Below are 56,910 nucleotides of genomic sequence, written 5' to 3' on the forward strand. Positions count from 1 at the left end.
TTGTAGCCGGTGGAGACGTAGGAGTCGCTGACCGGCGCGACGAAGGTGTTGAGGCGCTTGCGCTCGGCCTCGCGGGCGGCGCGTACCTTGGCCGCGCGCTCCTTTGCGGCCTGCTCCGCGGCCTTCTTGCGGGCGGCCTCCTCGGCCGCCTTGCGCTCGGCGACCGCCTTCTGGGCGGCGGCCTGGGCGTCGATCTGCTCGGCGACGGAGTCACTGATCGTGATGACCGGGGTGAGGCCGGTCTGCTCGACGGAGTTCTCGGCGGCGAGCGCCGGAGCGGCGGAGACGGTGCCGATGACACCCGTGGTGGTGAGGGCCGCGATACCGGCGGCCTGCGCGGTGGTGCGCTTCACCCGGCCGGGACGACGGTGCTTCCCGGAGGCGCACATGAACGCCATGTAGAGGCTGGTCCTTTCCTTCCCTCTCGCCTACCGGGTTAGCTGACGGGTTCGGAGCAGGAAGGTCTCCTACGGGCCCCCTCGCGACACGCGCGGGCGCCCGATTCACCCCAGGGACTGCGTGGGTCCCCGGCTCCCCTGGCTCGCGCCGTACGGGGACTCGGCGATGGCTGTCCGGTGCCGCGGACGCGGCGCGATGCCTGACGGACAGCCCGGAAGAACCTACGAGGGCCCGCCTTCAATGCTCAAACGGAACCCTGTTTTTGTCGCGCATCCCACAGGGCAGACAGGCAACCTCCGCCCCAATTCGGACATTCCAGAGCCCCGGTGACCGGGTGGTCACCAGGGCTCCGCACACGCGCGTGCCGCTACTCGGCGGCGACGACCGTGACTTCGCCGATCCCGAGCGCCTCGACGGGCTCCTTGATCTGTGCCGCGTCCCCGACGAGGACGGTCACCAGGCGGTCCACCGGGAAGGCGTTCACGACCGCCGCGGTGGCCTCCACGGTGCCCGTGTTGGCGAGTTGCCGGTACAGCGTGGCCTGGAAGTCGTCGGGCAGGTGCTGCTCGACCTGGTCGGCCAGGGTGCCGGCGACGGCCGCCGCCGTCTCGTACTTGAGCGGAGCCACCCCGACGAGGTTCTGCACGGCCACGTCGCGCTCGGCGTCCGTGAGGCCCTCGGCGGCGAGCGTGCGCAGCACCGTCCACAGGTCCAGCAGGGCCGGGCCGGTGTTCGGGGTGTCCACCGAGCCGCTGATGGCCAGCATGGACGCGCCGGTGCCGTCGGGGGCGGACCGCAGGACCTGCCCGAAGGAACGGACGCCGTAGGTGTAGCCCTTCTCCTCGCGCAGGACGCGGTCCAGGCGGGAGGTGAGGGTGCCGCCCAGGCAGTAGGTGCCGAGCACCTGGGCGGGCCAGACGCGGTCGTGCCGGTCGGAGCCGACGCGGCCGATGAGGAGCTGGGTCTGGACGGCGCCGGGGCGGTCCACGATCACGACCCGGCCGGTGTCGTCGGCGGTCACCGGCGGGACCGGGCGGGGCTGCGCGGTGGAGCCACGCCAGGCGCCCAGGGTCTCGCCGAGCAGCTCGTCCAGGTCGATGCCGGTCAGGTCGCCGACGACGACCGCGGTGGCCGTGGCGGGCCGGACGTGCCGGTCGTAGAACGCGCGGACGGCGGCCGCGTCGATCTTCTCGACGGTGTCCTCGGTGCCCTGGCGCGGACGGGACATCCGCGCGGTCGACGGGAACAGCTCCTTGTAGAGCTCCTTGGCGGCCCGGCGGCTGGGGTTGGCCAGCTCGTGCGGGATCTCGTCGAGGCGGTTGCGGACCAGCCGCTCGACCTCGCTCTCGGCGAAGGCGGGCGCCCTCAGGGCGTCGGAGAGCAGCCCGAGGCCCTTGGCCAGCCGGGAGGCGGGGACCTCCAGGCTGACGCGGACGCCGGGGTGGTCGGCGTGCGCGTCGAGGGTGGCACCGGCCCGCTCCAGCTCGGCGGCGTACTCCTCGGCCGCGTGCTTGTCGGTGCCCTCGGAGAAGGCGCGCGCCATGATCGTGGCGACGCCGTCCAGGCCGGCCGGCTCGGCGTCCAGGGGCGCGTCCAGGAGCACCTCGACGGCGACGACCTGCTGGCCGGGGCGGTGGCAGCGCAGCACGGTCAGGCCGTTGTCCAGGGTGGCGCGCTCGGGGGCCGGGAACGCCCAGGGCCTGGCCTCGCCCGGCTGCGGCTGGGGGTGGAAGTCCATGGTGGCGAGCTCGGTCACTTGGCCGTCTCCTCGTTCTCGTTGCCGGCCTCTACGGTCGCTTCCTGCTCCGGGTCCTCGCCGCGCCCCGCCTCCTGGGTGTGCTCCGCGGACTCCGCGGACAGCGGCTCGTAGACGAGCACCGCGCGGTTGTCGGGGCGCAGGCGGGCCTTGGCCACCTCCTGGACCTCCTCCGGGGTGACCGTCAGGACGCGCTGGACGGCGGTCAGGGCGAGCTGCGGGTCACCGAACAGGACGGCGAAGCGGCACAGTTCGTCGGCGCGGCCCGCGACGGTGCCGAGCCGGTCCAGCCACTCGCGCTCCAACTGGGCCTGGGCGCGCTCCATCTCCTCGGGCGTCGGGCCCTCCTCGGCGAACCGGGCGAGCTCCTCGTCGATGGCGGCCTCGATGACCGGCACCTCGACGTCACCGGAGGTCTTCACGTCCAGCCAGCCCAGCGAGGGCGCCCCGGCGAGCCGGAGCAGGCCGAAGCCGGCCGCGACCGCCGTACGGTCGCGCCGTACCAGGCGGTTGTAGAGGCGGGAGGACTCGCCGCCGCCGAGGACGGTGAGGGCCAGGTCGGCCGCGTCGCTCACGCGCGTGCCGTCCTCCGGGAGCCGGTAGGCGGCCATCAGCGCCCGCGCGGGGACCTCCTCCACGACGACCTCGCGCAGCTGCTCGCCGATGATGTCGGGCAGCGAGCCGTCGCGCGGGGTGGGCTTGCCGTCGTGCGCCGGGATGGAGCCGAAGTACTTCTCGATCCACGCGAGGGTCTGCTCCGGGTCGATGTCGCCGACGACGGAGAGCACCGCGTTGTTGGGCGCGTAGTAGGTGCGGAAGAACGCGCGCGCGTCCTCCAGGGTGGCCGCGTCCAGGTCCGCCATCGAGCCGATCGGCGTGTGGTGGTAGGGGTGGCCCTCCGGGTAGGCGAGCGCGGTCAGCTTCTCGAAGGCCGTGCCGTAGGGCACGTTGTCGTAGCGCTGGCGGCGCTCGTTCTTGACGACGTCGCGCTGGTTCTCCATGGACTCGTCGTCGAGGGCCGCGAGCAGCGAGCCCATGCGGTCGGCCTCCAGCCAGAGCGCGAGCTCCAGCTGGTGGGCCGGCATGGTCTCGAAGTAGTTGGTGCGCTCGAAGCTCGTGGTGCCGTTGAGCGAGCCGCCCGCGCCCTGCACGAGCTCGAAGTGGCCGTTGCCCTTCACCTGGGCGGAGCCCTGGAACATCAGGTGCTCGAAAAGGTGAGCCAGGCCGGTACGCCCCTTGACTTCGTGCCGGGAACCGACGTCGTACCAGAGGCAGACCGCCGCGACCGGGGTCAGGTGGTCCTCGGAGAGCACCACGCGCAGACCGTTGGCCAAGCGGTGCTCGGTCGCTGCCAGGCCCCCGGAGCCTGTCTCGGCCGTGGTCGTGTGACCCATGGGCATGTACGTCCCTTCGCTCGCGGAAGCGGTCCCGAACCGCGGTTTTTCTGCCGGTCCTGCCACTGTATGCAAGCGTGCGGGGACCGGGCGAAGTTCCCGCACGACGTACGCCCACAGCGGATCGCGCGGACGGATCGCGTAGCCTGCGTCCGACCCGCTTTCGAAAGTCTCCGGGCCGCGCTCCGGGCGGCCTCCGGGCACCGGGGCGGGCCGCGGAGACCGGGTCCTGGCCCGGGTTGTCAGTGCCGCGGTCCACAATGGTCCGCGTCAGATCCCGTTCACGCATGAGCAAGGAGCCGGCAGCGATGGCCCGCCGCAGCACGAAGACCCCGCCGCCCGACGACTCGTTCGAGGAGAGAATCCTCGACATCGACGTCGTGGACGAGATGCGCGGCTCCTACCTCGAGTACGCGTACTCGGTCATCTACTCGCGCGCCCTGCCGGACGCCCGCGACGGACTCAAGCCGGTGCACCGCCGGATCGTCTACCAGATGAACGAGATGGGCGTGCGCCCCGACCGCGCCTACGTGAAGTGCGCGCGCGTGGTCGGCGAGGTCATGGGCAAGCTGCACCCGCACGGCGACTCGTCGATCTACGACGCGCTGGTGCGCATGGCCCAGCCGTTCTCGATGCGCGTCCCGCTGGTCGACGGCCACGGCAACTTCGGCTCGCTGGGCAACGACGACCCGCCGGCCGCCATGCGGTACACCGAGTGCCGGATGGCCGAGGCGACCAGCCTGATGACCGAGTCGATCGACGAGGACACGGTCGACTTCGCGCCCAACTACGACGGCCAGGAGCAGGAGCCGGTGGCGCTGCCCGCCGCGTTCCCGAACCTGCTGGTGAACGGCTCGTCGGGGATCGCGGTCGGCATGGCGACGAACATGCCGCCGCACAACCTCGGCGAGGTCATCGCGGCCGCCCGGCACCTGATCCGCTACCCGAACGCGGACCTGGACGCGCTGATGAAGCACGTCCCCGGCCCCGACCTGCCCACCGGTGGCCGGATCGTCGGCCTGGAGGGCGTCCGGGACGCGTACGAGACGGGCCGCGGCACCTTCAAGATCCGGGCCACGGTGGCGGTGGAGACGGTGACGGCCCGCCGCAAGGGCCTGGTCATCACCGAACTGCCCTTCACGGTCGGCCCCGAGAAGGTCATCGCCAAGATCAAGGACCTGGTCAACGCCAAGAAGCTGCAGGGCATCGCCGACGTCAAGGACCTCACCGACCGCGAGCACGGGCTGCGTCTGGTCGTCGAGATCAAGAACGGCTTCGTGCCGGAGGCGGTCCTGGAGCAGCTCTACAAGCTGACGCCGATGGAGGAGTCCTTCGGCATCAACAACGTGGCGCTGGTGGACGGCCAGCCGCTCACCCTGGGCCTCAAGGAACTGCTCGAGGTCTACCTGGACCACCGCTTCGACGTGGTCCGCCGGCGCAGCGAGTTCCGCCGCGGCAAGCGCCGTGACCGGCTGCACCTGGTGGAGGGCCTGCTCACCGCCCTCGTGGACATCGACGAGGTCATCCGGCTGATCCGCTCCAGCGAGAACAGCGCGCAGGCCAAGGAGCGCCTGATGGAGCGCTTCTCGCTGTCGGAGATCCAGACGCAGTACATCCTCGACACGCCCCTGCGCCGCCTCACCAAGTACGACCGCATCGAGTTGGAGGCGGAGAAGGAGAGGCTCACCGCGGAGATCGCCGAGCTGACCCGGATCCTGGACTCGGACGCGGAGCTGCGCAAGCTGGTCTCGGCGGAACTGGCCGCGGTGGCCAAGAAGTTCGGCACCGAGCGGCGCACGGTCCTGCTGGAGGCCTCGGGCGCCCCGGCGGCCGTGGTGGAGCTCCAGGTGGCCGACGCCCCGTGCCGGGTGCTGCTCTCCTCGACGGGCCTGCTGGCCCGCACGATGAACGGCGAGCCGTTCGCGGAGGACACCGACGGCAAGCGGGCCAAGCACGACGTCATCGTCTCGGCGGTCCCCGCGACCGCGCGCGGCGAGATCGGCGCGGTCACCTCGACGGGCCGCCTGCTGCGCATCAACGTCGTCGACCTCCCGCAGCTCCCGGACACGGCGACCGCCCCGAACCTCGCCGGCGGCGCGCCCCTCTCCGAGTTCCTCTCCCTGGGGGACGGCGAGACGGCCGTCTGCCTGACCACGCTGGACGAGTCCTCGCCGGGTCTCGCCCTCGGCACCGAGCAGGGCGTGGTCAAGCGCGTGGTCCCCGACTACCCGTCCAACAAGGACGAGTTGGAGGTCATCACCCTCAAGGAGGGCGACCGGATCGTCGGCGCGATGGAGCTGCGCACCGGCGAGGAGGACCTGGTCTTCGTCACGGACGACGCGCAGCTGCTGCGCTACCAGGCCTCCCAGGTGCGTCCGCAGGGCCGCCCGGCGGGTGGTATGGCGGGCATCAAGCTCACCGAGGGCGCGAAGGTCATCTCCTTCACGGCCGTCGACCCGGCGGCCGACGCGGTGGTCTTCACGGTGGCCGGCTCGCGCGGCACCCTCGACGACTCGGTGCAGACGACGGCCAAGCTGACCCCGTTCGACCAGTACCCGCGCAAGGGCCGGGCCACCGGCGGCGTGCGCTGCCAGCGGTTCCTGAAGGGCGAGGACTGCCTGTCCTTCGCCTGGGCGGGCCCGGTCCCCGCGAAGGCGGCCCAGAAGAACGGCACCCCGGTCGACCTCCCGGAGATCGACCCGCGCCGGGACGGCTCCGGCGTGTCGCTGGCGAAGACGGTGTCGGTGGTGGCGGGCCCGGTCTAGGCCTCGTACCCGTCGCCGTCCGGGCCCTCCGTCAGGCCCTGGACGTAGCGCAGGACGCCCCACATGCCGTGCTCGTCGGCGTGTGGGGCGTCGTTCGTGCACGCCTCCAGCTCCTTGCGGAGCGCGGCCGCGTCGATGCCGGAGCCGATCAGTACGAGCTGCGTGAGCCGTTCCTCGTCGTGTCCCCAGGCCTCCGGGTAGAACCGCAGGAAGCGGCCCACGGCATGCACGGCGTACCGGTTGCCCGTGTCGTACGGCCCGAAGTCGACGTACCCCTTGATCCGGTAGAGCCCCTCGGGACGGCTGTCGAGGAAGGCCATCAGCCGACGGGGGTCGAGGGGCAGCCCGGCGGCGAAGGACAGGCTGTCGTAGGCGGTGTGCAGGTGTCCCCCGTGCGCTCCGTCGCCGCCGTCGTGGTGGTCGTGCAGGTCGTCGAAGGACAGCTGTCCGATGCGCTCCGCGGTGGGGCGGCAGTCGAACAGGAACTCGGGGTCGACACGGCCGTAGGTCGCGGGGACGACGGCGGCCCCGCGGTCGCTGAGCGACCGCACCAGTTCGAGGACGCGTTCGCCGCCCTCCGCGGCCCGGTCGAGCTTGTTGACGACGACCAAGTCGGCGAGGGCGAGATGCCGGTCGATCTCGGGGTGCTTCGCGCGGGTGTCGTCGAACTCGGCGGCGTCGACGACCTCGACGAGGCCGCCGTAGACGATGCCGGGATGCTCGCTGGCGAGCAGCATCCGGACGAGTTCCTGGGGTTCGGCGAGACCGCTGGCCTCGATGACGACGACGTCGACACCGGTGCCGGGGTTGGCGAGCCGCTCCAGGTAGACGTCCAGTTCACTGGCGTCGACGGCACAGCACAGGCACCCGTTGCCGAGCGAGACGGTCGAGTCGCCGAGGGCGCCCGCCACGGCCATCGCGTCGATCTCGATGGCCCCGAAGTCGTTGACGATCGCCCCGATCCGGCTGCCTCCGCTGCGGTGCAGCAGGTGGTTGAGGAGCGTGGTCTTCCCGGACCCCAGGAATCCGGCGAGGACGACCACCGGGATCTGCCGGGGGGTGGGGTGGTGCTCCAACGGGGGCCTCTTTCGCGTGGGCGGGGTGGCGGGCCGGTCCAGGATAGGAAACAGCCGTGCCGGACGTCGTGCCCCGTCGTGCCTTCCCCCGCGCGTCGGCCCTGCCGCCCCCGGCCCCGCTCCCGCTACGCGGTGACGACGCCGGCCGCCTCCGGCTTCGGCCCCACATACCGTGCCACCGGCCGGATGATCTTCGAGTCCGTCGCCTGTTCCAGGATGTTGGCGCTCCAGCCGATCGCGCGGGCCGCCGCGAACGTCGGGGTGAACATCTCCCGGGGCAGGCCGCACAGTTCCATGACCACGCCCGCGTAGAACTCGACGTTGGTGTGGAGTTCACGGCCGGGCTTCAGTTCGGCGAGTATGCGCTCCACATGGCGTTCGACCTCGACGGCGAACCCGACCCGGGGGCCGCCGAACTCCTGGGCGATCTCGCGCAGCATGCGGGAACGGGGGTCCTCCGTGCGGTAGACCGCGTGCCCGAAGCCCATCACGCGGTCACCCGCGAGGACCCGGTCGCGGATCCACGGGTCGATCCGGTCCGGCGTCGCGATCGCGTCCAGGGTGTCCAGCGCGCGGCTGGGCGCACCCCCGTGCAGCGGCCCGGACAGGGCACCGACGGCACCCACGAGGCAGGCCGCGACATCGGCACCGGTCGACGCGATGACGCGTGCGGTGAACGTTGATGCATTGAATCCGTGGTCAATGGTTGAGATCAGGTATTGCTCGACCGCACGCGCCCGCCGGGGGTCCGGTTCCGTGCCCGTCACCATGTAGAGGTAGTTGGCCGCGTACGACAGGTCCTCGCGCGGCTCCACCGGGTCGAGCCCCTGCCCCAGCCGGTACAGCGCCGTGAGCAGCGTCGGCACGGCCGCGCAGGCGGCGACCGTGTCGGCCCGGCGCCGGTCCGCGTCGATGTCGTACACCGGCCGGAACCCCTTGGCCGCGCCGAGCAGCGAGAGGGCGGTGCGCAGGCCGGCCAGCGGGCCGGACGTGCCGCTCGCCGCGGCCACCGCGGGCAGGGCGGTCCGGACCTCGGCGGGCAGGCGCCGGAGCGCGGCGGTCTCGGCGGCGAAGGCGGCCGCGCGCGCCGGGTCCGGCAGTTCGCCGTGGATCAGGAGGTGCCAGACGTCCTCGAAGCCACGGGTACGGGCGAGTTCGACGGCCGAGTACTGGCGGTAGTGGTAGAAGCCCTCGCTCCCCCGGACGTCACCGACCTCGGTCTCCGTGACGACGACGCCGGCGAGCCCGCGCGGCACCTCGACAAGGGTCGACGCGGTCCTGTTCACGGTCATGACGTGCCTCCGTTTGCCTCCCAGAAGATGATTTGACTGTCCATGATTGACCCAATCTCTGTCAATATTGATTGAATCAATATTGCGGCAGGGTGACGGTGAGGTGAGGTGAGGCGACCGGCTGCTGCCCGGGCGGGGTCCTCGACCGCCGCCCGGCATGCTCACTGGTTGCTGAACGCCGAGTCGAACGACGCCTTCGGCAGTGGCCACAGGGCGGAGCGGATCCGGCCGACGGCCTCTGCCGCGCCGTGCAGCCGGTCCATGCCCGCGTCCTCCCACTCCACGGAGACGGGTCCGTCGTAGCCGATGGCGGCCAGGGCGCGGAAGGCGTCCTCCCAGGGCATGTCCCCGTGGCCGATGGAGACGAAGTCCCAGCGCCGGCGCGGGTCGCCCCAGGGCAGGTGGGAGCCGAGGATTCCGGCGCGTCCCGACGGCGGCCGCAGGCGGGTGTCCTTGCAGTCGACGTGGTAGATGCGGTCGGCGAAGTCCGTGATGAAGCCGACGGGGTCGACGCCCTGCCAGATCAGGTGCGAGGGGTCCCAGTTGAAGCCGAAGGCCGGGCGGCGGCCGATCGCTTCGAGCGTGCGCTCGCTCGTCCAGTAGTCGTAGGCGATCTCGGACGGATGGACCTCGTGGGCGAAGCGCACGCCCTCGGCGTCGAAGACGTCGAGGATCGGGTTCCAGCGGCGCGCGAAGTCCTCGTACCCTTCGTCGATCACCGCCTGGGAGACCGGCGGGAACATCGCCACGTACTTCCAGATCTTCGATCCGGTGAACCCGACGACGGTGTCGGCGCCGAGCCTGCGGGCGATGCGGGCGGCGCGCTTCATGTCCTCGGCCGCACGCTGCCGGACGCCCTCCGGATCGCCGTCGCCCCAGACCTCCGGGCGCAGGATCGCCTGGTGGCGGAAGTCGATCGGATCGTCGCACACGGCCTGGCCGCCGAGGTGGTGGGAGATCGCCCAGACCTTCAGCCCGTAGCGCTCCAGGATCGCCTGCCGGTGGGGCAGGTAGTCGGGGTCGGCCTCGGCACGGGCCAGGTCCAGGTGGTCGCCGGAGGCCGCGATCTCCAGTCCGTCGTAGCCCCACTCGCTCGCGCGCCGCGCCACCTCCTCGAACGGCAGATCCGCCCACTGACCGGTGAAGAGGGTGACCGGCTGCCGGGCCGGTTCCCGGCTCTGTGCCTGGCTCTGGTTCATGTGCGGCCTCCTTGGCGTTCCCGCCACTTTAGCTTACGGTGAGCAAAAGTCGACCTTGCGGGAGTCATCGTTCCCCGTTTTTTCGATCTGTTCACGCGTTAGCTCCTGGGAGAGAGAAGAGGTGCGTGTCATGCGCGTCGGTGTCATCGGTACCGGCTTCATGGGGGCCGTGCATACCCGGTCCGCGCTCGTGGCCGGCGGCGACGTGGTGGGCGTGGTCGGGTCGACGCCCGGGAAGGGCCGCCGTGCCGCCGCGGAGTTCCGGGCCGGCCAGGGCTTCGACTCGGTCGAGGAGCTGCTGAGGGAAGGGGTGGACGTGCTGCACGTGTGCACACCCAACGCCACGCACGCCGGGTTCTGCCGCGCGGCACTCGCCGCCGGTGTACCGGTCGTCTGCGAGAAGCCGCTGGCCACCGATGCCGCGACCGCGCGCGAGCTCACCGAACTGGCGGCGGAGCGCGGGCTGGTCACCGCCGTGCCCTTCGTGTACCGGTACTACGCCTCCGTGCGGGAGGCACGCGAGCGGATCCGGCGGCCCGGGCACCGGCCGCCCTGGCTGATCCACGGCAGCTATCTGCAGGACTGGCTCGCCGACGCCGGGGCCACCAACTGGCGGGTCGACCCGGCGGACGGCGGTGCCACGCGCGCGTTCGGGGACATCGGGGTCCACTGGTGCGATCTCGCCGAGTTCGTGACCGGGCAGCGGATCACCCGGGTGAACGCGACCTTCGCCCGTGCGGTCCCGGCGCGACCGGCCGCCGACGGCACCCCGCGCCCCGTCGAGACCGAGGACGGCGCGGTCGTCCTCCTCGAAACCGACGCCGGCGCGATCGGATCGGTCGTGGTCAGCCAGGCCTCCGCCGGCTACAAGAACGCGCTGTCGTTGTCCCTCGACGGACCGGACGCCAGCTACGCGTTCCGCCAGGAGACCCCCGAGTCGCTGTGGATCGGCGGCCGGACCGCCAACGAGGTGCTGCTGCGCGACCCGAACCGGCCCGGCGCCCCCACCGGGCGGGCGGCCGGCCTGCCGTCCGGGCATCCGCAGGGCTACTACGAGGCCTTCGCCGACTTCGTGGCCGACGCCTACGCGGCGATCCGCGGCGAGCCGGTCACCGGGATGCCGTCCTTCGCCGACGGCCTGCGAGCGGCAGAGCTCGCCCAGGCGGTCGTGGACTCGGCGCGCGGCGGCGGCTGGGTCGACGTTCCCGCGGCGGCGAAGGGGCCGGCGGAGGAGCGCGGCTGAGCCGCTACCGCGCACCCGCCAGCGGCACGTCGAGGGGAAGCGGGTCGGTGAAGTCGCCGGTGCGTGCGCGGATCCCGCGCGGGCTGCCGTGCCGGAGCCACTGGTCCAGCAGGTCCGGGTGCAGCAGCTCGTCGACGGCCAGGGTCGCCGCTCCGACGACTCCCTCGGCGCGGTCGAGGTCGACCCGGGCGATGACGAGTTCGTCGGTGGCGAGCGGCAGGGACCGTCTGGCCACGACCTCGGCGACGGGGTCCCGGAACACGTCGCCCGCCTGCGCCAGCACTCCGGCGAGGTAGACCGTCGAGGGGTTGAAGACGCTGACGAGCGTCGCCAGTTGCCCGCCGACCAGCTCGCCCGCCCTGGTGACGAGCTCGGTGCTGACCCGGTCCCCGGCCCGGCAGCCGTCGAGCACGTCGGTGACGGCCAGCGGCGCCTCCCGACGCTCCAGTCGCTCCAGGCGTTCGGCCAGGAAGAGGCTGCGCCCCTCCAGGGCCGCGGCGCGTGCGTCACGGGTGAGGGCCCAGCCGCCCGCGAACGCTTCGAGGCACCCGAACTTGCCGCACCGGCACCGGTGCCGGGACTCCTCGGCGACGATGGTGTGCCCCAGGTCGCCGGCCGCGCCGCGCGCTCCCCGGTGCAGCCGGCCCCTGGACATCAGGCCCAGGCCGATCCCGGTGCTCGCCTTGACGAGCAGGATGTTCTCGCCCGCCGCCGTCCGGGTCCGGCTCCAGGCGCCCAGCGCCATCAGGTTGGCGTCGTTGTCGACCCAGGCCGGCACGTCGTAGTGGGCTTCGAGCCGGTCCCGGAGCGGGAAGCCGTGCCAGCCGGCCATGATGGGCGGCCGCACCGGCATCCCGCGCGCGAAGTCGACCGGTCCGGGGACGCCGACGCACACCCCCCACAGGCGCTCCCGCAGCGCCGGGCCCAGCAGCCGCCCCGCCGTCTCGACCAGCGTCGCCAAGGACGCCTCGGGGCCCGACTCGATGTCCCACGGCACCCGCCGGTCGGCGATCAGGGTCCCGTCGAGGTCGGTCACCGCGGCGTGCAGATGGGTGGCGCCGAACACCGCGCCGAGGACGGCACCGCGACCGGAGGCGATCCGCAGGATGCGGGAGGGCCGTCCGCCGGTGGAGGGGGCCGGCTCGCCCTCGGCCACCAGGCCGACCCGGACCGCGTGGTCCACCCGCTGCGTGATGATCGTCCGGCCCAGCCCGGTCTGCCGGCCGAGGTCGGGCCTGGTCACGGCCGCTCCGCTCCTGATCAGTCCCAGGACCAGGGAGAGGGTACGGGTGTGGTCGGTCATGCAGTGAGCTTATGGTCCCGGGCACCTCCACGACCGCCGGCCCACTGCACGCATTGACCCGCTCGTCGATACACCGCAGGCTTCCTGTCAACATTGACCGAGTCAACTCATGCCGAAGCGGCTACGGTGACGCCCATGCGCGATCAACACCCCGCTCCCGGCAGTCCCGCGCGGCGGCTGAGCACCAGGGAGACCGCCGAACTCCTCGGCGTGAAGCCCGAGACCGTGTACGCCTACGTGAGCCGGGGTCAGCTCAGCAGCAGACGCGAGCCCGGGGGCCGTGCCAGCACCTTCGACGCCGGGGAGGTGGCGGCGCTCGCCCGGCGCAACAGGCGGGAGGCCGCCGGGAGTCCGGGCTCCGGTGGAGAACTGTCGGTACGCACCCGGATCACGCTGATCGACCAGGACCGGTACTTCTTCCGGGGCGTCGACGCCACCGAGCTCGCCGCGCACCACTCCTACGAGGAGGTGGCCGAGTGGCTGTGGACGGGCCGCATGACCCGGGGCACGACCTTCACCGCCCCGGAGGCCACCGTCGCGGTCGCCCGCCGGGCCGTCGACGCACTGCCCGAGCACACCTCGCCCACCGACCGGCTGCGGGTGGCCACGATCGCCGCGGCCGCCGAGGACCCGCTGCGCTTCGACCTGTCCGAGGAGTCCGTCCTGGGCGCCGCGCGCGTACTGATCCCCACACTCGTCGCCGCGCTCCCGGTGCGGCGCCGGCGGGGGCACGACGACGGCCCGCTGGCCCACCGCCTGTGGCGCCGGCTGACCGGCACCGACCCCGGTGACGCCGAACTGCGCGTCCTGGACACCGCTCTCGCGCTGCTCGTCGACCACGACCTGGCCGCCTCCACCCTCGCCGTGCGGGTCGCCGCCTCCGCCCGTGCGCACGCCTACGCGGCCGTGTCGGCGGGGCTCGGTGTACTCGAAGGCCCCCTGCACGGTGCCTCCAGCGGCCTCGCCCACCGGCTGCTGCTCGACGTCCTCGACCAGGGCACCGCGGTCACGGTGATCGCGGACGAGCTCCGCGCGGGCCGCCGCATCCCCGGCCTCGGCCACCGCCTCTACCAGGGCGAGGACCCACGCGCGCGGGTGCTCTTCACGCTGCTGGAGGAGGTCCCCCGCGCGGAGCCCGCCCTGCTCGCGGCCCGGGACATCGTCGCCACGACCGCCCGGCACACCCCGCTGCACGCCAACGTCGACCTGGCGCTCGCCGTGTTCACGGCCTCCTGCGGGATGCCGTCCACCGCCGGCGAGACGATCTTCGCCGTCGCCCGGACGGCGGGCTGGATCGCCCACGCCCTGGAGGAGTACGGCGAACGCCCGCTGCGCATGCGCCCCAGCGGCCACTACGTCGGCCCGAAACCACCGCAGCCCCTGCCGGAATAGCCCGCTTCGACAGCCCCGCCGGAGTCCCGAACGGGCGAGGCCGGAAGTCACCCGGGGGAAAGTCAGGTTAGGCTCACCTCTGTGAGTAGGTGCGCAACCGTCTCCCGGATGCTCGACGAGCCCGTTTCGGGTACCGCCGCCACCGCGACGACGTGGCTGCTGCTGGAACAACCCGGCCCGTGGGGTCCCAAGGCGCTCACGTCGAGCCATCTGGACCCCGCACTGGGCCACGCCCTGGAGACTGCCGCCCAGGGGACCGGCGTACGGATCGCGCTCATTCGCCGCCCCGGCCGCCACGCCGACCCCGGCACCCCCGCCGTGCGCCAGGTGTACGTCGCCCACACCGTCCCCGGCAACGTCTGGCTGCACAGCGCCACGACCCGCGATCCGGCCCGCCTGCTCGACCTGGACTTCGCCGCGCTCGGCGCGGGCGACCACCGTTCGTTCGGCGCGGCCCTCGGCGGCCGGCCGCACCCGGGCAGCCCGCTCGCGCTCGTCTGCACCAACGGCAGGCGCGACCGCTGTTGCGCCCTGCTGGGTCGCCCGCTCGCCGCCGAGCTGGCCGCGTCCGGAGTGGAGGGCACCTGGGAGGTCACCCATCTGGGTGGTCATCGCTTCTCGCCGACGGTGCTCGTCCTGCCGTACGGCTACGCGTACGGCCGCGCCGAGGCCCATGCCGTCAAGGAGGTCCTGCACGGCATCCACGAGGGCCGTGTGGTGCTGGAGGGGTGCCGCGGCTGCTCCGCCTGGGAACGCCCCGGCCAGGCGGCCGAGCTGGCCGTGCGCGAGGCGGCGGACGAATACACGGCGGGCGTGCTGAGCGTCGTACGGACCGAGGGTGCGGCTCCGCGCTGGGAGGTCACGGTCGCCCACGCCGACGGCCGCCGCTGGCGGGTGTGCGTGGCCCAGGGTGACTCGCTGCCGCCGCGCCCGGAGAGCTGCGGGGTGTCGGTGCTGGGGTCGCCGGCCCGGATGGACGTGGTGTCGCTGCGGGAGCTGCGGACGACGCCGGCGCTGGCGAGCTGACCCGATCTTTCCCAAGAATTGGTCAAGAGATCCACGCCACACCCCCTTAAGCACGGCGTACCCGCGCACGTACCGTCATGGGTATGAGCCCCACGCCCCCCGTGCGCCGTCTACGCCCCCGGCTGCCCCGGAAGGTGTTCTCCCAGCTCCTGTTGATGCAGCTGGCGATCGCCGCGGGGGTCGCGGTGCTCGCGACCGGGCTCTTCCTGGCGCCGCTGAGCAAGCAGCTGGACCAGGAGGCGATGCGCAGGGCGCTGGCGATCGCCCAGACCACGGCGCAGGACCCGCAGATCGCCGAGGGGGTGCTGACCACCCGTCCCAGTGTGACCGGACCGGTGCAGCAGGAGGCGGAGCGGATCCGGAAGGCCACCCACGCCGAGTACATCGTGGTGATGGACCGGGGCGGATTCCGCTGGTCGCACACCACGCCCTCGGAGATCGGCCGCCATGTCTCGACCGACCCCAAGGAGGCGCTGGCCGGCAAGGAGGTCATGCAGATCGACAACGGCACCCTGGGCCGCTCCGCACGCGGCAAGGTTCCGTTGTACGACTCGAAGCACCGGATCATCGGGGCGGTCTCGGTCGGCATCGCCTACGACAGCGTGCGGGCGCGCCTGCTCAGCACGATCCCCGGGCTGTTCGCCTACGCCGGCGGCGCCCTCGCGGCCGGCGCGCTGGCCGCCTGGCTGATCTCCCGGAGGGTCCAGCGGCAGACCCGCGACCTGGCCTTCTCCGACATCTCGGCGCTGCTCGCGGAGCGCGAGGCGATGCTGCACGGCATCCGGGAGGGCGTCGTCGCGCTCGACCGCGGCGGCCGTGTCCGCCTGTTGAACGACGAGGCGCGGCGGCTCCTGGGCATCGGCGACGAGGCGATCGGCCGCTCCCCCGACGAGGCGCTCGGCGCCGGCCGTACCACCGACGTCCTGGCCGGCCGGGTGACCGGCACCGACCTGCTCACCGTGCGCGGGCAGCGGGTCCTGGTCGCCAACCGCATGCCCACCGACGACGGCGGCGCGGTGGCCACCCTGCGCGACCGCACCGAGCTGGAGCAGCTCGGCCGCGAACTCGACTCCACGCGCGGTCTGATCGACGCCCTGCGCGCCCAGGACCACGAGCACGCCAACCGCATGCACACCCTGCTCGGGCTGCTGGAACTGGAGATGTTCGACGACGCCGTGGAGTTCGTCGGCGAGGTGGTCGGCGACCACCGGGCCACCGCCGAGCAGGTCACGGAGAAGATCCAGGACCCGCTGCTGGCCGCCCTGCTGGTCGGCAAGGCGACCGTCGCGGCCGAACGCGGCGTCGCCCTGTGGGTGTCGGACCGCACCTGGCTCCCGGACCGGCTGATCGACCCCAGGGGACTGGTCACGATCGTGGGCAACCTGGTGGACAACGCACTGGACGCGGTCGCGGGTACGCCGCACGCGCGCGTGGAGGTGGAGTTGTGCGCGGAGGGCCGCGCGATCGTCCTCGGGGTGCGTGACACGGGACCCGGGATCCCGGTGGAACAGCGGGAGCTGGTCTTCTCGGACGGCTGGTCCACCAAGAAGCCGCCCGCACACGGCAAGCGCGGCATCGGGCTCTCCCTGGTGCGCCGGCTCGCCGAACGGCAGGGCGGCAGCGCGACCGTGGGCGAACCGGAGGGCGGGGGCGCGCAGTTCACGGTCGTGCTCCCCGAGGCGCTGACCGAGCCGGAGCTGGAGCCGGCGCTCACCCCGGCCGAGGAGGAGGCACGATGATCGAGGTCCTGGTCGTGGACGACGACACCCGGGTCGCCCGGGTCAACGCCGCCTACGTCGAGAAGGTGCCCGGCTTCCATGTGGCCGGGAAGGCGCACAACGCGGCCGAGGCCCTGCACCGGCTGGAGACCCTGCCCCGCCTCGACCTCGTCCTGATGGACCACTATCTGCCGGACGACACGGGCCTCGCGGTGGTCCAGGAGATGCGCCGGCGCGGCCACCAGACCGACGTGATCATGGTGACGGCGGCCCGGGACGTGTCGACCGTGCAGGCGGCGATGCGCCACGGTGCCCTGCAGTACATGGTCAAGCCGTTCGCGTTCGCGGGGCTGCGCGCCAAGCTGGAGGCGTACGCGCAGTTGCGGCGCACCCTGGACGGCGGCGGCGAGGCCGAACAGGCCGAGGTGGACCGCATCTTCGGCGCCCTGTCCGCGCCGTCCGAACCGGGGCTGCCCAAGGGGCACTCCCCCAGCACCGCCGAACTGGTGCGCCAGTCCCTGATGAGCGCCGAGGGGCCGCTGTCGGCCCAGGAGATCGCCGAGCGGACGGGGGTGAGCCGCCAGACCGCCCAGCGCTACCTCAAGCTCCTGGAACGCACCGGGCGGGCCCGGCTGACCCTCAAGTACGGCGACGCGGGCCGCCCCGAACACCGTTACGTGTGGGCGACCCGCGGCTGAGGCCGTTACTTCGCGGCCTCGACGAACTCCGTGGTGTACGTCTTGCTCAGGTCGACATCGGCGTTCTGGATGTTCGTGTTGAACGCCTTGAGCACCTTCTCCACGGTCTCCGGGCCGTTCTCGGGCATCACTCCGTCGTCGGTGAACATCGGCAGCGTGCTCTTGATGGACTGCGTGTAGAGGGCCTTGTCGCCCTGGGCGTAGTCGGCGGGCATCTTGGCCGCGATCTCGGCGGCGCTGTGCGTGGACATCCACTTGAGCGTCTTGACGAATGCATTGACCAGCTTCTGGACGGTGTCCTTGTGACCGTTGACCCAGTCCGTCTGCATGTACAGGCTCGACGACGGGTACGGCCCGCCGAGCGCCTTCTGGGATCCCTCCGGCGTCCGCATGTCCACCAGGACCTTGCCCGCCTTCTTGTCCAGGATCGTCGCGACGGTCGGGTCGGTCGTCATGCCGCCGTCGATGGAGCCCTGCTGGAGGGCCGAGATGAAGGTCGCGCCCGCGCCGACGGCGACCGGCGAGAAGTCGCTGACCTTCACCCCGTTCTTGACGGCGAGGTACTTGGTGAGGAAGTCGGTCGACGACCCGAGGCTGGTGATGCCGAGCTTCTTGCCCTTGAAGTCCTTCGGCGAGGTGATGTCGCCGGCCGCCCTGGTGGAGACGACCTCCACCTCACCGGGAGCGCGCGAGAACTGCACGACGGACTCCACGGCCTTGCCCTTGGTCTGGAGGTCCAGCGTGTGGTCGTAGAAGCCGACCGTGCCCTGCACCTGTCCGGCGACGAGCGCCGTCTCGGCCTGGACGCCGGCCGGCTCGGTCAGCAGTTCCACGTTCAGGCCCTCGGCGTCGAAGTAGCCGAGCCGCTGAGTGAGCATCGCGGGCAGGTAGATGACCTTGTCCAGGCCACCGACCATGATCTTGACCTTCGTGCCCTTGCCGTCGCTCTTGCCGCCGGAGCCGGTGGAGGCGGTGCTCGCCGCGTCGTTGGCGCAGGCGGTGAGGGAGGAGAGGGCGAGCAGGCCGGCGGCGGCCAGGGTGCTGTATCTGGCGGACTTGCGCATGCGGTTCACGTCCTTGTGAGAGGGCGGTGCGGGGTGGAGTGGAAGGAGGGGGTCAGCTGTCGGAGTCCGACGGCTTCCACCGGAAGATGCGGCGTTCGGCGAAGGTGAGCAGCCCTTCGGCGGCGAGCGCGACGACGGCGAGGATGACCATCGCGGCATACACACCGGCCGCGTTGAAGGTGCCCTGCGACTGCGCGACGAGCAGGCCGATGCCCTTGGTGGCGCCGATGTACTCGCCGACGATGGCGCCGATCAGGGCGAAACCGAAGCTGACGTGGAGGCTCGTGAAGATCCACGAGGTGGCCGACGGGATGACGACCTGGAGGGTCACCCTGCGGTCGCTCGCGCCGAGGATCCGGGCGTTGGCGACCAGGTTGCGGTCGACCTCGCGGGCGCCCTGGAAGGCGTTGAAGAACACCGGGAAGAACACCAGCACGACGGCCGAGGCGACCTTGGAGGACGCGCCGAGCCCGAACCAGATCACGAAGATGGGGGCGAGCACGATCCTGGGGATCGAGTTGAGCACCTTGATGTAGGGACCGAGGACGTCGGCCAGGAAGGCGATCCGCCCGAGGGCGATGCCGAAGACCACACCGGCGATGACCCCGATGACCCAGCCGAGCAGCGCCTCGTAGAGCGTGTACCAGATCTGCTCGCCCAGGGAGCCGAGCGCGGTGCCGTGGGTCACCCAGGTCCAGATCTGGTCCCAGATCTTCGACGGCATCGAGAAGTTGAACGGGTCGATGACCTCGGCCCGGGACAGGACCTCCCACAGGCCGAGGACTGCCACCAGGAGCAGCACGCGCACGGCGAACACGATCGCCTTGCGTCTGCGGGCGGCCTGGGCCCTGGACCGGGCGCGGTCCGGGCTGGTCTTCACCGCGTCGGCGACGGGTGTGCTGAGGACCTCAGGCGACATTGGCGGCACCCCTCTCACGGGTGATGCGGACCTCTTCGCCGAGGGACTCCCAGATCTCGCGGTAGATCTCGATGAACCGCGGCTCCAGACGCACCGACTCGACCTTGCGGGGGCGGGGCAGGTCGATCTCGAAGACCTGCTTCACCGTCGCGGGCCCGGCGGTCATGACGACGACCTTGTCGGCGAGTGCGATGGACTCCTCCAGGTCGTGGGTGACGAACACGACGGAGGCGCCGGTGCCCTCCCACAGCTCGAGGAGTTCGTCCGACATCAGGGCCCTGGTCTGCACGTCGAGCGCGGAGAACGGCTCGTCCATGAGCAGGATCTCGGGGTCGTTGACGAAGGTCGCGGCGAGCGCCACGCGCTTGCGCTGGCCGCCGGAGAGCTGGTGCGGATAGCGGTCCTCGAAGGCGGCGAGACCGACCCGGGCCAGCCAGGCGCGGGCCTTCTCCTTCGCCTCCGCCTTGGGCACGCCCCGGAAGCGGGGCCCGGCCATCACGTTGGAGAGCACGGTCCGCCACGGGAAGGTGGCGTCCTGCTGGAAGACGAAGCCGACCTTGTCGCCGACGCCGGCGACCGGCTCACCGGCCACCAGCACCTCGCCCTCGCTGGGCTCCTCCAGCCCGCTGACCAGGGTCAGGGTGGTGGACTTGCCACAACCCGTCGGCCCTACGACGGCCACGAACTCACCACGCCCCACGGTGAGGTCGAGGTCGCGGACAGCCGTGTGCAGACCCCCCGACGGGGTCTTGAAGATCTTGCTGGCGCCCCGCAGCTCGATGGCGGGGCTGGTGTCTGCGCTCATGGGCCGGGACGGTAGGTGTGCCCCGGACCACGACAGCAGTCTTCTGGGCGCAAGCCGTTCTTTTGCTCGCAAGCATCTGTTGTGCTCTTTTTGCTCGCGCTACAACTGCGCAGACGAAACACGGGCTTAACGCTCGCCGGCCTTGAAGGAGAGGCCTGATGATTGACGTCCTGGTGGTCGACGACGACTTCCGCGTCGCTGAGATAAACGCCAAGTACGTGGGGAAGGTTCCCGGCTTCCGGGTGGCCGCCCGCGCGCACAGCGCCACCCAGGCCCTGGCGGCCGTGAACCGCGGCACCATCGACCTGGTCCTGCTGGACCACTACCTGCCGGACGAGACCGGCCTCGACCTCGTCCACCGCATGCGGGAACAGGGCCACGGCACCGACGTCATCATGATCACAGCGGCCAGCGACGTGACCACCGTCCAGAAGGCGATGCGCCTGGGCGCCCTCCACTACCTGGTCAAACCGTTCACCTTCGCCGCCCTGCGGACCCGCCTGGACTCCTACGCGGCCCTGCGCCGCACCGTCGACCGGGTCGGCGGCCGGGGACTGACGGGCCAGGAACAGGTCGACCGGATCTTCGGCGCCCTGCGCACCTCACCCGCGCCGTCCGCGCCCGGCCTGCCCAGCGGCCACTCCGAGCCCACCACGGACCTCATCTGCGGCGTCCTGCACCGCGCCGACCATCCGCTCTCCGCCCACGAGGTCGCCGCCGAGACCGGCCTCAGCCGCTCCACCGCCCAGCGCTACCTCCGCCACCTGGAACAGGCCGGCCGCCTCCGCCTCTCCCTCAAGTACGGCGACACCGGCCGCCCGGAGCACCGCTACGCCTGGGTGGCGCCGTAGCCGCGGCGGAAGCGCTCTACACGGCCCCCGCTCCGGTCAGCGACCGCACCTCGGTCTCCGCGTGCCTGGCCTCGTCCGCAACCTCGTCCGAGGTGACCGTGCCGAGCCAGCCGGCCAGGAAGCCGAGCGGGACCGAGACGATCCCCGGGTTCTGCAACGGGAAGTACTGGAAGTCCACCCCGGGGAACAGCGCGCCCGGGCTGCCGGACACCACCGGGGACAGCACGACCAGCCCCAACGCGGGCACCAGCCCGCCGTATACGGCCCACACCGCACCGCGTGTCGTGAAGTTCCGCCAGAACAGCGAGTAGAGCAGCACCGGCAGGTTCGCCGAGGCCGCCACCGCGAAGGCGAGCCCCACGAGGAAGGCGACGTTCATGTCACGGGCCAGCAGGCCGAGGGCGATCGCCACGACACCGATGCCGACGGCCGCCGTGCGCGCCACCCCGACCTCGCTGCGCTGCCTTGCGTGCGGTCTGCGCAGGGAGGCGTAGAGATCGTGGGCGACGGACGCCGAGGAGGCGAGGGTGATCCCCGCGACCACGGCGAGGATCGTCGCGAAGGCGACGGCGGCGACCACCGCGAACAGAACCGCTCCACCTGTGGAGCCCACGCCGCCGCCCAGGTCGAGCGCCAGCAGCGGAACCGCCGTGTTCCCCGACTCGTTCGACGCCCGCACCGCGTCCGGCCCGACCAGGGCCGCCGCCCCGAAGCCGAGCACGATCGCCATCAGGTAGAAGCCTCCGATCAGGCCGATCGACCAGACCACCGAACGCCGCGCCGCCCGCGCGGTCGGCACCGTGTAGAAGCGGGACAGGATGTGCGGCAGGCCCGCCGTGCCCAGCACCAGCGCCAGCCCCAGGCTGATGAAGTCCAGCCGCGCGCTCCAGCTCCCGCCGTACCTGAGTCCCGGAACCAGGAACGCCTTCCCGTGCCCACTGCGCTCGGCCGCCGTGAGCAGCAGCCGGTCGATGTCGCCGTGGAAGCGCAGCAGCACCAGCACGGTCAGCACCACCGTCCCGCTCAGCAGCAGGACCGCCTTCACGATCTGGATCCACGTGGTGGCCCGCATCCCGCCGAGTGACACATAGATCACCATCAGCGCGCCGACCCCGATGACCGTCCACGCCTGCGCCGCCTCGCTGGTCCGCCCGAGCAGCAGCGCGACCAGACTGCCCGCCCCCACCATTTGCGCCACCAAATAGAGAACGGACACGGTGACCGACGACGTTCCCACCGCGATCCGCACCGGCCGCTCGCCCATTCGCGCCGCGATCACGTCGGCCAGGGTGAACCGCCCGCAGTTGCGCACCAGTTCCGCCACGAGGAACAGCACGACTAGCCACGCCACCAGGAACCCGACCACATACAGCAGCCCGTCGTAGCCGAACAGCGCGATCAGCCCGGTCACTCCGAGGAAGGACGCCGCCGACATGTAGTCGCCCGCGATGGCAAAACCATTCTCCATCGGGGAGAAGAGCCGCCCGCCCGCGTAGAACTCCTCCGCCGAACCGTGCCGCCTCCGGCTCACCCATGTCGTGATCCCGAGCGTCACGGCGACGAACGCGCTGAACAGCAGCAGCGCCAGCGTCTGGTGCCGGTCCGTCATGACGCGTCACCCCGGGCACCCCGGGCAAGCTCCTGGGTGTCCCAGCGCAGCTCCAGCGCCGCGCGGTCCCTGCGCAATCGCGCGTGCCGGGCGTAGGCCCAGGTGAGCAGGAACGTGGTGAGGAACTGCCCGAGCCCCGCCACCATCGCCACGTTCACCGCTCCGGCGACGGGCCGCGCCATCAGCCCGGGCGCCGTCGTCGCGGTCACCACGTACCCCACGTACCAGGTGAGAAAGACGGCGACCCCCGGCATCACGAACCTCCGGTAGCGGCTGCGCACCTCCTGGAAGGCCGTGCTGCGCTGCACCTCCAGATAGACGTCACGGGCGCGAACAGCCGCCCCGTCCCGCTCCGTTCGCGCGCCGGGAACGGCCGACGCCGGCTCCCCGGTGCCGGCCGGCTCTCCCCAGCCGGAGGCCAGTGCGTCGTACCAGGGGTCCTCGTACCTGACTTCTCGAGAGGCCGTGCCGTACTCGCCCTGGTCCTCGTGCCGCCCGGCCGAACTCTCGGAGCCGCCCCCACCGTCGCGGTGACGCCCGTTGCTTGACTGCATGCCCAAGGATGGACAGATCGGGAAGATCCCCGACTCTTCTTCCCCGGCCTCTTCACCCCATCAGGTGACTCAATCCGCTGGTGGCCGCACCAGTCCCTTCCCGTAGGCGTAACGCACTGCCTGGGCGCGGTCCTTGAGCCCCGTCTTGGCGAACAGGTTGTTGATGTGTGTCTTCACGGTCGCGGTGGAGACGTGCAGCTTCCGGGCGATCTCCTGGTTGGTGAACCCCTCCGCGATCAGTACGAGGACCTCGGTCTCCCGCGCGGTCAGCCCGTCGGGCGCCTCGGTCGCGGCGGGCGCCGGTTCAGGCTGTGACAGCCGCTCCAGCAGCCGCCGCTGAATGCTCGGCGACAGTCCCGCGTCTCCCGACAGCACACTCTCCACGGCTCGCACGATCTCGTCGCCGCCCGCGTCCTTGGTCAGGTAACCACGGGCGCCCGCCCGCAGCGCCGGGAAGAGCGACTCGTCGTCCGCGAACGTGGTCAGCACCACCACCTGGGTCCCGGGGTACTCCGACCGGATCCGCCGGGTCGCCTCCACGCCGTCACAGCGCGGCATCCTCAGGTCCATCAACACCACGTCCGGGGAGAGTTCGGCGACCAGCCGGACCGCCTCCTCCCCGTCTCCCGCCGCTCCGACGACCTCCACGCCGGGCAGCAGCCCGAGGAGCATCACGATCCCCTCCCTGACCACTGTCTGGTCGTCGGCGACCACGACCCGTGCGGGCTTCTTCTCCCCCTCCGTCTCCGTCATACGGGCACCCTCAACCTCACCTCGAACCCCTCGTCGTCACGCCCTGCCTCCAGCGACCCGCCCAGCAGCTCGGCCCGCTCCCGCATACCCAGCAGACCGTACCCGCCACCGGCACCGCTGAGCTCGCCGGGACGACCGCCCGAGTCCCGTACCTTCAGCGCCACTTCGTGCTCGCTGTAGTCCAGCCGCACCTGGACCTTGGCGCCGTGGGCGTGCTTGCGCACGTTCGTCAACGCCTCCTGGGCGACGCGTCGCACGGTCTGCGACGCCTCCGCGGGCAGAGATCTGCGTTCGCCCGTCACGGTGACCTCGGCACCGTCGGTCGAGCCGACGAGTTCGGTCAGGAAGTCCTCCAGGGGGGTGAGCTCACCACGCAGGGCGGACAGGGCCTGGCGGGTCTCGGCGAGTCCGTCGCGGGCCATTCCCCGGGCGGCCACCACCCGTTCGAGGATCTGCTCCCGGTCGGCTCCGCGCTCGATCAGCAACCGTGCGGCCTCCAGGTGCACCATCTGGGCCGAGAGGCTGTGGGCCAGCACGTCGTGGATCTCCCGTGCGATCCTGGCCCGCTCCGCCAGCGCCGCCGACTCGGCCTCGGCCGCTCTCGCGGCCCGCTCCTGGGCGAGCAGCCGCTGGGCGCTGCCCCGGGCCTCGGCGTCGAGTCGCAGGACATAGCCGGCGAGAGCCATTCCCACGACGGTGGCCGCGGTGGTCAGCCATACGTCGTTGTTGAACGCGGAGTACGAGGCCAGACCCACCGAAGCCACGGGCAGAGCGATCGCGACCGGCAGCCGCTCCAGCGCAGAGATGCCGCAGCCGCACCAGATCACGAGGGCCGGTCCCCGGAAGCCGGTGGTCTCCGCCAGGACCGCGATGCTCAGGAGGACGGTGATGAGCGCCAGGGAGGGCACGAGCCGGTGGGCATAGGTGGTCCGGAAGAATCCCCAGGAGACCACGGCGGTCACGACAACCCCCGCCACCGCCGCGGCGATGCCCCAGCCGTGGACGTGTGACTGGTTGAAGGCACTCCACAGCAGCAGAGCGAGGACGAGCAGTCTCACAGCCCAGGCGAGGGCGCGCCGAGGCTGGGAGAGCCCCTGCCGGCTCAGCGCCTCTCGTGAGGGCCAGCGTGTCCAGGCGTTCTCCGTCACACGCCTTCCTTCCTGGTGACCCGCGCCATGCCGTCACCGTACGCCCGGGCGGGACCGCTCGCGGAGGCGGCGGAGGGGAGCGACTGCGCGCGCCAGACGAGGATGCCGGCCCGGACCAGCAGGGTGAGCGCCAGTCCGAGCATGAGGGCCGCGCTGTTCTGATGGACGCCGACGACGGCTCCGAGAGCGTAGAGACCGATGCGCAGGGCTATGCCGCCGAACCAGACGAATGCGCTGGCCTTGGTGCTCTTGGTCCACACGACGCCGTCGGCTTCCGCCCACACCCGGGTGGTCCAGGCCCAGGCGGCGCCCATCACCAGTCCCACCAGCAATTCCGTGCCGAGCAGGAGGACGGAGGCGGTGCGGTGGTGGGTGTCGAGCATGCCGGGTTCGCGCAGTGCGACGACCGCGAGGATCACGGGCACCAGCCACCAGCGCCTGCCTGTGTCGATCGGGCGGGCGCGGAACTGGCGAGCGATCACCACGACGACGACGGCCACGATCAGCAAAGCGTTGACGAGCCCGGACATCAGAGCCTCCGTGAGCGGGAAGGGGCGGTGCCGGGAGCGGGAGCTGCCGACACCTTCGACGCTACGGAAACGCGCAGATCAGCAGATCGGAGCGGGGGTGGATCACGGGTGGATTCCAGCGAGCGGGATCCCTCCACCCCCGGGTGGAGAACCCCCACGCGGGGCTGCACGGGCGGCCTACGGGCCGCGGACGAGCCGACGGGCGCGGACGAGCCGACGGGGCGGTTGGCCCGACGGGCCGCGGATGGATACGGAAGGCCGACGGCGGGATTCTCCGGAGCGTTCGGCGGGCAGCCGACAAGCCGCTCTCGGAAACGACGGGCCGGAGCTCCGCAGGATGACCGGCGGGCACGCCGCCGCAGCGGCCGCCGGACGCCTCACACCTCAGCCGGCCCGACACCTCCGCAGGGCATTCGGCGGGCATCCCAGCAGGCACCCACCCAGTGCAAACCACCGCTCGGCCCCCGGCCGGGCGGCCGACGCCGGCGCCCTTGCCGGACAGACCGGGCCGGACAGCGGTACACCCGCCGCCCGGCCCGGCCTACCGGGCCCCGGCCCGTCGGCCGCCTCTGCGGCTGTGGCCCGGCGCAGCGGCTACGCGTCGATCCGCGACCGGTCCAGCGTCGCCGCCGAGCCGGAGATGAACTCCTTGCGGGGAGCCACGTCGTTGCCCATCAGCAGGTCGAAGACCTGTTCGGCCGCCTCCAGGTCGGAGAGGTTGATGCGGCGCAGGGTGCGGTGGCGCGGGTCCATCGTCGTCTCGGCCAGCTGGTCGGCGTCCATCTCTCCGAGACCCTTGTAGCGCTGGATGGAGTCCTTGTACCGGACGCCCTTGCTCTGGAACTCCATGAGCTTGTCGCGCAGCTCGCGGTCCGAGTACGTGTACACGTACTTGTCCTGGCCCTTCTTGGGCTGGACGATCTCGATGCGGTGCAGCGGCGGCACCGCGGCGAAGACCCGGCCGGCCTCGACCATGGGACGCATGTACCGCTGGAACAGCGTCAGCAGCAGGCAGCGGATGTGCGAGCCGTCGACGTCGGCGTCGGTCATCATGATGATCTTGCCGTAGCGGGCCGCGTCGATGTCGAAGGTGCGGCCGGAGCCCGCCCCTATGACCTGGATGATCGCCCCGCACTCGGCGTTCTTCAGCATGTCCGTCACCGAGGACCGCTGGACGTTGAGGATCTTGCCGCGGATCGGCAGCAGGGCCTGGAACTCGGAGTTCCGGGCGAGCTTCGCCGTACCGAGCGCGGAGTCGCCCTCGACGATGAACAGCTCGCTGCGCTCGACGTCGTCACTGCGGCAGTCGGCGAGCTTGGCGGGCAGGGACGAGGACTCCAGGGCCGTCTTGCGGCGCTGGGCGTCCTTGTGCTGGCGGGCCGCGATGCGGGTCCGCGCGGCGGCGACCACCTTCTCCATGACCACGCGGGCCTGGGCGGCGGCGTCGCGCTTGGTGGAGGTGAGGAACGCCTTCAGTTCCTTGGTGATCACGCTGTTCACGATCCGGCGGGCCGCCGAGGTGCCGAGGACCTCCTTGGTCTGGCCCTCGAACTGCGGCTCGGCGAGCCGGACGGTGACGACGGCCGTGAGGCCCTCCAGGGCGTCGTCCTTGACGATGTCGTCCTCGGCGACGCGCAGCAGCTTCTTGGCGCGCAACGCCTCGTTGAGGGTTTCACGGACGGCCTGCTCGAAGCCGGCCACGTGGGTGCCGCCCTTGGGCGTGGCGATGATGTTGACGAACGACCTCAGGGTCTGGTCGTAACCGGTGCCCCAGCGCAGCGCCACGTCGACGCCGAGCTCCCGGGTGACCTCGGTGGGGGTCATCTGGCCGTGCTCGTCCAGGACCGGGACGGTCTCCTTGAAGGTGCCCTGTCCGGAGAAGCGGAGGACGTCGCAGACCGGCTTGTCGGTGGCCAGGTACTCGCAGAACTCGCTGATGCCGCCGTCGAAGCGGAACGACTCCTCGCCCTTGCTGCCACCCTCGCCGAGACCGTACTCGTCACGGACGACGATGGTCAGGCCGGGCACCAGGAACGCGGTCTGGCGGGCGCGCTGGTGGAGCGTGTCCAGGGAGAGCTTCGCGTCCTTGAGGAAGATCTGGCGGTCGGCCCAGTAGCGCACGCGCGTGCCACTGCGGGTCTTGGGCACCCTCTTGGTCTTGCGCAGCCCGCTCCCGGCCTCGAACTTGCCGTCCGGGCCGGCACCGGTGAAGGCTCCCGGCACGCCACGGCGGAAGCTGATGGCGTGCACACTGCCGCCACGGTCGACCTCGACGTCGAGACGCGCGGAGAGCGCGTTCACCACGGAGGCACCGACGCCGTGCAGACCGCCGGAGGCCGCGTAGGAGCCGCCGCCGAACTTGCCGCCGGCGTGCAGCTTGGTCATCACGACCTCGACGCCGGACAGGCCGGTCTTGGGCTCCACGTCCACGGGGATGCCGCGGCCGTTGTCCCGGACCTCGACGGAGCCGTCGTCGTGGAGGATGACGTCGATGTGGTCGCAGTACCCGCCGAGGGCCTCGTCCACGGCGTTGTCGATGATCTCCCACAGGCAGTGCATCAGACCGCGGCTGTCGGTCGAGCCGATGTACATGCCGGGGCGCTTGCGCACGGCTTCGAGGCCCTCAAGGACGAGCAGGTGCCGCGCGGTGTAGTTGGAGCCGTCCCGGTCTGCTCCTGCCAGCAGCGCTGTGGACGGCACGGACGTATCGGCGGTCACGCGGTTCGCTCCTCGCTGAATTTCAATGGAGCCCCTTTGGGGTAAGGGGCCGGCTTCGGTCGCCGCTCAGAGGGTACCGAGGCCTGGTAGAGCCGTTGTAACGCCACCCTCGTCATGAACTCACACTAGTCCAGGGTCGTATGCGTGTTCGATCCCTCGATGGAGTGAAGTACATATCACGTTCCCTTCGAGGCATGAACCATTTAGGCTCCGGGCACGTCCTCACAAACAACCGGCAACCCGGCCGGGAGGATGAGACCGATGATCCGCGCGAACCCGTAAGCACCTAAGACGACGCAATACGGCACATTCGCCGCCAACCGGCAGCAGACGGCCACCTCGAAAGATTTTTTTCGAGGAGAAGCCCCGAGCGGGAACGTTTTCGGGCTGGTTGGATGTTGACCCTGGTACGACAGCTCGTCGAGCTAGAGAAGAGGCGACGTGACTACTGTTCTGACCCCCGCGAGCCACCTGACGGCCGCCGATCGCTGCGACCGCTGCGGCGCCCAGGCATACCTGCGCGTCGTGCTGCTCAGCGGCGGAGAACTGCTCTTCTGCGCCCACCACGGTCGCAAGTTCGAGCCGGAACTCAAGAAGATCGCCGCTGAGATACAGGACGAGACGGAACGGCTGACCTCCGTTCAGGCCACCGCCTCCGAAGATGAGCGCTGACCTCTCGCATCCACGACGAGCCAGCTCCGGCACAGGCCGGTGAAGGGCGGCCGCTTCTCAGGGAGTGGCCGCCCTCGTCGTATCCGCGCAAAGGCCTTCAGGAGGCTTTGTGCGGCCCTCGCGAGCCACTGAGGGCACCCCTGGGAGCAAGCGCCCGTACGACCTCCGAGACGCGCGTGTAGACGCCGGGACTCCCCGGGCGCCCGCAGCCGCTCCCCCACGACACGAGCCCGATCAGCTTCCCCTTGGCGACCAGCGGCCCTCCGCTGTCGCCCTGGCAGGCGTCCGGGCCGCCCCGGGTCTCGCCCGCACACACCATCGAGTCCGACCGGTAGGTGCCGTCGGGGCCGCCGGGATAGGCCCGTTCACACGTCTCGTCGGGCAGCACATGGAGCCGCGCCGCGTACAGGCGGCGCGAGTAGTCGCCGCCACCCGTGATGTCGCCCCATCCCGAGACCAGGGCGCTGGTGCCCGGCGTGTAGGCGGTGTCCCCCCGAGGGGCCATCGCGATGACCGCGCGGGCCGGCAGGGGCTCGGCGAGGGTGAGCACGGCGAAGTCACCGGTGTTCGCGTCGGGGTCGTAGGCCGGATTGACCCGGGCGGTGGTCACGGGGATCTCCTGGCCCTGCGTCGCGAGCAGATCCGTGCGGCCCGCGATGACCTTGAGGTCGCGGACCGGGTCGGACGGCCCGCCGATGACCTCGTCGGCCAGGCAGTGGGCCGCGGTCAGCACCGTGGTCCGGCCGATCGCCACCCCGCCGCAGAACTGACCGGCCCGCGTACCTCCGAACCGGTCACGGCTGGACAGTGCGACCGTCCACGGGGCCTGGGAGACGTCGACGGGGAAGCCGCCGACCACGACGCTGTCGGCAGTGGCGGGAGCCGTGGTGGCCAGTGGTATGGCCGTGCTGACGGCCGCCAGGATCAGCGGCCGGATCAGGGCCGGGGCAACAGAACGGCGCATGCACGCTCCTCACTCTGGGTGGGACTGGGACACCCAGAGTCATCCAGCGCGCCGCGACCCGCAGCACGAAGGCCCGGCCCCCACGGTGGGAGGCCGGGCCTTCGACGCCGTACGACCGCGACCTAGTCGAGGTAGTCGCGCAGCACCTGGGACCGCGACGGGTGGCGCAGCTTCGACATGGTCTTGGACTCGATCTGGCGGATGCGCTCACGCGTGACGCCGTACACCTTGCCGATCTCGTCGAGGGTCTTCGGCTGACCGTCGGTGAGACCGAACCGCATGGACACGACGCCGGCCTCGCGCTCGGACAGGGTGTCCAGCACCGAGTGCAGCTGCTCCTGGAGGAGCGTGAAGCTGACGGCGTCGGCGGGGACGACGGCCTCGGAGTCCTCGATGAGGTCGCCGAACTCGCTGTCGCCGTCCTCGCCCAGCGGGGTGTGCAGGGAGATGGGCTCACGGCCGTACTTCTGGACCTCGATGACCTTCTCCGGGGTCATGTCGAGTTCCTTGGCCAGCTCCTCCGGGGTGGGTTCGCGGCCCAGGTCCTGGAGCATCTGGCGCTGCACGCGCGCGAGCTTGTTGATGACCTCGACCATGTGTACCGGGATACGGATGGTGCGGGCCTGGTCGGCCATGGCGCGGGTGATCGCCTGGCGGATCCACCAGGTGGCGTACGTGGAGAACTTGTAGCCCTTGGTGTAGTCGAACTTCTCGACCGCGCGGATCAGACCGAGGTTGCCTTCCTGGATGAGGTCCAGGAAGAGCATGCCGCGGCCGGTGTAGCGCTTGGCCAGGGAGACCACCAGACGGAGGTTGGCCTCCAGGAGGTGGTTCTTGGCGCGGCGGCCGTCCTCGGCGATGATCTCCAGCTCGCGCTTGAGCTTGGGGGCCAGTTTGTCGGCGTTGGCCAGCTTGTCCTCGGCGAACAGTCCGGCCTCGATGCGCTTGGCGAGCTCGACCTCCTGCTCGGCGTTGAGCAGGGGGACCTTGCCGATCTGCTTGAGGTAGTCCTTGACCGGGTCGGCGGTGGCACCGGCCGCGGCGACCTGCTGCGCCGGCGCGTCGTCCTCGTCCTCGTCGGACAGGACGAAGCCCGCGCTCTCGGTGCCCTCGGGCTCCTCGCCGCCCGCCTTGACCTCCTCGAGAACCTCGTCCTCGAGAATCTCGGCGTCGTCCTTCTTGGTGGTCTTCTTGGCCACCGTCTTCTTGGCGGCGGCGGTCGCGGTCTTCTTCGCGGCCGCCTTCTTTGCGGTGGGGGCGGCCTTCTTGGCAACGGCCTTCTTCACGGGCCCCGCCTCCTCGGCCGGGTCGTCGGCGACGGCGGGCGCCACGGCGGGGGCGGCCGTGGCGGTGGCCTTCCTGGTGGTCACCGTCTTCGCCGCGACCGTCTTGGTGGCGGTGCGCTTGGCCGGACTCTTCGCTGCGACGCTCTTACGGGTGCGCTTGGGCTCCGCGGCACTGACCATCAGCGTCACACCCTCTTCCTCAAGGATCTGGTTGAGGCTGCGCAGTACGTTCTTCCACTGAGTGGCCGGAATCTGGTCAGCTTCGAAGGCCCGACGCACATCGTCGCCGGCGATCTGCCCCTCAGCCTTTCCCCGCTCAATGAGAGCCATGACAGAGACGGACTCGGCGATCTCCGGCGGGAGCGTACGGGATGTGCTGGCCGACACGAACAACCTCTCGGAACGTTGGAAAACGGCTTCCGGCCCCGTCCGGGACGGACTGGAGCCGACCGCCGGCTTGGGGATGGGCCGACGGCGCGGGCGGGGGCCGGGAAGATGCACAGCGCCATGAATGGCGTCCGTATTCCCTCCGCGGCTGTCACCTCTTAGGTCATCGCGTTGTTCGCTAGAGCGTTACGCCCAACCTACGTGGCCCGAGTCACACCCCGTAAGCGCTCAAAAACGGTCAGACATGGGCAGAGGTTGTCGTTGATGATCTCTCCGGCCGTTCGGACCACCACGGAGCCTGGCATACGGCCGCCGCGCAGCCCGTCGTACGACCGCTGCGGAACCTGTCGCGCGACCGGTCACCGTGCACCGCGTCGGCCCCGCCGTACCGCGGGGCCCCGCCGGAGCCCTGAGGGATCCGGCGGGGCCCGGCGGCGGCCGGCGGAAACGGGTTCCCGGACCGACGGCGCCCCGAGAACGCGGCACTGACCGAGCACACCGGTCTCGACGCGGGTCAGTGCTCGCGCGGGGCGGGCACCACGCGCTCCACCTCGGGGTGGACGGTCAGCAGCTGACGCATGGCCGACTCGGCCGCGGTGCCGTCGCCGGTGCCGAGCGCGTCGACGATCCGCGCGTGCTGGGCCAGGGACGTGTCGTTCGGCCGCTCACAGCCGGTGACCGGGCCGCCGGACACCTGGAGGGCCGCTGACACGATGCCGGAGAGGTGTTCCAGCATGCGGTTGCCGGCGATCTGGATGAGCAGCGAGTGGAACTCGGCGTCGGCACGCGAGAAGGTCAGCGCGTCACCCTGTGCCATGGCGTGGCTCATGATCTCGACCATGTCGCACAGCCGCTGCTGGACGTCCTCGCGCCCGTGCCCGGCGGCGAGGCGGGCAGCGAGCGGCTCGATCGTCCAGCGCAGCTCGCTGAGCTCGCGGCGCTGGTCGTCGCGCTGCGGCCCGAAGGCCCGCCATTCGATGATGTCCGGGTCGAGGAGGTTCCAGTCACTGACGGGACGCACCCTGGTGCCGACGTTCGGGCGGGCGCTGACGAGGCCCTTGGCCTCGAGGACCCGGAGGGACTCACGGACGACGGTGCGGGAGACCTCGAAACGCTGGCCGATCTCCTCGGGGACCAGGGGACGGTCCGCGCCCAGGTCGCCGGAGACGATCATCTGACCCAGCTGTTGGACGAGTTGACCGTGCAGTCCGCGGCCGCGGCTGCCCGCGGTACGCCGGCCCACACGGCCCAGCTCCGGATCCGCGCCCTCCCAGGCGGGCGTGCCGACCCGATCGGTGACGGGGACCTCCGCATAGGGATAGCGGTCGAGTTCGCCCGGGCCGACCAGACCAGAGTCTGCGGAGCGGGCGGCGGTCATCATGGTGTGCGCAAGGGTACTCACGGATCCTTTGTCGGCGCTGCCTCCAACTCCCTTGAGGTCTTTGGTGAAAAGCACACGAAAGGGTGATCGCTCACCCCATCGCAATTGACGCCTTATCGGAAAGAAATGGCCGTTCTGCGGGGAGTTGTGCGCACGACGGGATCGCAAGCGCCCGGTCCGCGGTCATCGGGCCCTGGTCCGCAGGGTGCTGAACAGATACGCGCAGACCAGCGCCACCAGCGACAACGCCAGTGCACCGCCCACAGGTTGGGCCAGCACCCGGGCCGCTCCGACCAGATAGCGCTCTCCCCCGAAGGGCCACTTCAGCAGGAACATCTCCCGCATCCGCATCGGGAATGCGGCGGCCATCCGTACGCCCGTCCCCTGCACGGCCCGGTGTACTACGGGCACGACGAGCACGGGTACGGCGAGGACCGCGGCGAGACCGGCCGTGGTGGAGCGGAAGACACCGGCCGCCAGTACGCCGGCCCAGGCACAGCCGACGATCAGTGCGAACCAACTCGCGGTCAGTGAGATCCAGTCGGCGGGAACCTGTGCGAGTTCCCGACCGTAGACGAGGTAGAGCACTTCGGCGTCACAGCCCATGGTGAGGAACGAGAGCAGCACCGCGGTCGCACCGGAGACCAGCAGCTTCGCGGTGAGCAGCCCCAGTCTGCGCGGCACGGTGCCGCGGTCCGACGCCAGCGCGGGGTGGCGGAACTCGTCTCCGAAGGCCAGTGCCCCGAGCAGTCCCGCGCCGAGCGCGGCCGGTGGCAGCGGCAGCTCCCGCGGCCACGCCGCGAACAGCCGGGCCTGCGGGGTGTGTCCCGCCCGGGCCAGCAGTAGGGCGGTGAGGGCGGACACCAGCAGGACGGCGCCGCAGGTGAGGAAGCCGGTGCCGATCCCGGCGGCCCGGCGGAGTTCGTAGCGCAGCGGGCGGAGGGGGCTTGGGGCGTGGCGGACGGAGATGGGAGGCGGGAGCGGAGAGAGAGGGTCCCGCTCGCCGACGGCTCCGTCGCGGCGAGCGGGTCCGATCGCCGCTGGGGTGGATTCCGCGCCGGCTGTCGGGGCCTTGCGGAGTTCCGGCTCCGGGTGCGTGTGCCCGGTGGGCACTCGGCCCGCGGGGGCTTCGGCGGCTCCCGAGTGGGTGGAGGGCCGGGTTGCGGGAGCGTCCGCGGACCCGGCGTGGAACGGCTGCTCTACGCTGACGGCTTCGGCGGACACGGCGTCCGTCGAGAGCTGGGCCGCGGGAGCGTCGGCGGATACCGCGCAGGTCGTGGGCTGGGCTGTGGCGGGTACGGCATGGGCCGACGGCTGGGCGGTCGGGGCCTGGACGGACACCGGGCGGCCCGGCGACTGAGCGGAAGTGGCGGCCGGCGGCTGGGCGGGGACAGCGGGCGCCGTCCTGGTGGACCCGGCATGACCGGAGGGCTCGGCGGAGCCGAGGGTGGCCGACGGCTTGGCGGGCGAGGGAGCGGTCGACGGCTCGGCCGCTGCCGGAGCGGGCGACTCGCCGGGGGGACGCATGCGAGGGGAACGCTCCGTGTCCGGGATCGCAGACCGAGACGTGACGGCCGGGTGGTCGGTGCGGCCGGCGACGGTCGGGTCGTGCTGGGGTTCAGCCGTGTCGCAGGGTTCCGTGGCGGCCGTCGCCCGGCTCCGGCCCGGCTCCTGGTCGGTCGTGCGCGGCTGCTGCGCGAGGCCCGGGGCGGCCGCGGGCTGCGGGCCACCCAGCTCCGTCCTCGGCTGCGGCGCGACCGCAGGCGTGTCCACGTCCTTGCGCCGGTCCGCGTGCGGTGCGTCCTGCCGCCCGGTGGCAGACACCTCCTCGGCCCACTGCGGATACGCCGGCCGGGCACCGTCCACCGCGGCCTGCTCCCCCGCACTCCCGGCACATCGCCGCTCGCACGCCGGCCACCCCTCCTCGGCCGCGGTCGGCTCACCGTGGTCCGGCTCCTGCCACACCGTCTCCGGCGCTGTGCCGGTCTCCCGGCCCGCCCCCGTCGGCGGCTCCGCCCCGGCGCCCGGCCCCATGTCGCCGGTCTCGTCGGCGAGTTGGTGGACCAGAATGCCGTGCCGGAAGGCGGTCTCGCCCACCTCGGCGGTGGAACTGCCGTACACGGATAGGCGGTTGCCGCCTTCCCGGACGACCTCCACCGAGCGGTGGGCGGTGCGGGCCTCCTTGCTGAGGGCGGCGGCGAGCCGGGCGGCGTGGGGGCTGCGGACGGCCACGCGTGGGCGGAGCCGGGTGCGGGCGAACTCGCCGGCCTCCTGGTCCGCGACGAGCCTGCCGGTCTCCAGGGTGACGACCCGGTCGGCGGCACGGGCGGCCTCCTTGGGGTCGGCGGTGGTGAACAGAACCGTGCCGCCCTGCGCCGCGTGCACCCGGAGCATGCGGTGCAGCCAGTGGGCCTCACGGGCGGGGAGGCCGTCCGTGGGTTCGTCCAGGACGAGTGTGTGCGGGTCGGCGAGGAGGGCGCAGGCCAGGCCGAGTCGGCGGTCCACGCCGTGCGACAGCGTGCCGAGGCGTTCCTCGCGCAGGCTGACGAGCCCGACCGCTTCGAGCACTTCGTCGGCGCGCCGGGCCGGCACCCCGGTCGCCGCGCACAGCATGCGCAGATGCCCGCGGACGGAGCGAGACGGATGACCGGGGACGTCACCGAGAACCACGCCGACCTCATGTGCGGGGTGGGCGATGCGGTGCAGGGGACGGCCCCTGAAGTAGGTGAGGCCGCGGCCCTGTTGGAGTTCGAGCATCAGTCTGAGCGTCGTGGTCTTGCCCGCGCCCGCCTCGCCCAGGAGTGCGGTGACGCAGCCCGCGCCCGCTTCGAAGGTCACGTCGTCGACGGCGGGCGGGTGCGCCTTGCGGGGGTTGCTGGTCAGTCCGAAGGCCTGGATCACCTTAGGGAAGATAGCGCGGAATGACCGTTTTTCCGGGTATAGAAGGTTTTAACCCGGCCCGAGTTCGCGCTGTCGGACGGTCACACCTCGGGCCGGAGCATCGGCGGGTTGAGCAGAGTGGCCCCACCAGCCCGGAAAAGCTGGGCCGGGCGACCGCCCTGGCGGGTGGTCGTACCGCCGGTGGGGACGAGGAAGCCTGGGGTTCCGGTCACCTTGCGGTGGAAGTTGCGCGGGTCGAGCGCCACCCCCCACACCGCCTCGTAGACCCGGCGCAGCTCGCCGACCGTGAACTCCGGCGGGCAGAACGCGGTGGCCAGGGACGAATACTCGATCTTGGACCGGGCCCGTTCCACCCCGTCGGACAGAATCTGGGCGTGGTCGAAGGCGAGCGGCGCGACAGGCTCGCCGTCCCGTCCGTAGCCGCCCTGCGCCAGTAGTTCCTCCACCGGTGCCCAGCGCGCGTTGCTGGCGTCGCCGCCCGCGCGCGGTGCGGGGAGGTCGGGGGCGAGGGCGAGGTGGGCGACGCTGACCACGCGCATCCGGGGGTCGCGCTTGGGGTCGCCGTAGGTCGCCAACTGCTCCAGGTGGGCTCCGCCCTCCTGGGCGGGGGCGTCGGGGTCGTGGGCCCGTAGCCCGGTCTCCTCCGCCAGTTCCCGCGCCGCCGCCTGCGAAAGGTCCTCGTCGGCCCTCACGAAGCCGCCCGGCAGCGCCCAGCGTCCCTGGAACGGCGACTCGCCTCTGCGTACCGCCAACGCGCACAGGGCATGTCGGCGCACGGTCAGCACGACCAGGTCCACGGTAACGGCGAACGGCGGAAAGGCTGACGGGTCGTAGGGCATGCGGTGATCATAGTCGTCTGCCTGACGATAAACACTCCCTTCGGTACTCACTCCGACGGCTGATCCACTTCGCTCCGGCGTGCGCCCTCCGGTTCATTCCGGCACGCGTTCTCGACTCGGTCGTCCTTTCGCCGCGGCCGTGACGCCGCAGGGGCTCGCCTTTATCTCTGCGCAAGCTCACATCCCCAGCTGCAGGCCGTCCGCGGCCTCCTCGACCATGGCCAGGCCGAGCCGGCTGACCCGCACCGAGAAAGGCGCACCGGCGACCCGCAGCCCGGTCAGGCCGAGTTCGCCCAGGGGCGCGCTGTGGGCCGGGCGGAGGGTGACGGTACCTGCCGGGGCGTCGGGGCGGATGCCGGCGAGCGTGGTCAGGAGCAGGATCCCGGCAGCGGCGGCCGTGGCCGCCGGGCGGCAGGCCGCGGGGTGCGGAAGGGGAGCACTGCCCTCGCCGCGCTGCTCTCCGGCGAACATCTCCGGCAGCCGGTGGTCGAAGTGCTCAGCCGCCGCCAGCAGGCCGCGCAGCAGCCCGCCCGCCTCCTTCTCGTAGCCGGCGGCGGCCAGCCCGGCGACGGCCAGTGCCGTCTCGTGGACCCTGACGGCGCCGGACCGGTGTCCGAACGGGCTGTGTCCCGCCTCCTTGGCTCCCAGTCCGCGCAACCCCCACCCCGAGTCCATGGCCGGTCCGCCGAGCAGCCGGGCGAGCTGCTCGGTCTGCACCTTGTCGAGCAGGCCGACGGCCAGTTCGCCCGCACCGAGCAGGCCGGTGTCGAGCAGGTGCACGGCGGTGGAGCCGAGGTGGGTCAGGGGACGGCCGTCCGGGGTCAGGGCCGCCGCGGGACGGCCGCCGCCCCGGTCCTCGACCCAGAAGTCCGCCCGGAACGCCTTCCTCAGCTCCGCAGCCCACTGCCGCAGCCCGGCGCTTCCGGGCCGGTCGAAGGCATCGAGGAGGTCGGCGCCGAGCAGAGCGGCACGGTGGGCGTGGGCCTGGGTCTCGCCACGCGTGGGGCCGCCGGGCTGCGGGTCGCGGAGGTAGGTCTGGTCACCCACTGCGGTGCGCAGCCAGGCCAGGCAGCGCTCGGCGGCGGGCAGCAGTTCCCGCGTCTCCTGTTCCGGGAGTCCCCAGCGGCGGGCCTCCGAGAGCAGGACAGGGAAGAGCAGGGTGGCCTCCGTCCCCGTACAGCCCGGTGGCAGGTGCGCTCCGGCGTCGCGGCGCGGGCCGGGGATCATGCCGGTCCGCGCTCCCGGACCGCGGAGTTGGGTGCGGGCCAGCGTACGCAGAGTGCCGGCGGCGAGACGGGTGCCGAGGGGCAGGGCCATCCGGGCGGCGGCGAGTGCCTCGGCCGGGGCCAGACCACACCGCCACGGCGCCCCGGCGGCGAGATAGCAGTCGGTGGGGTGCGCGGGGTCGCGGAGCAGCAACGCCTGGAGGTCGTCGATGCCGGCCCTGAGCAGGACCGTGGCCCGCGGATCGTCGCCGGTGGCTCTGGCCGGTACCAGCGGGCTGGTCGCGGCGCGTCCCACGGCGCGCAGGGGGCTCGCGCCGTCCGGGCGCACCCGCAGCTCCACGCTCGCCGTTCCGCCCGGCGGCAGCTCGAACTCCCAGCGCAGCAGTCCGGCCGAGGCCAGCGCGTCGGACGGTGGCGGGTCCGCCGTGACCGAGGCGTTGCCGGCAGGCGTGGTCCAGCGGAGGCCGGAGTCGTGGACGCTGGCCGGGATTTCGGGTCCGGGGACGCCGGAGGCGATGGCGCTCAGGTCGGCCAGGTCCGTACCGAGGGCCGCCTCCAGAGGCAGGCGCAGGGGGTGGGGTGCGCAGTTGCGCAAGGTGATGCGCTCCGTGCCGTCGGCGTGCCGGATCCGTTCCACGACGACGTCCGGATCCGGTCCCGCCGCCGGAGAAACCCGGAGCGTGCCGACGAAACGGGCGGAGTCCGCCCCTGTCATCCGGGCCTGCACGGCGAGCGGTTCGCGGCCCGCGACACGGACCTGACAGCGCGCGAGCAGCCGTCGGCCCGCGCGGTAGAACCCTTCCAGCCCCTGGCCGGTCAACTGACCGTGTTCCGTGGAGATGGCGAGGCCGGGCAGCGCGACGCAGATCAGGGCGGCGTGTGTGGGCGGCAGCCCGCCGGCGCCGCCCGGGGCCGGGGGAACCGGTCGGGCGGGGGAGGGCCGGGATACGCGCCCGCGCGGTTGCGCGTGGCCGAGGCTGCCTTCCGCATTCGGCGGCCAGGGCGGCCCGTCCCGCAGGCGGCGGTTGTCGGTGGCGGTCAAGGGCGGAGTCGGCTGATGCATGGGCAGGCTTCCTCTGTGCGCTGTGCGCCCGTGACGTGCCGGGCGCCGGGCGGAGGGCTCCGGAGGGACGGACGGCGGCACGGCCCGTCCAGTCGTTCCGCCACTCAGGTGAACGGAGACGGACTCCTCCTGGTCACGCCCCCGCCTGCCGAAGCCGATCGGATGCCGGTGCGGTGCCGCGTCGTTCGAATCGGCCGGCCTGCGCCTGCGACCGCGAACGCCCTGGTGCGGCAGGCCGATGCGGCGCCTGCCGGAGAGCGGATGGTCACGGTGCCGTGCCCCCCCCGACGAGACTCCGGGCCCAGCGGCCGACAGCACCGGCCCAGGTCCGGCCGGCTGCCGCCCGTGCCCGTCCCCCGTTCATTCGTCCGCCCCGTTGCGACCGGCCTCCGATCGCCTGCCCTCCTGCGCGGCCCGGCCGCCGCCTGTCTCACTCCGCTCCGCCTCCTCCGCCGCACGCGTGCGCGTGCGGCCAGGCCCGGCGGCGCTGGGGCGGGTGTGCCCCGAGTGCACCTGTCGCGGCCGGGTTCCGGCCGGTCGCGGCCGGCGGTCGTCGGCGGGGTCTCCGGTGCGTCGAGGGCGGCCACGGCGGGTGCCGGAAGCGGCGGCCGACAAGTCGTCGGCATGGTGGTGAGGCGGACCGGCGTCACCGACTGCCGCGATCCCGTCCGCCGGCACGCGGCCGACGCGGTCCGTGAGTTCGATCCGCTCCGTGCGGTCCGTTCGTTCCTTCCGCAGGCAGCGGCGGATCGACTCCGGGTCCAGACCCTCGTTGCAGGCCTGGTGGAGCAGCTTGGCGAAGAGGTAGTCGGGGTCAGCGCCCAGGGCCATCGCGAAGGCCTCCCGTGCCTCCAGGTCGTCACCGGTCGACCACGCGACCCATCCCGCCAGCGTGAGCGGAGCGGCGGCGTGTTCGCCGTAGGGGCCGACGCAGCGGCGGGCCAGGGCTCGCCACAGCCGCAGGGCCGGGCCCGCCGCGTCGCCCTCCATCCAGACGGCCGCGCGGTCGCGGGTCGTGCGGTCCTGCAGTCCGAGAATCAGCGTCGCGGCCTCGTCGTGGGAGAGCAGGGTGTCGTCGCGGGCATCCGCCTGGTGGGTGCCGGACACGGGGGTGGTGGCGGCATACCGGTCGATGACCCGTTCGGCGAGGGCCAGGGTCTCCTCGGCCACGTCCGTGCGGAACGTGTCGTCGAGGATGCGGGGCACCAGTGCCATGCCTGCGCTGTCCAGGGCGATCTCCTGCTCCAGCAGGGCGCCGGACTCCCAGGGGAGCAGCCTGGCCCGCAGCTCGCGCAGGCTGCCGCGCACCTGGATCCCGGCGTAGGTCGCGGCGGCCGCGAGCACGGAGGTGCCGGGCAGGCCCATGGGGGCGCCGTCGGGCGGACAGCATGCCTCGGTCGGGCAGCAGTACGACCAGAAGCGGCCGTCCGAGACGCACAGTGCCTCGATCACCGGTACGTCGAGCCGACCGCACTCGACGCGCAGCAGCTGGGTCAGCGGCGCGAGCCGCTGCATCACGTCCCGGCCCGATTCGCCGGGCGCCGGTTCCTGGCAGACGTAGGCGACCATCTGCTCGGGCCGGGCTCCCCGGCGCTCGCCGCCGGTCACCAGGCCCTGTGCGAGCTGGCGTGCGGCCGACTCCCAGTCGTCCTTGTTGGCGGGGATGCCGAGCCGGGCGCGTCCGCCGAAGCGGCCGCGGCCGGCGCGGTCGTGGAGGGCCACCAGGACCATGCTGTCCTCGGGGCGGTACCCGAGCAGATAGGGCAGCGCGTCGGCCAGCTCGGCCGGGGTGCGCAAGGTGACCTGGGTGTCGTGGGCGGACGGTCCGAGGGGGACCGCGCCTCGGGTGATGTCGCCGTTTTCGGAGGGTCCGGTGGTTTCGCCGTGATTCGTCATGCGCAGACGATCTCCCGGATCTCGCGATTCCGGTTGGACCTGTGGATAAGTTGAATCAGGGACACGACAAAACCATGTCCGGTATCCACAGGCTCGCCCGGCTGTCGGTCCCGTCCTGTTGTATGGGACGCATGGAGCACACGAGCAACGCGGAACTGCGGACCCGGGCGGACGCCGTCCTCGCCCGTCTCGTCGGGGACGACACGGGCGCCGCCCGGCTGCGCGAGGACCAGTGGCGGGCGATCGAGGCGCTGGTCGCGGACCGGCGCCGGGCCCTGGTCGTCCAGCGCACGGGCTGGGGCAAGTCCGCGGTGTACTTCGTGGCGACCTCGCTGCTCCGTGCCTCGGGCGGTGGCCCGACGGTGATCGTCTCGCCGCTGCTCGCGCTCATGCGCAACCAGGTGGAGGCCGCGGCCCGGGCCGGCATCCACGCCCGCACCATCAACTCCTCCAACACGGAGGAGTGGGAGTCGATTCAGGCGGAGATCGCGGCCGGTGAGGTCGACGTCCTCCTCGTGTCCCCGGAGCGGCTCAACAACCCGGACTTCCGCGACCAGGTCCTGCCCAAACTCGCCGCGGCAACCGGACTGCTCGTGGTCGACGAGGCCCACTGCATCTCCGACTGGGGCCACGACTTCCGGCCGGACTACCGGCGGCTGCGCACCATGCTGGCCGACCTGCCGCCGGGCGTGCCGGTGCTGGCGACCACCGCCACGGCCAATGCACGCGTGACCGCCGACGTGGCCGAGCAGCTCGGCACCGGAGGCGCCTCGGACGCGCTGGTGCTGCGCGGGCCGCTGGACAGGGAGAGCCTCAGCCTGAACGTGCTGCGGCTGCCGGACGCCGCGCACCGGATGGCCTGGCTCGCGGACCACCTGGACGAACTGCCGGGTTCGGGCATCGTCTACACGCTCACCGTGGCCGCGGCCGAGGAGGTCACCGCGTTCCTCCGGCAGCGCGGGCATCCCGTGGCCTCGTACACGGGGAAGACGGAGAACGCCGACCGGCAGCAGGCGGAGGACGACCTGCTCGGCAACCGGGTGAAGGCGCTGATCGCCACCTCGGCGCTCGGTATGGGCTTCGACAAACCCGACCTCGGGTTCGTGGTGCACCTCGGCTCGCCCTCCTCCCCCATCGCCTACTACCAGCAGGTGGGCCGTGCGGGCCGCGGTGTCGAGCACGCCGAGGTGCTGCTGCTGCCGGGCAGGGAGGACGAGGCGATCTGGGACTACTTCGCCTCGCTCGCCTTCCCGCCGGAGGACCTGGTGCGTCGCACCCTGGACGTTCTCTCCCGGGCCGGCGGCCCCGTGTCGCTGCCCGCGCTGGAGCCGCTGGTGGAACTGCGCCGCTCACGGCTGGAGTCCATGCTGAAGGTCCTCGACGTGGACGGCGCGGTCAGGCGGGTCAAGGGCGGCTGGGTCGCGACCGGGCAGCCGTGGACGTACGACGCCGACCGGTACGCCTGGGTGGCCAGGCAGCGCGAGACCGAGCAGCAGGCGATGCGCGAGTACGCGGCCACGCCGGACTGCCGGATGGAGTTCCTGCAGCGCCAACTGGACGACGAGGCCGCGAAGCCCTGCGGCCGCTGCGACAACTGCGCGCAACCCCGCTTCACGGCCGACACCACCTCGGCCGCGCTGGACGCCGCGCGGGTCGACCTGGGCCGCGCCGGCGTCGAGGTGGAGCCCCGCCGGATGTGGCCGACCGGACTGCCGGCGATCGGCATCGATCTCAAGGGGCGCATTCCGGCCGGTGAACAGGCATCGGCGGGACGGGCCTTGGGACGGTTGTCGGACATCGGCTGGGGCAATCGGCTACGACCGCTGCTCGCTCCCCAGGCCCCGGACACGCCTGTGCCGGACGATGTCACCCGTGCCGTGGTGGACGTGCTGGCGGACTGGGCGAAGGGACCCGGCGGCTGGGCTCCGGGCGCGACCGACCCGCAGCCGCGCCCGGTGGGTGTCGTCACCGTCGCCTCGCGTTCCAGGCCCCGGCTGGTTCACTCCCTGGGCGCGCGCATCGCGGAGGTCGGCAGGCTGCCTCTGCTGGGTTCCGTCGAGTACGCGGGCGAGGCGTCCCGGGTCTCGCGCAGCAACAGTGCCCAGCGCCTGAAGGCCCTCGACGGTGCGCTGACCGTGCCGCCCGGCCTCGCCGCCGCCCTCTCCGAAGCCCAGGGGGCGGTCCTGCTGGTGGACGACTTCACTGAGACCGGCTGGACCCTGGCGGTGGCGGCGCGCATGCTCCGCAGGTCCGGGGCCCGGGGGGTGCTGCCCCTGGTCCTCGCCGTTCAGGGCTGACCGACCCGCTGCTGTTCGAATGCGGCGCCGGGTGCGACGTACGAACGTGCCGCGCTCGAACGTCCCAGGGGTCGCCGGGCACATCAACGGGTAGGGATATAAGCCACGCACCACCAGATAACAGTCGGTGGGCCCATTTGCTCGTTGCCGCATCCAAGTTCGACAGCAAGAATTGAGGTCCGCTCCCCGCACGGCTCGCCCGTGATCCGGTTGGGCTTTTGCTGCGGTGCGCGCGGCCCCGAATCCGATCTCGCCCGCAGTGTGGGCGCGTAGCCGAAGGGAGGAACGTGACCTTCGGATTCGCTCCGTCCTCGGCGGCATCGTTCTCGACGTCCGCATCCGCCGCGTCCGCCAGCCGTCTGCTCGAGCCCGCGGAATGGGCCGACGCCGGAATACCGCTGCTGCGCAATCCCCGCGAAGTCGTCAGCGGTCTGCACACCCGGCATCGCCCCCGTCCGGGCACCGCGGTCGTCGCCGTCCTCGATCCGGAGGAACGGCTGTGTGCCAGCGCCTCCTTCGGCCGGCGCGCGGCCCCGGCCGACGGCTGGATGTTCCGCAACGCGCTGCTGGCCCAGCTGCGCCGGGTCATCCCGCACGACCTGCGCCGCCGTACTCCGGTGCGGACCGCCGTACTGCTCTACTGCCGCGAGGGGGACTCGCGTTGGACCGAGGAGGACGGTGCCTGGATGTGGGGTCTGCGGGACGCGTGCACTCTGCACGGGCTGCGCTGCGGGGCGTACATCACGCTGACCCACGACGGCTGGCAGGTGCTCGGCGAGGGCCGCGGCGGACGGCGTCCCAACGCCGACTCGCCTCCCGAACCCTTCGCCCTGTCCGAGGCCCCGCCTCTGTCACCGCGTACCGGCGGCGCCACCTCCGAGGTACTGCGCCGCGCGGCCGCCCGCTGAACGCCGGCCCCTGCAAGGGAGCACCGAGCGGGCACGCCCCGCCGGGCACGGCGCCCTGAAGTCGCCCTATCGGGTGCTCGGCAGTCACACCGCGCCTCGCACCGGAGCGGACGTCCCGCCGCTCCCCGTCGAGCAACCCGAGAGATCCGGCCCGGTGCCCGCGCTGCCGGATCCTCCGCCCGCCCCACGGCGACCGCCACGACGGACAGCGGCTCCCGTCCGTCGTCCGGGCATGCCGAAGGCGCCACTGTGCGGGTCACCGCCGCGGCTCCTTCGGTACCTCCGGAGTCCCGGAGGCGCCGGAGGCAGCTCAGACGCCTGCGCCCAGCACCGAGTTGATGCGCTGCGGGTCGCCGCAGACGATCAGCAGGGCACCGGCCCGGGACAGGGCCAGCGGCAGGGCGGTGGCGGCGACGGTGTCGGGGCCGCCGTTGACAGCGACGACGACCACGGAGCGGGTCACGGCACGGGAGGCGACGGCGGCGTCCGCGTAGAAGACGTCGTCGCCCGCGTCGTGCTGGGCCCAGTAGGAGGCTTCGCCGAAGGACAGCTCGTGGTCGGCCCACGGATGCTGCGCGCCGGTGGTGATCACCAGCACGTCGCCGGGGGCGCGACCCGATTCGAGGAGCAGGTCCACTGCTTCCTCGGCCGCGTCGAGAGCGCTCTCGACCGAGGCCGGGATCAGCTGGATCTGCGGGGCCGCCGCTGCCGCGGCGGGGACGGCCGGGCCGGGCTGGCCTGGCTTGGCCACGTCACGCGGCGTGCGCTGCACCGGCGGCGTGGGCCGCAGAGGGCCGGGACGACCGGGACGCGACGGAGCCGCGGGGCGGGGGCCGGGTACGGGACGAGGGGTCGGCGCGGTACGGCCACTGGCCGGAGTGGCGCGGGGACCCTGGGCACTCTCGTGAATCTGAGGCTCCTCGGGAATGAGAGGCATGAGCTGATATTTATCAAACGTTGGTGCAGGTCACGTGAACCGGGTGGCACAACCGTGCGACCGGAACGTCAGAAATCGAAGCCGAGCTGACCCTCGATCTCCGGAACGCTTCCCTCCGCCCAGCTGCGGACCTTCTTGAGGTGCCGCCACTGGGGCAGCGCATCAAGATACGCCCACGACAACCGGTGGTACGGGGTGGGGCCCCGCTCCTCCAGTGCAGCCTTGTGCACGGGCGACGGGTACCCGGCATTGTCCGCAAATCCGAAGTCTGCATGGTCGATACCCAGTTCGGCCATCATTTTGTCGCGCTGAACTTTGGCGATCACCGAGGCAGCGGCCACAGCCACACACGATCGGTCACCCTTGATGACCGTGCGCACCCGCCACGGGGTACCGAGGTAGTCGTGCTTCCCGTCGAGGATGACCGCGTCGGGGCGGACGGGCAAGGTCTCCAGGGCGCGGACCGCCGCGAGTCGCAGTGCGGCCGTCATCCCGAGGTCGTCGATCTCCTCCGGCGAGGCATGCCCGAGGGCGTAGGACGTGACCCACCCCCGCAGCGCCTCGGCAAGTTCCGTACGTCGCTTGACGGTCAGCAGCTTGGAGTCGGTGAGGCCCTCGGGCGGTCGGCGAAGACCGGTGACCGCGGCACAGACGGTGACGGGCCCGGCCCAGGCGCCGCGCCCCACCTCGTCGACACCGGCAATGACCTTGGCTCCGGTCGTGGCGCGAAGGGAGCGCTCGACGGTGTGAGTAGGCGGTTCGTACGGCATGGCGCCCTTAGGGTACGCCGCGCTGATCCCCGAGCGACACCCCGGCCTCCCGGACGGCGCCGGGGACCGCCGGAGCCGCGGCTCACACCCCGCGTGACAGCAGCAGCGGAAGCATGAACCGATCGATCATCTCCTCGATCTCCCGGTCGCTCCATTCGCTTCCAGAAATCTTGTTCCGGTACATCATCATCGCCGGAATGGCGTCGATGACATAGCCGTTGGCCGCGTCGGTGCGCACCTCTCCCCGCTCAATACCGCGGGCGACGACGTCACCGATCAGCCGGATCGTCGGCCCCACCACCCCGTCGAAGATCACGCCATGGAACCGCTCGACCTGCAGTGGATCGCATTCGTGAATCACGGAGCGCAGCGCGAAGCCGGGGCGCGAGAACATCGCGTCCCGGGCCTGCCGGCACAGGGCCAACAGGTCCTCGCGCACGCTTCCGAGGTCGGGGGCCTCCTCCAGACGTGGCAGGCCGGCCTGCAGCGCGTCGGCGACCAGTTCCTCCTTGGAGGGCCAGCGGCGGTAGACCGCGGCCTTCCCGGTCTGGGCGCCGGCGGCGACGCCCTCCATGGTGAGGCCGTTCCAGCCGACAGTGCTGAGCTGCTCCAAGGCGGCGTCCAGGATCGCGCGTTCGAGGACCGCACCGCGCCGACGAGGGGAGGCCGCCTGGGGAGCAGCGGCAGTCCAGCGCGAGGTAACCATCTGATGTTTCTCCAGCGAGCGAGGGGAAGCGGGAAGTCCGGAGCGGGGGGGCGCGGCGCGCGACGGCAAGGGGGACGCGGCACACGAAGCGCAATTAAGTGAACGCTTGCGTTCTCTATCGGGGACTCACTACCGTTGACGCGACAGTGAACGCTGCCGTTCACTAACACCTTCATGGGGGATCCATAGTGACAACCTCTCAACTGATACCGGACCAGAAACCAGGTGCGGCCCGCCGGCAGGGGCGCCCCGGCATCGCGCTCACCGTGATTGCCGCGTGTCAGCTCATGGTGGTACTCGACGCGACGATTGTGAACATCGCGCTCCCGCACATTCAAGAGGCGCTCAAGTTCAGCACCACGGACCTCACGTGGGTGGTCAGCGCCTACACGCTCACCTTCGGCGGCCTGCTGCTCCTCGGCGCGCGGGCCGGCGACATCCTCGGCCGACGCCGGGTGTTCATGACCGGCATCCTGCTGTTCACCTTCGCCTCACTCCTCGGCGGACTCGCCCAGGAACCCTGGCAACTGCTCGCCGCCCGCGCCCTCCAGGGAGTCGGCGGCGCGATCGCGTCGCCGACCTCGCTGGCGCTGATCACCACGACCTTCCCCGAAGGCCCGGAGCGGAACCGGGCGTTCGGTGTGTTCGCCGCCGTCTCTGCGGGCGGCGGGGCCATCGGCCTGCTGGCCGGCGGCATGCTCACCGACTGGCTCGACTGGCGCTGGGTGCTGTTCGTCAACGTACCGATCGGGCTGCTGATCGCCGCCCTCACCCCGCAGTACATCAACGAGTCCGAACGGCACCCCGGACGGTTCGACATCGCGGGCGCGCTGACCTCCACCCTGGGCATGGCCGCCCTGGTCTACGGCTTCATCCGGGCCGCGGAGGACGGCTGGCGCGACAGTCTGACACTCGGGTCGTTCGCCGCCGCGGTGGTCCTGCTGCTGTCCTTCGTCTTCATCGAGACCCGGGCGAAGGAGCCCATCACCCCGCTGCGGATGTTCGCCGACCGCAACCGCTCCGGCACCTATGTGATCATGCTCAGCCTGGCCGCCGCGATGTTCGGCATGTTCTTCTACATCGTGCTGTTCGTGCAGAACGTGCTGGGCTACAGCCCGATCAGGGCCGGTCTGGCCTTCCTGCCCGTGACGGCGGCCATCGCCGTAGGCGCCGGGCTCTCGCAGCGGTTCCTGCCCGTCCTGGGCCCGAAGCCGTTCATGATGACCGGTTCGGCGCTCGTGGTCGTCGGACTCACCTGGCAGACGTTCATCAAGCCCGACAGCTCCTATCTCGGCGGAATCCTCGGGCCCATGCTGGTCTTCGGCTTCGGCATGGGGCTGAACTTCGTGACGGCGACCGTCACCGCGGTCTCCGGTGTCGACCAGCACGAGGCCGGGGCGGCTTCCGGGCTGCTCAACGCCATGCAGCAGGTCGGCGGTTCGCTCGGTCTGTCCATCCTGACCACGGTGTTCGGTTCGGCCAGCAAGGACGAGGCGAAGAAGCAGCTGCCGAAATTCCTCGCCGACGGTTCGCCGGAGCAGAAGGCGGCGTTCACCAAGACCCATCAGCTGCCCGCGCCGTGGGGACACGAGGTGCTCGCGCACGGCATCTCGACCGCGTTCGTCCCCGCCGCCGTCATGGCCGGGCTCGGGCTGCTCACCGCCTGGCTGGTGATCAAGGTCCGCAAGAGCGACCTCGAAGCGCTCGCCGGTACGGCCGGCCCGGGGATGGGCTGACCCCACCAGGTCCGTGCAGAGCCGCGGATGGCCGGACCTCCGCCAGGGGACGGGCGGCAGAGGCAGAGGTCCGGCCATCTGCGTCCCGGCCACTCGCCTCCCGGCCATCCGCATCCAGGCCGTCGGCGCCGCGATCACGAGCACGGCGCACACCATCGGAAGAGCCGACCCGGCCCACACGCCCCACACCTCCCCCGCGACTACGCCTTCCGCCCGCCCCGGCACATGCGCCGGATGGGACGGCTGCCCGGAAAACGCCTGACGGTCACGCAGAGTTCCCGCCAGGTACGGAGAGTCTCTTATGTGGATCGCGGGATTCAACTTGGGCCAGAGGGGACGGGCGGCCTCGGACCGACGAAGCTTCGCCATGGCACGCTTCGACGGTCCTCGGACGCGGAGCCCGCCTCGAGACGACAGCGCCCGGCCTCGGCGCACGTCTCCGATGTCTCAGGAGCGGCGCTGCCTCGCGGTTTTCCCCACGAGCCGGCTCCGCAGGGGCACCGAACCGCGTTATTGCCGCACGCGGTGCGAGCCCGGCCTCAGCCGGTCACCCGCCGACGCCGGTCCCGGCCCCCGTCGGCACCCATTCCGGCAGCGCCTCCGCCCGCTCCGCCCACGCGGCCGGCGGCGCTCCCGCGCTGCCGCCCGCGAGCACGCCGCCCACGATGGCGCAGGTGGTGTCCACGTCACCGCCCACCTGGGCGGTCGCCCAGAACGCCGTCTCGTAGTCGCCGAGGGCGCGTGCCGCCGACCAGAGCGCGAAGGGGACGGTGTCATGGGCCGTCGTACGGCGTCCGCAGCCCAGGACGGCCGCGACGGTGCCCGCGTCGGCGTAGTCGAGCATGTCGCGGGCGCGCCGCAGGCCCTGGCCCACGGCGCTCTTGGGGACGAGGGCGACGACCCCGTCGAGGAGCGCCTCGGGGCTCGGCGGGCCGTCGGGCGCGGCCGCGAGGGCTGCGGCGGCCGCCACGGCCATGGCACCGGCCACGGCCTCCCTGTGCTGGTGTGTGGGGTAGGCGGAGATCTCGGCCTGGTGCGTGGCCTGCTCCGGATCGTCCGCGTACCAGGCGCCCAGGGGTGCGATCCGCATCGCCGCGCCGTTGCCCCAGGATCCCCGTCCCTCGAAGAGCCCGGCGGCCAGCTCGCGCCAGTCGCCGCCTTCCCGGACGAGGCGCAGCAGGCGGTTGACGGCGGGGCCGTAGCCCCGGTCGAAGTCGTGGTGCGCGGCGAAGGAGTGGGCCAGCGCGTCCTGGTCGATGCGGTGGTGCGCGGCCAGGACGGCGACGACGGAGCAGGCCATCTCGGTGTCGTCGGTCCACTGCCAGGGAGCGGGAGGCAGCTCCCGTCGCTTGAGCAGCGGGTAGTTCACCGGCACGAAGAACTGCGAGCCCAGCGCGTCGCCGATCGCGAGTCCGCGCAGGCTGGCCAGGGCGCGCTCCAGGCGCCCCGGGGTCGGGGAATCGAAGGAGGAGGTCATCGCGGTCAGCCTAGCCGCTCATCCAGTAGGGCTCCGGGTCCCGCCAGCGGTCGAACGGCTGGTTGAGCGCGTACTTGCCGTCGTCTCCGAGAACGAGCATCCGCATCTCGGCGTTCCCCGGGTTGGAGAGCGACTCGAACTCCGCGACGGTCCAGTGGAACCAGCGCATGCAGAACAGCCGCATCGCCAGGCCGTGGGTCACCAGGAGCACGTTGGGCGGGTGGTCCGGCGCCTCGAAGCTGCGGAACAGGCTCTCCAGGAAGCCGCCGACGCGGTCGTACACGTCGGCCCCGGACTCACCCTGCGGGAAGCGGAAGAAGAAGTGTCCGTACGCGTCCCGGTACGTCTTCTGCAGCCGCACGTCGTCGCGGTCCTGCCAGTTTCCCCAGTCCTGCTCGCGTAGCCGGGGCTCCTCGCGCACGCGTATGAGATCCGGGTCGAGGTGGAAGGCGCGGAGGGTCTCGTGTGTACGCCGGTAGGGCGAGACGTACACGCTGACGCGCTCCTGGCCGAAGATCTCCCGAACGCGCTTTCCGGTCTCTTCGGCCTGCCGCCGGCCCCGCTCGGTCAGGGCCAGCGCGTGGTCGGGTTCCCGCTCGTACACGGAGTCGTCGACATTGCCGGTTGACTCGCCGTGCCGGACAAGGACGATGCGCCGTGGTCGTGCCATGCCAAAACCCTAGATCGAGTGACGAAAAATCGAGCACTCGGATGGCCCCCATACAGCGCAGGTCACACACATCTGGGTTGGAATTTCAAACGATCCAGCTCGGCTCGAGCTCCACGATGTCACCCGTGAGGGCCGCGATGTCGGCCTCCGTCTGGGCGCGCAGCGCCAGCCGCTCCACCCGTTCGGTGCGGTACTTGCCGTGCTCGGCGGCCGACCGCCACATCGAAAGGATCATGAACTCGTTTTCGGGCGCCTCCGCGAACATGCCGCGGATCATGCCGGGCGAGCCGGCCATCGCCGGGTTCCAGACCTTCTCCTGCATCAGCGTGAAGTGCTCGACCCGCTCCTCGTGGACCCGGCAGAGAGCCACCCGGACCAGGTCGCTGTCCGTGAACCGTGGTTCGAAGCCGGTCTTCACGTCGAACCGGTACTCGAACAGCTTCACCTGTCGGTCCTTGTACGTGCCGAACTGGGACGCGGCCAGGCGGTCGTGCGAACGCGCCATGAAGGAGTCGTAGAAGGCACGACTCTCCCAGAAGGCGAAGATGTGCGCCACTCCAGGTCGCTGCCGACTCCAGCCCCCGCCCTGTCCCCGAAATCCCGGCTCCCCCGGAAGCCCCGCCCATTTCCGCTGCCCCCGCTCGAAGCCCCGGCGGTCAACCACGGTGCAGCGAATCCACTTGACCAGCACCGCGCCATCGTAAGGCCATGGGGCGTGGCGTCGGTCACGCTCCGGCTGAGATCACCCGCGCATACGCCCCCGCGCGCGTGGCACGATGGACAAAGAGCCTTGGCAAAACATCAGTTGGGGCAGTGACCTCTAGGGGGAAGGGGACGCGTGGTGAGCGGTTTCAGCAAGGCGATCCGCAAGGTCGAGGTCGCGGTGAAGTGGGATCCCAGCCCTTCCGGACAGCCGCCCACCGATCTCGACGTCGTCGCCGGGACGTTCACGACGGCCGAACCGTACGGAACTCCGGCCTATCTCGTGCACTTCGACAGCCGTTCGCCCGACGGCACGATTTTTCTCAACCGGGACAGCCAGGACGGCAAGGGCTTCGGCTGGGACGAGGTGATGACGCTCGAACTGGACCGGCTCGACAGCCGGTACGCGCGCGTGGTCGTCGGAGTCGTCATCCAGCAGCGGGCCACGCACCGGACGTTCGTGAACGTCCTGAACCCGGCCGTCCGCGTCCGGGAGGGCTACAACGTACTGGCCGAGGACGACTTCGGCTCGGTTCTCGGGGCGACGGCGGCCACCGTCGCGGAGTTCGTACGCGACGGGTCCGGCGACTGGGGTTTCCGGCCCGGGCTGCACGGATTCGAGGACGACCCGGTGGTCTTCAGCCGGGAGATGGGCGGACTCGGCCGCCCCTGACAGCGGACGACCGCCCGTGACAGCGGAACAGTAAGGGGCGCCGGCCACGGCCGGCGCCCCTTACTTCACGTCACATCGACTCGTCAGCTGCAACCGCTGGTCGAGCCGCATCCCTCGCAGATGTAGCAGGAACCGGCCCGCTGCATCTTCGTACCGCAGGAGAAGCAGAGCGGGGCGTCGGCCTGGATGCCCAGCTGCATCTCCACCAGCTCGGCGCTGGTGTGCGCCTGCTTCGGGGCGGCCTTGGCCGCGACGGCCTCGGTCCGCGGGGCGGCGACGGCCTTCAGCTCCTGGGCGCGCGGCGCCGACTGGGCCAGGCCCTCGACGTCGACGTCGTCATCGTCGATGGACGGCTCGTACGAACCGGTCTCCAGGTGCCGCTGACGCTCCTCGGCGGAGTGGATACCGAGCGCGGAGCGCGTCTCGAACGGCAGGAAGTCCAGCGCCAGGCGGCGGAAGATGTAGTCGACGATCGACTGCGCCATCCGCACGTCCGGGTCGTCCGTCATGCCGGCCGGCTCGAAGCGCATGTTGGTGAACTTCGAGACGTACGTCTCCAGCGGCACGCCGTACTGGAGGCCGACGGAGACCGCGATGGAGAAGGCGTCCATCATGCCCGCGAGGGTCGAGCCCTGCTTGGACATCTTCAGGAAGACCTCGCCCAGGCCGTCGTCCGGATAGGAGTTGGCCGTCATGTAGCCCTCGGCGCCGCCGACGGTGAAGGACGTGGTGATGCCGGGACGACCCTTCGGGAGGCGCTTGCGGACCGGGCGGTACTCGATGACCTTCTCGACCGTCTCACGGATGGTCGCCTCGGTCTTCGCGGCGACCTCCTCCTTCTCCTTCTCCTTGGTCTTGGCGGAGAGCGGCTGGCCGACCTTGCAGTTGTCCCGGTAGATCGCGAGCGCCTTGACGCCGAGCTTCCAGGCCTCGAAGTAGATCTCCTCGACCTCCTCCACGGTCGCCGTCTCCGGCATGTTGACCGTCTTGGAGATGGCGCCGGAGATCCACGGCTGGATCGCGGCCATCATGCGGACGTGGCCCATCGGGGAGATGGCGCGCTCGCCCATGGCGCAGTCGAAGACCTCGTAGTGCTCGTGCTTGAGGCCGGGGGCGTCGATCACGTTGCCGTTCTCGGCGATGTGGGCGACGATCGCCTCGATCTGCTCCTCCTGGTAGCCCAGGCGGCGCAGGGCCTGCGGGACCGTGCCGTTGACGATCTGCATCGAGCCGCCGCCGACCAGCTTCTTGAACTTCACCAGGGCGAGGTCGGGCTCGACGCCCGTGGTGTCGCAGGACATGGCCAGACCGATGGTGCCGGTCGGGGCGAGGACGGACGCCTGGGAGTTACGGAAACCGTTCTTCTCGCCGAGGCGGACCACGTCCTGCCAAGCCTCCGTGGCGGCGGCCCAGACCGGGGTGTCCAGGTCGTCCATGCGGACGGCCACGGTGTTGGCGTCGGCGTGCTGCTGCATGACGCGGTTGTGGGCGTCGGCATTGCGGGCGTAGCCGTCGTACGGGCCGACGACCGCGGCGAGTTCGGCGGAGCGCTTGTAGGCGGTGCCGGTCATCAGGGAGGTGATGGCACCGGCGAGGGCGCGGCCGCCGTCGGAGTCGTAGGCGTGGCCGGTCGCCATCAGCAGGGCGCCGAGGTTGGCGTAGCCGATGCCGAGCTGACGGAACGCGCGGGTGTTCTCGCCGATCTTCTGGGTCGGGAAGTCAGCGAAGCAGATGGAGATGTCCATCGCGGTGATGACCAGCTCGACGACCTTGGCGAAGCGCTCGACCTCGAAGGACTGGTGGCCCTTGCCGTCGTCCTTGAGGAACTTCATGAGGTTCAGCGAGGCGAGGTTGCAGGACGTGTTGTCCAGGTGCATGTACTCGCTGCAGGGGTTCGAGCCGTTGATCCGGCCGGACTCCGGGCAGGTGTGCCAGTGGTTGATGGTGTCGTCGTACTGGATGCCCGGGTCGGCGCAGGCCCAGGCGGCCTCGGCCATCTTGCGGAACAGGCTCTTGGCCTGGACCTCCTCGATGACCTCGCCGGTCATCCGGGCGCGCAGACCGAACTGTCCGCCCTGCTCGACCGCCTTCATGAACTCGTCGTTCACGCGGACCGAGTTGTTGGCGTTCTGGTACTGGACGGAGGTGATGTCGTCGCCGCCCAGGTCCATGTCGAAGCCCGCGTCACGCAGGGCGCGGATCTTCTCCTCCTCCTTGACCTTGGTCTCGATGAAGTCCTCGATGTCGGGGTGGTCGACGTCGAGGATGACCATCTTGGCGGCGCGGCGGGTGGCGCCGCCGGACTTGATGGTGCCCGCGGAGGCGTCGGCGCCGCGCATGAAGGAGACCGGGCCGGAGGCGTTGCCGCCGGAGGAGAGCAGCTCCTTGGAGGAGCGGATGCGGGAGAGGTTCAGGCCGGCGCCGGAGCCGCCCTTGAAGATCATGCCCTCTTCCTTGTACCAGTCGAGGATCGACTCCATGGAGTCGTCGACGGACAGGATGAAGCAGGCGGAGACCTGCTGGGGCTGCGGGGTGCCCACGTTGAACCACACGGGGCTGTTGAAGCTGAAGATCTGGTGCAGGAGGGCGTACGCCAGCTCGTGCTCGAAGATCTCGGCGTCGGCGGGCGAGGCGAAGTACTTGTGGTCCTCACCGGCCTTCCGGTACGTCTTCACGATGCGGTCGATCAGCTGCCTGAGGCCGGTCTCGCGCTGCGGGGTGCCGACGGCACCGCGGAAGTACTTGCTGGTGACGATGTTGACCGCGTTCACCGACCAGAAGTCGGGGAACTCGACGCCACGCTGCTCGAAGTTGACCGAGCCGTCGCGCCAGTTGGTCATGACGACGTCACGGCGCTCCCAGCTCACCTCGTCGTACGGGTGTACGCCGGGGGTGGTGTGGATGCGCTCGATACGCAGTCCCTTGGTGGCCTTGGCGCCCTTCGCGCGGGAACTCCGTGCCGGACCGCTCGCCGTCTCTGTCATGCCGCCTCCCTGTACGGGCTAAAACGCCCTGAAATGCCACGATGTTCCCGTGGCACGCTGTTCTGTTTTCGCGTCGCGAGCACGCTGAGCCGCCCCCGCGACAAGTCCTGGATCGCCGTCCGACAACCGGATCCGGGTCCTCCGCCCGGTCCGGTCCGCCCGTCAGCCGGCGATGTCGACGGGCGCGGGCACCCGAGTGGGCCCGCCTGGCCCGTGATCGTCCTCCTGGCCCCCCGTTCCCGCGTCTTCGTCGTCCGCGACGGGGTCCTGGGCCGCCCGCCTGAGCTCCGCGATCGCGGCCTCGAAGTCCTCGAGCGAGTCGAACGCCCGGTAGACGGAGGCGAATCGCAGGTAGGCGACCAGGTCGAGCTCCTGCAACGGGCCGAGTATGGCCAGCCCCACGTCATGGGTGGTCAGCTCGGCGCTTCCGGTGGCCCGCACCGCCTCCTCGACCCGCTGGCCGAGCTGGGCGAGTGCGTCCTCGGTGACAGGCCGTCCCTGACATGCCTTGCGCACGCCGTTGATGACCTTGGTACGACTGAATGGCTCGGTGACTCCGGACCGCTTGACCACCATGAGCGAGCAGGTCTCCACGGTCGTGAAACGACGGGAGCAGTCCGGACACTGGCGGCGCCTGCGGATCGACGTGCCGTCGTCGGTCGTACGACTGTCGACCACACGGCTGTCGGGGTGCCTGCAGAAGGGGCAGTGCATGATCTCCAACCCTCCTCACAGCAGACTCAATAGCCTCGATGGGCCACATGGGCCCCTCGAAGCAGCCCCAAGCATAGGCGATCTCAGAGAGACCGGAGACCCGGGGGACCACAACTTGTGGGCTGCTGTAGCAATCCAACCACTAGATGTGGTGATTGGCAGATACATCACCAGGTTGCGCGTGTCGCACACGTACCGCTAGGGCGGATACGGAGATACCGTGGGCGCCGCACGGAGGTCACGTGCGACTCCGGCGCAGATGGGGACGGACATCCCGGTCGGCGGCGGCCCGGATGGCAGACTGGGCACACCCACAAGGCCGTCCCCCGGCGGTGAAGAGTACAACGATGGTCTCTTTTGCCTGCCGGGTACCGCGTGAGCCATACACCCGGACATGCGATCACGTACGGTGAACCGCGTTTTTTCACTCGAACGTGTGTTTGGCGCAACCTTTCGAAAGCAACTACCGTTGTCCAGCAGGGAGACCATCGAGAGGGGCCGACGTGACCACGACCGCAGACAGTGCCACCATCACCGCCCAGGACCGCTCCCAGGGCCGAATCGACCCGGTGCATGCCATGAACGAAGCCGTGAATCCCGAGGGACACAAGCGTTCCCTGCCGGGCCGACCTCCAGGCATCCGGGCGGACAGCTCGGGCCTCACCGACCGGCAGCGCCGGGTGATCGAGGTGATCCGGGACTCGGTGCAGCGGCGCGGCTACCCGCCGTCGATGCGGGAGATCGGTCAGGCCGTCGGCCTGTCCAGCACGTCCTCGGTGGCGCACCAGTTGATGGCACTGGAACGCAAGGGCTTCCTGCGCCGCGACCCGCACCGCCCGCGCGCCTACGAGGTGCGCGGCTCCGACCAGGCCGTGACCGTGCAGCCCACGGACACCGCCGGCAAGCCCGCCGCGTCGTACGTCCCGCTGGTCGGCCGGATCGCCGCCGGTGGGCCGATCCTCGCCGAGGAGTCGGTCGAGGACGTCTTCCCCCTCCCCCGGCAGCTGGTCGGTGACGGCGAGCTGTTCGTGCTCAAGGTCGTCGGTGACTCCATGATCGAAGCCGCGATCTGCGACGGCGACTGGGTCACCGTCCGCCGCCAGCCTGTGGCCGAGAACGGCGACATCGTCGCCGCCATGCTCGACGGCGAGGCCACCGTCAAGCGCTTCAAGCGCGAGGACGGCCACGTCTGGCTCCTCCCCCACAACGCGGCCTACGAGCCGATCCCCGGCGACGACGCCACCATCCTGGGCAAGGTCGTCGCGGTACTGCGGCGCGTGTGACGCCTGCGGCGGGCGGCCAATCCCGCCCGCCCTCCGATCGGGCCCCGGGACCCCTGCGCCGGTTCCGGGGTCCTGCACTGTCCGGACCCCGGCGACCACCTGCCCCGGATCGGGGGTTGGGGGGGGGCGGGGCGGGGGGGCCCCCCCCCGCCGACAACGCCCCCCCCGCCCGCGCCCCCGCCGCCCGCCGGGGCCCCGCGGCGATGGGCGCCCCCGCCCGGCGGGG

The 56,910-nt window shown here is 71.4% G+C and carries 44 protein-coding genes and 1 riboswitch (1 of these 45 cut by a window edge); of the genes, 13 read left to right on the plus strand and 31 right to left on the minus strand.

All coding sequences use genetic code 11. The annotated features are described in order from the left end of the window. The 3 genes from ACFY6U_RS04790 to ACFY6U_RS04800 all read right to left on the minus strand — a co-directional run. Nucleotides 1–398, minus strand: the 5' portion of a protein-coding gene (locus ACFY6U_RS04790; protein ID WP_390035065.1) for a M23 family metallopeptidase. It extends 358 nt beyond the left edge of the window; the window shows 398 of its 756 coding nt (coding positions 1–398); it begins with the start codon at nt 396–398; the stop codon falls past the left edge of the window. A 12-nt stretch (nt 399–410) separates the two neighbouring features. Then, nucleotides 411–574, minus strand: a riboswitch (cyclic di-AMP (ydaO/yuaA leader). 192 nt (nt 575–766) lie between these two features. Continuing rightward, nucleotides 767–2,155 (minus strand): M16 family metallopeptidase, encoded by a 1,389-nt coding sequence (locus ACFY6U_RS04795; RefSeq protein ID WP_390035066.1) that lies wholly within the window; start codon nt 2,153–2,155, stop codon nt 767–769. After that, nucleotides 2,152–3,555: a M16 family metallopeptidase gene (locus ACFY6U_RS04800; protein ID WP_390035067.1), complete on the minus strand. Its 1,404-nt coding sequence runs from the start codon at nt 3,553–3,555 to the stop codon at nt 2,152–2,154. Before ACFY6U_RS04800 ends, ACFY6U_RS04795 begins: the two co-directional genes overlap by 4 nt. Before the next feature lie 302 nt (nt 3,556–3,857). Between ACFY6U_RS04800 and ACFY6U_RS04805 the strand changes: the two genes are divergently transcribed. Next, complete coding sequence (locus ACFY6U_RS04805; protein WP_390035205.1) at nt 3,858–6,314, plus strand: DNA topoisomerase (ATP-hydrolyzing) subunit A; 2,457 nt, start codon at nt 3,858–3,860, stop codon at nt 6,312–6,314. Here the strand turns inward: ACFY6U_RS04805 and ACFY6U_RS04810 are convergent. The 3 genes from ACFY6U_RS04810 to ACFY6U_RS04820 all read right to left on the minus strand — a co-directional run bounded on the left by ACFY6U_RS04810 (nt 6,311) and on the right by ACFY6U_RS04820 (nt 9,881). After that, nucleotides 6,311–7,390 (minus strand): CobW family GTP-binding protein, encoded by a 1,080-nt coding sequence (locus ACFY6U_RS04810; protein WP_390035068.1) that lies wholly within the window; start codon nt 7,388–7,390, stop codon nt 6,311–6,313. The two genes, ACFY6U_RS04805 and ACFY6U_RS04810, sit on opposite strands and share 4 nt — an antisense overlap. A gap of 125 nt (nt 7,391–7,515) precedes the next feature. After that, complete coding sequence (locus ACFY6U_RS04815; RefSeq protein ID WP_390035069.1) at nt 7,516–8,682, minus strand: citrate synthase; 1,167 nt, start codon at nt 8,680–8,682, stop codon at nt 7,516–7,518. A gap of 161 nt (nt 8,683–8,843) precedes the next feature. Beyond that, nucleotides 8,844–9,881: a sugar phosphate isomerase/epimerase family protein gene (locus ACFY6U_RS04820; protein WP_390035070.1), complete on the minus strand. Its 1,038-nt coding sequence runs from the start codon at nt 9,879–9,881 to the stop codon at nt 8,844–8,846. Nucleotides 9,882–10,011: 130 nt separating this feature from the next. On the opposite strand from ACFY6U_RS04820, the gene ACFY6U_RS04825 reads away from it, so the two are divergent. Continuing rightward, a complete protein-coding gene (locus tag ACFY6U_RS04825) occupies nt 10,012–11,124 on the plus strand; it encodes a Gfo/Idh/MocA family protein (RefSeq protein WP_390035071.1) in 1,113 nt (370 codons plus the stop codon). Nucleotides 11,125–11,128: 4 nt separating this feature from the next. Here the strand turns inward: ACFY6U_RS04825 and ACFY6U_RS04830 are convergent, their stop codons facing one another. Then, nucleotides 11,129–12,427 (minus strand): ROK family protein, encoded by a 1,299-nt coding sequence (locus tag ACFY6U_RS04830; protein ID WP_390035072.1) that lies wholly within the window; start codon nt 12,425–12,427, stop codon nt 11,129–11,131. A 135-nt stretch (nt 12,428–12,562) separates the two neighbouring features. Here ACFY6U_RS04830 and ACFY6U_RS04835 point away from each other — a divergent pair, with 135 nt between their 5' ends. The 4 genes from ACFY6U_RS04835 to ACFY6U_RS04850 all read left to right on the plus strand — a co-directional run bounded on the left by ACFY6U_RS04835 (nt 12,563) and on the right by ACFY6U_RS04850 (nt 17,261). Further along, on the plus strand, nt 12,563–13,819 hold the full coding sequence (locus tag ACFY6U_RS04835; protein WP_390035073.1) for a citrate/2-methylcitrate synthase: 1,257 nt from the start codon (nt 12,563–12,565) through the stop codon (nt 13,817–13,819). Nucleotides 13,820–13,900: 81 nt separating this feature from the next. Further along, nucleotides 13,901–14,845 (plus strand): sucrase ferredoxin, encoded by a 945-nt coding sequence (locus ACFY6U_RS04840; RefSeq protein WP_390035074.1) that lies wholly within the window; start codon nt 13,901–13,903, stop codon nt 14,843–14,845. Nucleotides 14,846–14,928: 83 nt separating this feature from the next. Beyond that, nucleotides 14,929–16,584, plus strand: a complete 1,656-nt coding sequence (locus ACFY6U_RS04845; protein ID WP_390035075.1) for an ATP-binding protein — start codon at nt 14,929–14,931, stop codon at nt 16,582–16,584. Continuing rightward, nucleotides 16,581–17,261 carry a response regulator gene (locus tag ACFY6U_RS04850; protein WP_390035076.1) on the plus strand — a complete coding sequence of 227 codons (681 nt, stop codon included), beginning with the start codon at nt 16,581–16,583 and terminating at the stop codon, nt 17,259–17,261. The genes ACFY6U_RS04845 and ACFY6U_RS04850 overlap by 4 nt, the downstream gene beginning before the upstream one ends. Nucleotides 17,262–17,266: 5 nt before the next feature. Here ACFY6U_RS04850 and ACFY6U_RS04855 read toward each other — a convergent pair whose 3' ends face one another. From ACFY6U_RS04855 to ACFY6U_RS04865, 3 genes are read right to left on the minus strand one after another with little or no spacing between them, the layout of a single operon-like run. Then, complete coding sequence (locus tag ACFY6U_RS04855) at nt 17,267–18,325, minus strand: ABC transporter substrate-binding protein (RefSeq protein ID WP_390035077.1); 1,059 nt, start codon at nt 18,323–18,325, stop codon at nt 17,267–17,269. Nucleotides 18,326–18,377: 52 nt separating this feature from the next. Continuing rightward, nucleotides 18,378–19,244, minus strand: a complete 867-nt coding sequence (locus tag ACFY6U_RS04860; protein WP_390035078.1) for an ABC transporter permease — start codon at nt 19,242–19,244, stop codon at nt 18,378–18,380. Next, a complete protein-coding gene (locus tag ACFY6U_RS04865; protein WP_351484796.1) occupies nt 19,234–20,049 on the minus strand; it encodes an ABC transporter ATP-binding protein in 816 nt (271 codons plus the stop codon). The genes ACFY6U_RS04860 and ACFY6U_RS04865 overlap by 11 nt, the downstream gene beginning before the upstream one ends. A gap of 158 nt (nt 20,050–20,207) precedes the next feature. Here ACFY6U_RS04865 and ACFY6U_RS04870 point away from each other — a divergent pair, with 158 nt between their 5' ends. After that, on the plus strand, nt 20,208–20,900 hold the full coding sequence (locus ACFY6U_RS04870) for a response regulator (protein WP_390035079.1): 693 nt from the start codon (nt 20,208–20,210) through the stop codon (nt 20,898–20,900). Between the two features lie 16 nt (nt 20,901–20,916). Here ACFY6U_RS04870 and ACFY6U_RS04875 read toward each other — a convergent pair whose 3' ends face one another. From ACFY6U_RS04875 to ACFY6U_RS04900, 6 genes are all read right to left on the minus strand, one after another. After that, on the minus strand, nt 20,917–22,509 hold the full coding sequence (locus tag ACFY6U_RS04875) for a cation acetate symporter (protein ID WP_390035080.1): 1,593 nt from the start codon (nt 22,507–22,509) through the stop codon (nt 20,917–20,919). Further along, entirely contained in the window at nt 22,506–23,063 is a 558-nt protein-coding gene (locus ACFY6U_RS04880; RefSeq protein WP_390035081.1) for a DUF485 domain-containing protein, read from the minus strand. Before ACFY6U_RS04880 ends, ACFY6U_RS04875 begins: the two co-directional genes overlap by 4 nt. 69 nt (nt 23,064–23,132) lie before the next feature. Next, the gene (locus ACFY6U_RS04885) at nt 23,133–23,816 is read right to left on the minus strand and encodes a response regulator (RefSeq protein ID WP_390035082.1); all 684 of its coding nucleotides are present in this window, start codon (nt 23,814–23,816) and stop codon (nt 23,133–23,135) included. Continuing rightward, nucleotides 23,813–24,964, minus strand: coding sequence for a sensor histidine kinase (locus ACFY6U_RS04890; RefSeq protein WP_390035083.1), 1,152 nt, complete (start codon nt 24,962–24,964; stop codon nt 23,813–23,815). Before ACFY6U_RS04890 ends, ACFY6U_RS04885 begins: the two co-directional genes overlap by 4 nt. After that, nucleotides 24,961–25,494 carry a DUF1453 domain-containing protein gene (locus tag ACFY6U_RS04895; RefSeq protein ID WP_390035084.1) on the minus strand — a complete coding sequence of 178 codons (534 nt, stop codon included), beginning with the start codon at nt 25,492–25,494 and terminating at the stop codon, nt 24,961–24,963. Before ACFY6U_RS04895 ends, ACFY6U_RS04890 begins: the two co-directional genes overlap by 4 nt. A gap of 594 nt (nt 25,495–26,088) precedes the next feature. Next, the gene (locus ACFY6U_RS04900) at nt 26,089–28,212 is read right to left on the minus strand and encodes a type IIA DNA topoisomerase subunit B (RefSeq protein WP_390035085.1); all 2,124 of its coding nucleotides are present in this window, start codon (nt 28,210–28,212) and stop codon (nt 26,089–26,091) included. A 441-nt stretch (nt 28,213–28,653) separates the two neighbouring features. On the opposite strand from ACFY6U_RS04900, the gene ACFY6U_RS04905 reads away from it, so the two are divergent. Further along, entirely contained in the window at nt 28,654–28,884 is a 231-nt protein-coding gene (locus ACFY6U_RS04905; protein WP_351484811.1) for a hypothetical protein, read from the plus strand. Between the two features lie 97 nt (nt 28,885–28,981). Here the strand turns inward: ACFY6U_RS04905 and ACFY6U_RS04910 are convergent, their stop codons facing one another. The 7 genes from ACFY6U_RS04910 to ACFY6U_RS04940 all read right to left on the minus strand — a co-directional run bounded on the left by ACFY6U_RS04910 (nt 28,982) and on the right by ACFY6U_RS04940 (nt 40,827). Next, the gene (locus ACFY6U_RS04910) at nt 28,982–29,848 is read right to left on the minus strand and encodes a serine protease (RefSeq protein WP_390035086.1); all 867 of its coding nucleotides are present in this window, start codon (nt 29,846–29,848) and stop codon (nt 28,982–28,984) included. Between the two features lie 122 nt (nt 29,849–29,970). Next, the gene (locus tag ACFY6U_RS04915) at nt 29,971–31,521 is read right to left on the minus strand and encodes an RNA polymerase sigma factor (RefSeq protein WP_390035087.1); all 1,551 of its coding nucleotides are present in this window, start codon (nt 31,519–31,521) and stop codon (nt 29,971–29,973) included. A 514-nt stretch (nt 31,522–32,035) separates the two neighbouring features. Then, complete coding sequence (locus ACFY6U_RS04920; RefSeq protein WP_390035088.1) at nt 32,036–32,923, minus strand: FadR/GntR family transcriptional regulator; 888 nt, start codon at nt 32,921–32,923, stop codon at nt 32,036–32,038. A 162-nt stretch (nt 32,924–33,085) separates the two neighbouring features. Then, complete coding sequence (locus ACFY6U_RS04925) at nt 33,086–35,803, minus strand: ATP-binding cassette domain-containing protein (RefSeq protein ID WP_390035089.1); 2,718 nt, start codon at nt 35,801–35,803, stop codon at nt 33,086–33,088. An 80-nt stretch (nt 35,804–35,883) separates the two neighbouring features. Then, nucleotides 35,884–36,642, minus strand: a complete 759-nt coding sequence (locus ACFY6U_RS04930) for an NUDIX domain-containing protein (protein ID WP_093498678.1) — start codon at nt 36,640–36,642, stop codon at nt 35,884–35,886. A gap of 177 nt (nt 36,643–36,819) precedes the next feature. Then, nucleotides 36,820–38,931 carry a glycogen debranching N-terminal domain-containing protein gene (locus ACFY6U_RS04935; protein WP_390035090.1) on the minus strand — a complete coding sequence of 704 codons (2,112 nt, stop codon included), beginning with the start codon at nt 38,929–38,931 and terminating at the stop codon, nt 36,820–36,822. Between the two features lie 360 nt (nt 38,932–39,291). After that, nucleotides 39,292–40,827, minus strand: coding sequence for a DUF4192 domain-containing protein (locus tag ACFY6U_RS04940; protein WP_390035091.1), 1,536 nt, complete (start codon nt 40,825–40,827; stop codon nt 39,292–39,294). Between the two features lie 131 nt (nt 40,828–40,958). Between ACFY6U_RS04940 and ACFY6U_RS04945 the strand changes: the two genes are divergently transcribed. Then, on the plus strand, nt 40,959–43,124 hold the full coding sequence (locus ACFY6U_RS04945) for a RecQ family ATP-dependent DNA helicase (protein ID WP_390035092.1): 2,166 nt from the start codon (nt 40,959–40,961) through the stop codon (nt 43,122–43,124). Between the two features lie 287 nt (nt 43,125–43,411). Further along, entirely contained in the window at nt 43,412–44,032 is a 621-nt protein-coding gene (locus tag ACFY6U_RS04950) for a hypothetical protein (RefSeq protein ID WP_390035093.1), read from the plus strand. Nucleotides 44,033–44,342: 310 nt separating this feature from the next. On the opposite strand, the gene ACFY6U_RS04955 is transcribed toward ACFY6U_RS04950, so the two are convergent. From ACFY6U_RS04955 to ACFY6U_RS04965, 3 genes are all read right to left on the minus strand, one after another. Beyond that, the gene (locus ACFY6U_RS04955; protein WP_390035094.1) at nt 44,343–44,969 is read right to left on the minus strand and encodes a hypothetical protein; all 627 of its coding nucleotides are present in this window, start codon (nt 44,967–44,969) and stop codon (nt 44,343–44,345) included. A gap of 68 nt (nt 44,970–45,037) precedes the next feature. Continuing rightward, nucleotides 45,038–45,739, minus strand: a complete 702-nt coding sequence (locus tag ACFY6U_RS04960; protein WP_293989591.1) for a ribonuclease HII — start codon at nt 45,737–45,739, stop codon at nt 45,038–45,040. 82 nt (nt 45,740–45,821) lie between these two features. Continuing rightward, entirely contained in the window at nt 45,822–46,445 is a 624-nt protein-coding gene (locus ACFY6U_RS04965) for a TetR/AcrR family transcriptional regulator (RefSeq protein ID WP_390035095.1), read from the minus strand. Between the two features lie 188 nt (nt 46,446–46,633). Here ACFY6U_RS04965 and ACFY6U_RS04970 point away from each other — a divergent pair, with 188 nt between their 5' ends. Continuing rightward, on the plus strand, nt 46,634–48,181 hold the full coding sequence (locus ACFY6U_RS04970) for an MFS transporter (protein ID WP_390035096.1): 1,548 nt from the start codon (nt 46,634–46,636) through the stop codon (nt 48,179–48,181). Between the two features lie 547 nt (nt 48,182–48,728). Here ACFY6U_RS04970 and ACFY6U_RS04975 read toward each other — a convergent pair. From ACFY6U_RS04975 to ACFY6U_RS04985, 3 genes are all read right to left on the minus strand, one after another. After that, nucleotides 48,729–49,658: an ADP-ribosylglycohydrolase family protein gene (locus ACFY6U_RS04975; protein ID WP_390035097.1), complete on the minus strand. Its 930-nt coding sequence runs from the start codon at nt 49,656–49,658 to the stop codon at nt 48,729–48,731. A gap of 10 nt (nt 49,659–49,668) precedes the next feature. Next, nucleotides 49,669–50,328, minus strand: a complete 660-nt coding sequence (locus ACFY6U_RS04980; RefSeq protein ID WP_390035098.1) for a histidine phosphatase family protein — start codon at nt 50,326–50,328, stop codon at nt 49,669–49,671. An 85-nt stretch (nt 50,329–50,413) separates the two neighbouring features. After that, nucleotides 50,414–51,019 (minus strand): YdbC family protein, encoded by a 606-nt coding sequence (locus ACFY6U_RS04985; RefSeq protein ID WP_351484843.1) that lies wholly within the window; start codon nt 51,017–51,019, stop codon nt 50,414–50,416. A 150-nt stretch (nt 51,020–51,169) separates the two neighbouring features. Here ACFY6U_RS04985 and ACFY6U_RS04990 point away from each other — a divergent pair, with 150 nt between their 5' ends. After that, nucleotides 51,170–51,703, plus strand: a complete 534-nt coding sequence (locus ACFY6U_RS04990) for a TerD family protein (protein ID WP_390035099.1) — start codon at nt 51,170–51,172, stop codon at nt 51,701–51,703. An 83-nt stretch (nt 51,704–51,786) separates the two neighbouring features. On the opposite strand, the gene ACFY6U_RS04995 is transcribed toward ACFY6U_RS04990, so the two are convergent. Next, nucleotides 51,787–54,687, minus strand: a complete 2,901-nt coding sequence (locus ACFY6U_RS04995; protein ID WP_390035100.1) for a vitamin B12-dependent ribonucleotide reductase — start codon at nt 54,685–54,687, stop codon at nt 51,787–51,789. Between the two features lie 162 nt (nt 54,688–54,849). Continuing rightward, the gene (gene nrdR / locus ACFY6U_RS05000) at nt 54,850–55,401 is read right to left on the minus strand and encodes a transcriptional regulator NrdR (protein WP_390035101.1); all 552 of its coding nucleotides are present in this window, start codon (nt 55,399–55,401) and stop codon (nt 54,850–54,852) included. Between the two features lie 503 nt (nt 55,402–55,904). Here nrdR and lexA point away from each other — a divergent pair. After that, nucleotides 55,905–56,684: a transcriptional repressor LexA gene (gene lexA / locus ACFY6U_RS05005; RefSeq protein WP_132893616.1), complete on the plus strand. Its 780-nt coding sequence runs from the start codon at nt 55,905–55,907 to the stop codon at nt 56,682–56,684. Nucleotides 56,685–56,910: the final 226 nt, after the last annotated feature.

This window comes from Streptomyces sp. NPDC013157 (genome assembly GCF_042899865.1).
Classification (GTDB): Bacteria; Actinomycetota; Actinomycetes; order Streptomycetales; family Streptomycetaceae; genus Streptomyces.

Coding starts and splice junctions, on each gene's coding strand:
- ACFY6U_RS04965 (WP_390035095.1), bottom strand. CDS start 46,445: ATGGTTACCTCGCGCTGGACTGCCGCTGCTCCCCAGGCGGCCTCCCCT.
- ACFY6U_RS04995 (WP_390035100.1), bottom strand. CDS start 54,687: ATGACAGAGACGGCGAGCGGTCCGGCACGGAGTTCCCGCGCGAAGGGC.
- ACFY6U_RS04975 (WP_390035097.1), bottom strand. CDS start 49,658: ATGACCTCCTCCTTCGATTCCCCGACCCCGGGGCGCCTGGAGCGCGCC.
- ACFY6U_RS04940 (WP_390035091.1), bottom strand. CDS start 40,827: ATGACGAATCACGGCGAAACCACCGGACCCTCCGAAAACGGCGACATC.
- ACFY6U_RS04960 (WP_293989591.1), bottom strand. CDS start 45,739: ATGCCGTACGAACCGCCTACTCACACCGTCGAGCGCTCCCTTCGCGCC.
- ACFY6U_RS04845 (WP_390035075.1), top strand. CDS start 14,929: ATGAGCCCCACGCCCCCCGTGCGCCGTCTACGCCCCCGGCTGCCCCGG.
- ACFY6U_RS04860 (WP_390035078.1), bottom strand. CDS start 19,244: ATGTCGCCTGAGGTCCTCAGCACACCCGTCGCCGACGCGGTGAAGACC.
- ACFY6U_RS04830 (WP_390035072.1), bottom strand. CDS start 12,427: ATGACCGACCACACCCGTACCCTCTCCCTGGTCCTGGGACTGATCAGG.
- ACFY6U_RS04805 (WP_390035205.1), top strand. CDS start 3,858: ATGGCCCGCCGCAGCACGAAGACCCCGCCGCCCGACGACTCGTTCGAG.
- ACFY6U_RS04910 (WP_390035086.1), bottom strand. CDS start 29,848: ATGCGCCGTTCTGTTGCCCCGGCCCTGATCCGGCCGCTGATCCTGGCG.
- ACFY6U_RS04825 (WP_390035071.1), top strand. CDS start 10,012: ATGCGCGTCGGTGTCATCGGTACCGGCTTCATGGGGGCCGTGCATACC.
- ACFY6U_RS04930 (WP_093498678.1), bottom strand. CDS start 36,642: ATGCCCTACGACCCGTCAGCCTTTCCGCCGTTCGCCGTTACCGTGGAC.
- ACFY6U_RS04815 (WP_390035069.1), bottom strand. CDS start 8,682: ATGACCGTGAACAGGACCGCGTCGACCCTTGTCGAGGTGCCGCGCGGG.
- ACFY6U_RS04835 (WP_390035073.1), top strand. CDS start 12,563: ATGCGCGATCAACACCCCGCTCCCGGCAGTCCCGCGCGGCGGCTGAGC.
- ACFY6U_RS04895 (WP_390035084.1), bottom strand. CDS start 25,494: ATGTCCGGGCTCGTCAACGCTTTGCTGATCGTGGCCGTCGTCGTCGTG.
- ACFY6U_RS04875 (WP_390035080.1), bottom strand. CDS start 22,509: ATGACGGACCGGCACCAGACGCTGGCGCTGCTGCTGTTCAGCGCGTTC.
- ACFY6U_RS04870 (WP_390035079.1), top strand. CDS start 20,208: ATGATTGACGTCCTGGTGGTCGACGACGACTTCCGCGTCGCTGAGATA.
- ACFY6U_RS04955 (WP_390035094.1), bottom strand. CDS start 44,969: ATGCCTCTCATTCCCGAGGAGCCTCAGATTCACGAGAGTGCCCAGGGT.
- ACFY6U_RS04980 (WP_390035098.1), bottom strand. CDS start 50,328: ATGGCACGACCACGGCGCATCGTCCTTGTCCGGCACGGCGAGTCAACC.
- ACFY6U_RS04820 (WP_390035070.1), bottom strand. CDS start 9,881: ATGAACCAGAGCCAGGCACAGAGCCGGGAACCGGCCCGGCAGCCGGTC.
- ACFY6U_RS04865 (WP_351484796.1), bottom strand. CDS start 20,049: ATGAGCGCAGACACCAGCCCCGCCATCGAGCTGCGGGGCGCCAGCAAG.
- ACFY6U_RS04800 (WP_390035067.1), bottom strand. CDS start 3,555: ATGCCCATGGGTCACACGACCACGGCCGAGACAGGCTCCGGGGGCCTG.
- ACFY6U_RS04850 (WP_390035076.1), top strand. CDS start 16,581: ATGATCGAGGTCCTGGTCGTGGACGACGACACCCGGGTCGCCCGGGTC.
- ACFY6U_RS04880 (WP_390035081.1), bottom strand. CDS start 23,063: ATGCAGTCAAGCAACGGGCGTCACCGCGACGGTGGGGGCGGCTCCGAG.
- nrdR (WP_390035101.1), bottom strand. CDS start 55,401: ATGCACTGCCCCTTCTGCAGGCACCCCGACAGCCGTGTGGTCGACAGT.
- ACFY6U_RS04885 (WP_390035082.1), bottom strand. CDS start 23,816: ATGACGGAGACGGAGGGGGAGAAGAAGCCCGCACGGGTCGTGGTCGCC.
- ACFY6U_RS04945 (WP_390035092.1), top strand. CDS start 40,959: ATGGAGCACACGAGCAACGCGGAACTGCGGACCCGGGCGGACGCCGTC.
- ACFY6U_RS04935 (WP_390035090.1), bottom strand. CDS start 38,931: ATGCATCAGCCGACTCCGCCCTTGACCGCCACCGACAACCGCCGCCTG.
- ACFY6U_RS04855 (WP_390035077.1), bottom strand. CDS start 18,325: ATGCGCAAGTCCGCCAGATACAGCACCCTGGCCGCCGCCGGCCTGCTC.